Origin of the sequence: Pseudorhodoplanes sp. (genome assembly GCF_035565855.1) — a bacterium.
Classification (GTDB): domain Bacteria; phylum Pseudomonadota; class Alphaproteobacteria; order Rhizobiales; family Xanthobacteraceae; genus Pseudorhodoplanes.
Window position 1 is genome coordinate 1 of the sequence record NZ_DATMRX010000347.1, and the last position, 55,797, is coordinate 55,797.

57 protein-coding genes (1 of these 57 only partly in view) are annotated in these 55,797 nt (G+C 63.6%); 17 read left to right on the plus strand and 40 right to left on the minus strand.

Translation table 11 applies throughout. The features are described 5' to 3' along the window. Nucleotides 1-116: 116 nt before the first annotated feature. The 7 genes from rpsO to rimP form a co-directional block, all read right to left on the minus strand. Nucleotides 117-386 (minus strand): 30S ribosomal protein S15, encoded by a 270-nt coding sequence (gene rpsO / locus VN004_RS19730; protein ID WP_012561680.1) that lies wholly within the window; start codon nt 384-386, stop codon nt 117-119. A gap of 12 nt (nt 387-398) precedes the next feature. Then, the gene (truB, locus tag VN004_RS19735; protein WP_325613791.1) at nt 399-1,472 is read right to left on the minus strand and encodes a tRNA pseudouridine(55) synthase TruB; all 1,074 of its coding nucleotides are present in this window, start codon (nt 1,470-1,472) and stop codon (nt 399-401) included. Then, nucleotides 1,465-1,887, minus strand: a complete 423-nt coding sequence (gene rbfA, locus VN004_RS19740) for a 30S ribosome-binding factor RbfA (protein ID WP_325613794.1) — start codon at nt 1,885-1,887, stop codon at nt 1,465-1,467. Before rbfA ends, truB begins: the two co-directional genes overlap by 8 nt. Nucleotides 1,888-2,033: 146 nt before the next feature. Further along, on the minus strand, nt 2,034-4,628 hold the full coding sequence (gene infB / locus VN004_RS19745; RefSeq protein WP_325613796.1) for a translation initiation factor IF-2: 2,595 nt from the start codon (nt 4,626-4,628) through the stop codon (nt 2,034-2,036). Then, nucleotides 4,621-5,340 carry an RNA-binding protein gene (locus tag VN004_RS19750; RefSeq protein WP_325613798.1) on the minus strand — a complete coding sequence of 240 codons (720 nt, stop codon included), beginning with the start codon at nt 5,338-5,340 and terminating at the stop codon, nt 4,621-4,623. Before VN004_RS19750 ends, infB begins: the two co-directional genes overlap by 8 nt. Before the next feature lie 15 nt (nt 5,341-5,355). Then, nucleotides 5,356-6,963, minus strand: coding sequence for a transcription termination factor NusA (gene nusA / locus VN004_RS19755; RefSeq protein WP_325613800.1), 1,608 nt, complete (start codon nt 6,961-6,963; stop codon nt 5,356-5,358). 2 nt (nt 6,964-6,965) lie between these two features. Beyond that, on the minus strand, nt 6,966-7,733 hold the full coding sequence (gene rimP / locus VN004_RS19760; protein ID WP_325613802.1) for a ribosome maturation factor RimP: 768 nt from the start codon (nt 7,731-7,733) through the stop codon (nt 6,966-6,968). Between the two features lie 293 nt (nt 7,734-8,026). Between rimP and VN004_RS19765 the strand changes: the two genes are divergently transcribed. Beyond that, entirely contained in the window at nt 8,027-9,124 is a 1,098-nt protein-coding gene (locus tag VN004_RS19765; RefSeq protein WP_325613804.1) for a DUF2336 domain-containing protein, read from the plus strand. 52 nt (nt 9,125-9,176) lie between these two features. Here VN004_RS19765 and VN004_RS19770 read toward each other — a convergent pair whose 3' ends face one another. After that, on the minus strand, nt 9,177-9,932 hold the full coding sequence (locus VN004_RS19770; protein ID WP_325613806.1) for an SDR family oxidoreductase: 756 nt from the start codon (nt 9,930-9,932) through the stop codon (nt 9,177-9,179). A gap of 133 nt (nt 9,933-10,065) precedes the next feature. On the opposite strand from VN004_RS19770, the gene VN004_RS19775 reads away from it, so the two are divergent. Then, complete coding sequence (locus VN004_RS19775; protein ID WP_325613807.1) at nt 10,066-10,959, plus strand: AraC family transcriptional regulator; 894 nt, start codon at nt 10,066-10,068, stop codon at nt 10,957-10,959. An 11-nt stretch (nt 10,960-10,970) separates the two neighbouring features. Here the strand turns inward: VN004_RS19775 and trmB are convergent, their stop codons facing one another. The 15 genes from trmB to murJ form a co-directional block, all read right to left on the minus strand. Continuing rightward, a complete protein-coding gene (gene trmB / locus VN004_RS19780; protein WP_325613808.1) occupies nt 10,971-11,696 on the minus strand; it encodes a tRNA (guanosine(46)-N7)-methyltransferase TrmB in 726 nt (241 codons plus the stop codon). A 38-nt stretch (nt 11,697-11,734) separates the two neighbouring features. After that, entirely contained in the window at nt 11,735-13,009 is a 1,275-nt protein-coding gene (gene metK / locus VN004_RS19785) for a methionine adenosyltransferase (protein ID WP_325613810.1), read from the minus strand. A 175-nt stretch (nt 13,010-13,184) separates the two neighbouring features. Beyond that, a complete protein-coding gene (locus tag VN004_RS19790; protein WP_325613812.1) occupies nt 13,185-13,589 on the minus strand; it encodes a helix-turn-helix transcriptional regulator in 405 nt (134 codons plus the stop codon). A gap of 244 nt (nt 13,590-13,833) precedes the next feature. Next, the gene (lnt, locus tag VN004_RS19795; protein WP_325613814.1) at nt 13,834-15,438 is read right to left on the minus strand and encodes an apolipoprotein N-acyltransferase; all 1,605 of its coding nucleotides are present in this window, start codon (nt 15,436-15,438) and stop codon (nt 13,834-13,836) included. Further along, nucleotides 15,435-16,613, minus strand: a complete 1,179-nt coding sequence (locus VN004_RS19800; protein WP_325613816.1) for a hemolysin family protein — start codon at nt 16,611-16,613, stop codon at nt 15,435-15,437. The genes lnt and VN004_RS19800 overlap by 4 nt, the downstream gene beginning before the upstream one ends. Before the next feature lie 9 nt (nt 16,614-16,622). Then, nucleotides 16,623-17,120, minus strand: coding sequence for an rRNA maturation RNase YbeY (gene ybeY, locus VN004_RS19805; RefSeq protein WP_325613818.1), 498 nt, complete (start codon nt 17,118-17,120; stop codon nt 16,623-16,625). Then, nucleotides 17,117-18,094, minus strand: coding sequence for a PhoH family protein (locus tag VN004_RS19810; RefSeq protein WP_325613931.1), 978 nt, complete (start codon nt 18,092-18,094; stop codon nt 17,117-17,119). The genes ybeY and VN004_RS19810 overlap by 4 nt, the downstream gene beginning before the upstream one ends. A gap of 67 nt (nt 18,095-18,161) precedes the next feature. After that, entirely contained in the window at nt 18,162-19,562 is a 1,401-nt protein-coding gene (miaB, locus tag VN004_RS19815) for a tRNA (N6-isopentenyl adenosine(37)-C2)-methylthiotransferase MiaB (protein ID WP_325613820.1), read from the minus strand. A 199-nt stretch (nt 19,563-19,761) separates the two neighbouring features. Continuing rightward, nucleotides 19,762-20,235 (minus strand): Fur family transcriptional regulator, encoded by a 474-nt coding sequence (locus tag VN004_RS19820; RefSeq protein WP_325613823.1) that lies wholly within the window; start codon nt 20,233-20,235, stop codon nt 19,762-19,764. Between the two features lie 38 nt (nt 20,236-20,273). Next, complete coding sequence (gene rimI / locus VN004_RS19825) at nt 20,274-20,759, minus strand: ribosomal protein S18-alanine N-acetyltransferase (RefSeq protein WP_414710367.1); 486 nt, start codon at nt 20,757-20,759, stop codon at nt 20,274-20,276. Next, nucleotides 20,759-21,439, minus strand: coding sequence for a tRNA (adenosine(37)-N6)-threonylcarbamoyltransferase complex dimerization subunit type 1 TsaB (tsaB, locus tag VN004_RS19830; protein ID WP_325613829.1), 681 nt, complete (start codon nt 21,437-21,439; stop codon nt 20,759-20,761). The genes rimI and tsaB overlap by 1 nt, the downstream gene beginning before the upstream one ends. 78 nt (nt 21,440-21,517) lie before the next feature. Further along, a complete protein-coding gene (locus VN004_RS19835; RefSeq protein ID WP_325613833.1) occupies nt 21,518-22,075 on the minus strand; it encodes a NifU family protein in 558 nt (185 codons plus the stop codon). An 81-nt stretch (nt 22,076-22,156) separates the two neighbouring features. Next, nucleotides 22,157-22,651 (minus strand): universal stress protein, encoded by a 495-nt coding sequence (locus tag VN004_RS19840; RefSeq protein WP_325613836.1) that lies wholly within the window; start codon nt 22,649-22,651, stop codon nt 22,157-22,159. Between the two features lie 70 nt (nt 22,652-22,721). Next, a complete protein-coding gene (trpS, locus tag VN004_RS19845; protein ID WP_325613838.1) occupies nt 22,722-23,756 on the minus strand; it encodes a tryptophan--tRNA ligase in 1,035 nt (344 codons plus the stop codon). Between the two features lie 99 nt (nt 23,757-23,855). Next, nucleotides 23,856-25,409, minus strand: a complete 1,554-nt coding sequence (gene murJ / locus VN004_RS19850) for a murein biosynthesis integral membrane protein MurJ (RefSeq protein WP_325613842.1) — start codon at nt 25,407-25,409, stop codon at nt 23,856-23,858. A gap of 153 nt (nt 25,410-25,562) precedes the next feature. Between murJ and VN004_RS19855 the strand changes: the two genes are divergently transcribed. Further along, nucleotides 25,563-26,561 (plus strand): adenosine kinase, encoded by a 999-nt coding sequence (locus VN004_RS19855; RefSeq protein ID WP_325613845.1) that lies wholly within the window; start codon nt 25,563-25,565, stop codon nt 26,559-26,561. Between the two features lie 61 nt (nt 26,562-26,622). On the opposite strand, the gene VN004_RS19860 is transcribed toward VN004_RS19855, so the two are convergent. The 3 genes from VN004_RS19860 to VN004_RS19870 form a co-directional block, all read right to left on the minus strand. Then, nucleotides 26,623-27,132 carry a GNAT family N-acetyltransferase gene (locus tag VN004_RS19860; RefSeq protein ID WP_325613847.1) on the minus strand — a complete coding sequence of 170 codons (510 nt, stop codon included), beginning with the start codon at nt 27,130-27,132 and terminating at the stop codon, nt 26,623-26,625. 192 nt (nt 27,133-27,324) lie between these two features. Further along, complete coding sequence (gene typA, locus VN004_RS19865) at nt 27,325-29,151, minus strand: translational GTPase TypA (RefSeq protein ID WP_325613849.1); 1,827 nt, start codon at nt 29,149-29,151, stop codon at nt 27,325-27,327. A 196-nt stretch (nt 29,152-29,347) separates the two neighbouring features. After that, the gene (locus VN004_RS19870; RefSeq protein WP_325613853.1) at nt 29,348-30,493 is read right to left on the minus strand and encodes a site-2 protease family protein; all 1,146 of its coding nucleotides are present in this window, start codon (nt 30,491-30,493) and stop codon (nt 29,348-29,350) included. Nucleotides 30,494-30,669: 176 nt separating this feature from the next. Here VN004_RS19870 and VN004_RS19875 point away from each other — a divergent pair, with 176 nt between their 5' ends. Further along, nucleotides 30,670-30,960: a 4a-hydroxytetrahydrobiopterin dehydratase gene (locus VN004_RS19875; RefSeq protein WP_325613854.1), complete on the plus strand. Its 291-nt coding sequence runs from the start codon at nt 30,670-30,672 to the stop codon at nt 30,958-30,960. A gap of 167 nt (nt 30,961-31,127) precedes the next feature. On the opposite strand, the gene VN004_RS19880 is transcribed toward VN004_RS19875, so the two are convergent. From VN004_RS19880 to styA, 3 genes are all read right to left on the minus strand, one after another. Next, complete coding sequence (locus VN004_RS19880) at nt 31,128-32,540, minus strand: aldehyde dehydrogenase family protein (protein WP_325613856.1); 1,413 nt, start codon at nt 32,538-32,540, stop codon at nt 31,128-31,130. A gap of 19 nt (nt 32,541-32,559) precedes the next feature. After that, the gene (locus VN004_RS19885) at nt 32,560-32,862 is read right to left on the minus strand and encodes an EthD family reductase (protein ID WP_325613858.1); all 303 of its coding nucleotides are present in this window, start codon (nt 32,860-32,862) and stop codon (nt 32,560-32,562) included. A 154-nt stretch (nt 32,863-33,016) separates the two neighbouring features. Beyond that, a complete protein-coding gene (gene styA, locus VN004_RS19890) occupies nt 33,017-34,264 on the minus strand; it encodes a styrene monooxygenase subunit StyA (RefSeq protein ID WP_325613860.1) in 1,248 nt (415 codons plus the stop codon). A 115-nt stretch (nt 34,265-34,379) separates the two neighbouring features. Here styA and VN004_RS19895 point away from each other — a divergent pair, with 115 nt between their 5' ends. Further along, nucleotides 34,380-35,273 (plus strand): LysR family transcriptional regulator, encoded by an 894-nt coding sequence (locus VN004_RS19895; RefSeq protein WP_325613862.1) that lies wholly within the window; start codon nt 34,380-34,382, stop codon nt 35,271-35,273. Here VN004_RS19895 and VN004_RS19900 read toward each other — a convergent pair. Further along, nucleotides 35,270-35,857: a TetR/AcrR family transcriptional regulator gene (locus VN004_RS19900; protein ID WP_325613864.1), complete on the minus strand. Its 588-nt coding sequence runs from the start codon at nt 35,855-35,857 to the stop codon at nt 35,270-35,272. The genes VN004_RS19895 and VN004_RS19900 overlap by 4 nt on opposite strands. 119 nt (nt 35,858-35,976) lie before the next feature. Between VN004_RS19900 and VN004_RS19905 the strand changes: the two genes are divergently transcribed. From VN004_RS19905 to VN004_RS19915, 3 genes are all read left to right on the plus strand, one after another. Further along, on the plus strand, nt 35,977-37,284 hold the full coding sequence (locus VN004_RS19905; RefSeq protein WP_325613866.1) for an MFS transporter: 1,308 nt from the start codon (nt 35,977-35,979) through the stop codon (nt 37,282-37,284). Between the two features lie 77 nt (nt 37,285-37,361). After that, nucleotides 37,362-37,712, plus strand: a complete 351-nt coding sequence (locus VN004_RS19910; protein ID WP_325613868.1) for a YkvA family protein — start codon at nt 37,362-37,364, stop codon at nt 37,710-37,712. Between the two features lie 193 nt (nt 37,713-37,905). Then, complete coding sequence (locus VN004_RS19915; protein ID WP_325613872.1) at nt 37,906-38,115, plus strand: hypothetical protein; 210 nt, start codon at nt 37,906-37,908, stop codon at nt 38,113-38,115. Nucleotides 38,116-38,209: 94 nt separating this feature from the next. On the opposite strand, the gene VN004_RS19920 is transcribed toward VN004_RS19915, so the two are convergent. Continuing rightward, nucleotides 38,210-39,184, minus strand: coding sequence for an NADPH:quinone oxidoreductase family protein (locus VN004_RS19920; protein ID WP_325613875.1), 975 nt, complete (start codon nt 39,182-39,184; stop codon nt 38,210-38,212). A 176-nt stretch (nt 39,185-39,360) separates the two neighbouring features. Here VN004_RS19920 and VN004_RS19925 point away from each other — a divergent pair, with 176 nt between their 5' ends. From VN004_RS19925 to VN004_RS19945, 5 genes are all read left to right on the plus strand, one after another. After that, nucleotides 39,361-39,900 carry an invasion associated locus B family protein gene (locus tag VN004_RS19925; protein WP_414710365.1) on the plus strand — a complete coding sequence of 180 codons (540 nt, stop codon included), beginning with the start codon at nt 39,361-39,363 and terminating at the stop codon, nt 39,898-39,900. Nucleotides 39,901-40,017: 117 nt separating this feature from the next. After that, a complete protein-coding gene (locus VN004_RS19930; RefSeq protein ID WP_325613877.1) occupies nt 40,018-40,305 on the plus strand; it encodes a GIY-YIG nuclease family protein in 288 nt (95 codons plus the stop codon). A gap of 42 nt (nt 40,306-40,347) precedes the next feature. Beyond that, the gene (rlmN, locus tag VN004_RS19935) at nt 40,348-41,568 is read left to right on the plus strand and encodes a 23S rRNA (adenine(2503)-C(2))-methyltransferase RlmN (RefSeq protein ID WP_325613881.1); all 1,221 of its coding nucleotides are present in this window, start codon (nt 40,348-40,350) and stop codon (nt 41,566-41,568) included. Between the two features lie 234 nt (nt 41,569-41,802). Continuing rightward, nucleotides 41,803-42,252 carry a hypothetical protein gene (locus VN004_RS19940; RefSeq protein ID WP_325613885.1) on the plus strand — a complete coding sequence of 150 codons (450 nt, stop codon included), beginning with the start codon at nt 41,803-41,805 and terminating at the stop codon, nt 42,250-42,252. Nucleotides 42,253-42,258: 6 nt separating this feature from the next. Continuing rightward, a complete protein-coding gene (locus VN004_RS19945; RefSeq protein ID WP_325613887.1) occupies nt 42,259-42,873 on the plus strand; it encodes a hypothetical protein in 615 nt (204 codons plus the stop codon). A 197-nt stretch (nt 42,874-43,070) separates the two neighbouring features. On the opposite strand, the gene VN004_RS19950 is transcribed toward VN004_RS19945, so the two are convergent. From VN004_RS19950 to VN004_RS19960, 3 genes are all read right to left on the minus strand, one after another. After that, nucleotides 43,071-44,033, minus strand: coding sequence for a tripartite tricarboxylate transporter substrate binding protein (locus tag VN004_RS19950; RefSeq protein WP_325613889.1), 963 nt, complete (start codon nt 44,031-44,033; stop codon nt 43,071-43,073). Nucleotides 44,034-44,101: 68 nt separating this feature from the next. Then, nucleotides 44,102-44,743 (minus strand): LysE family translocator, encoded by a 642-nt coding sequence (locus VN004_RS19955; RefSeq protein WP_325613891.1) that lies wholly within the window; start codon nt 44,741-44,743, stop codon nt 44,102-44,104. Between the two features lie 22 nt (nt 44,744-44,765). Continuing rightward, a complete protein-coding gene (locus VN004_RS19960; RefSeq protein WP_325613893.1) occupies nt 44,766-45,344 on the minus strand; it encodes a TetR/AcrR family transcriptional regulator in 579 nt (192 codons plus the stop codon). 84 nt (nt 45,345-45,428) lie between these two features. Between VN004_RS19960 and VN004_RS19965 the strand changes: the two genes are divergently transcribed. Further along, entirely contained in the window at nt 45,429-46,616 is a 1,188-nt protein-coding gene (locus tag VN004_RS19965; protein ID WP_325613896.1) for an NAD(P)/FAD-dependent oxidoreductase, read from the plus strand. Nucleotides 46,617-46,635: 19 nt separating this feature from the next. Here the strand turns inward: VN004_RS19965 and VN004_RS19970 are convergent, their stop codons facing one another. Further along, nucleotides 46,636-47,811, minus strand: coding sequence for an LLM class flavin-dependent oxidoreductase (locus tag VN004_RS19970; RefSeq protein WP_325613898.1), 1,176 nt, complete (start codon nt 47,809-47,811; stop codon nt 46,636-46,638). 154 nt (nt 47,812-47,965) lie between these two features. Further along, on the minus strand, nt 47,966-48,754 hold the full coding sequence (locus VN004_RS19975) for an alpha/beta hydrolase (protein WP_325613900.1): 789 nt from the start codon (nt 48,752-48,754) through the stop codon (nt 47,966-47,968). 138 nt (nt 48,755-48,892) lie between these two features. Between VN004_RS19975 and VN004_RS19980 the strand changes: the two genes are divergently transcribed. Both VN004_RS19980 and coaA read left to right on the plus strand, forming a co-directional pair. Further along, complete coding sequence (locus tag VN004_RS19980) at nt 48,893-49,243, plus strand: phosphoribosyl-ATP diphosphatase (protein ID WP_325613902.1); 351 nt, start codon at nt 48,893-48,895, stop codon at nt 49,241-49,243. Nucleotides 49,244-49,265: 22 nt separating this feature from the next. Then, nucleotides 49,266-50,219, plus strand: coding sequence for a type I pantothenate kinase (gene coaA, locus VN004_RS19985; protein ID WP_325613905.1), 954 nt, complete (start codon nt 49,266-49,268; stop codon nt 50,217-50,219). A 27-nt stretch (nt 50,220-50,246) separates the two neighbouring features. Here coaA and VN004_RS19990 read toward each other — a convergent pair whose 3' ends face one another. Continuing rightward, nucleotides 50,247-52,391, minus strand: a complete 2,145-nt coding sequence (locus VN004_RS19990) for an ATP-binding protein (protein WP_325613907.1) — start codon at nt 52,389-52,391, stop codon at nt 50,247-50,249. Nucleotides 52,392-52,669: 278 nt separating this feature from the next. Further along, complete coding sequence (locus tag VN004_RS19995; protein WP_325613909.1) at nt 52,670-54,208, minus strand: YifB family Mg chelatase-like AAA ATPase; 1,539 nt, start codon at nt 54,206-54,208, stop codon at nt 52,670-52,672. A gap of 129 nt (nt 54,209-54,337) precedes the next feature. Between VN004_RS19995 and VN004_RS20000 the strand changes: the two genes are divergently transcribed. Then, nucleotides 54,338-54,556 carry a hypothetical protein gene (locus VN004_RS20000; RefSeq protein WP_325613911.1) on the plus strand — a complete coding sequence of 73 codons (219 nt, stop codon included), beginning with the start codon at nt 54,338-54,340 and terminating at the stop codon, nt 54,554-54,556. 2 nt (nt 54,557-54,558) lie between these two features. On the opposite strand, the gene VN004_RS20005 is transcribed toward VN004_RS20000, so the two are convergent. Continuing rightward, on the minus strand, nt 54,559-55,557 hold the full coding sequence (locus VN004_RS20005) for a hypothetical protein (protein ID WP_325613913.1): 999 nt from the start codon (nt 55,555-55,557) through the stop codon (nt 54,559-54,561). Between the two features lie 7 nt (nt 55,558-55,564). Further along, a protein-coding gene (gene gshB, locus VN004_RS20010; RefSeq protein WP_325613915.1) for a glutathione synthase crosses the window boundary here: on the minus strand, nt 55,565-55,797 show its 3' end. The gene runs 715 nt beyond the window's last position; only the last 233 of its 948 coding nucleotides appear in the window; its start codon lies off the right edge, out of view; it ends in the stop codon at nt 55,565-55,567.

Consider the following 55,797-nt stretch of genomic DNA (forward strand, 5'->3'; position numbering starts at 1 on the left):
AGCCGCCGGATTGCTGCTGGGTTGCACGCAGGCTTGCCAAGCGTTGCGTGTTCGTACGGTCCCGGCCGCCGGCTGCGAAACTGTGTTTGCAGGGAAGGCGACCGGAAAGCGCGGCCTTAGCGGCGGATGTTGTGCTTCTCAAGCAGCGCCCGGTAGCGCGCCTCGTCCTTCTTCTTGACGTAGTCGAGAAGCGAACGGCGCGTGGAGACGAGCTTCAGGAGGCCACGGCGGGAATGGTTGTCCTTGCTGTGGGTCTTGAAGTGCTCGGTGAGGTTGGCGATGCGCTCGGAGAGGATCGCAACCTGGACTTCCGGCGAACCCGTGTCGCCGGCCTTCTTGGCATTGGTCTTGATGACTTCCGCTTTACGCTCTGCGGTAATCGACATCGTCATGATCCCTTAATTGCGGTCCGGACTCGCAACGAGCCCGGTGAGGTTGAACACGCGCTTGGGGATGAGTTCGCCATTGCCAAGCTCGGCGAGGGCCAGAAGCCTTCCTCCGACAGTGACATAGACTGTGCCGTTTAGAATTGGCGCATCCCGTCCGCGCAACAAAACCGCTTGGCCTCTTGCGAGCCTTGCGGCATCCGCCCGTGTGACGGCCAGTGCCGGGATGTCGTCCAGCGCGGTCTCAACGGGCCATAAAGCGTCGGCGAGGCTTGCCTCGCCGGCGGCGGCTCTATCGCACAAAGCCTGCAATTCTTCCAGCGAAATCATCTCGTCCTCGCCGAACGGACCGACCGAGGTCCGGCGCAGCGCCGAGACGTGGCCCCGGCAGCCCAGGAGGCGGCCGAAATCGCGCGCTAGGGCCCTTACATAGGTACCTTTTCCGCAATCGGTCTCGAACACGGCATGGTCCGGGTCCGGGGTCTCGATCAGGTCCAGCCGGTCGATCTCGACCTCGCGGGGCTGCAGTTCCACCTCCTCGCCGTCGCGGGCGATGTCGTAGGCCCGCTCGCCGTCGATCTTGATGGCCGAGAAGCGGGGAGGGGTCTGCAGGATGACGCCGCGGAAGCGCGGCAGGATCGCCCGGATCTGGTCGGCGGTCGGGCGATCGGCGCTGGTCTCGACGACGCGGCCTTCGGAATCGTCGGTGTCGCGCTCCTCACCCCAGCGCACCGTGAAGCGGTAGGTCTTCCGCGAATCCATGATGAACGGCACGGTCTTGGTTGCTTCGCCGAGCGCGATCGGCAGACACCCCGTCGCGAGCGGATCGAGCGTGCCGGCGTGACCGGCGCGCTTTGCCGAGAACAGCCGGCGGATCACCGCGACCGCATGCGTCGAGGTCATGCCGATCGGCTTGTCGAGCACCACCCAGCCGTGAACGTCGCGCTTGTCGCGCCGCGGCTGCTGCTTGCGCTTTTCCTTGCGTCCACCTTCGGCATGCGGGGGTACGGCGCGCTCATCACGGGGAGCGTCCAGGGCGTCCGCAGCATGAGGCCGACCATAAGCGGCGCGCGATTCGTCACTCATCTGCGTCTTCTTCCTTTTCGAGGTCGCGCCGTACCTGCGGCGTTCGCAAAAGCTTCTCGATCCGTTCCGCTTCGTCGAATCGCTCGTCGGCGCGGAAACGGATGTCAGGTGCAAATTTCAGGTTAACGCGATGCGCGATCTCGCCGCGCAAGAAGCGCTTGTTGTCGTTCAGCGCCGCGATGACTTCGTTCACGTCCTTGCCGCCGAGCGGCATCACGTAAATCGTCGCAAGCCGCAGGTCGGCGGTCATCCGCACTTCCGGGATCGTGATCATGTGACCTTCGATCACCGGATCATGGATGTCGCCTCGCGTCAGCATCTCCGCCATCGCGTGACGGATCAGTTCGCCGACGCGGAGCTGACGCTGCGAGGCGCCGGCAGGCCCCACGTCCTGTTTCGGCTTCTTGTGTTTCATGACGAAAAAAACCTCGCGGGTCATCGCCCGCGAAAAGCGGACGACCCAGCGACACCGCGATTGCGGTTCGCTGGATGCCCCGCTCGCGCGGGGCATGACGGTTCGATTGTTTTATAAAAGCCGCTACGTAGCCGTGAGACTTGGACTCACAGGCTGCGTTGCACTTGCTCAACCCGGTAGCACTCGATCACGTCGCCGACACGCATATCCTGATAGCTTTCGAACGCCATGCCGCATTCCTGGCCGGCGTTGACCTCCTTGACGTCGTCCTTGAAGCGCTTGAGCTGCGACAGCTTGCCTTCGTGGACCACGACATTGTCGCGGATCAGCCGTACATTGGCGCCGCGCTCGACGGTGCCGTCGGTGACGATGCAACCCGCCACCTTGCCGACCTTGGAGACGTTGAAGACTTCCTGGATACGCGCATTGCCGAGCATGGTCTCGCGCCGTTCCGGCGTGAGCAGTCCCGACATCGCGGCTTTCACGTCATCCACGAGATTGTAGATGATGTTGTAGTAGCGGATCTCGATGCCGTCGCGCTCGGCCGCTTCGCGCGCTTCCTTGTGGGCGCGCACGTTGAAGCCGATCACGGCGGCGCCGATCGATTCGGCGAGCGTGATATCCGACTCGGTGATGCCGCCGACGCCCGACAGCACGATCCGGGCGCCGACCTCGTCATTGCCGAGCTTGTCGAGCGCGCCGACGATCGCTTCCAGCGAGCCTTGCACGTCCGCCTTCACGACCAGCGGGAATTCCTTGCGGCCGGCGGTCTTGGCCTGCGCCATCATCTGCTCGAGCGAGCCGCGCATGCCGGTCTGGCGGGCGGCCTGCTTGTCGCGGCGCTGGCGGGCGCGATAGGTGGTGATTTCGCGCGCGCGGGCTTCGCTTTCGACCACGCCGAGCCGGTCGCCGGCCTCCGGCGTGCCGTTGAAGCCCAGCACTTCGACGGGCACGGACGGGCCGGCATCGTCGACGCTTTCGCCCTTGTCGGTGATGATCGCGCGCACCCGGCCCCATTCGGAGCCGGCGACAACGATGTCGCCGATATCGAGCGTGCCGCGCTGAACCAGCACGGTGGCGACCGGGCCGCGGCCGCGATCGAGCTTGGCTTCGATCACGGTGCCTTCCGCGAGACGGCGCGGATTGGCTTTCAGGTCGAGAATTTCCGCCTGAAGACCGATGGTCTCGAGCAGCTTGTCGAGATTGATCTTCTTCATGGCGGAGACTTCGACGTCGAGAACGTCGCCGCCGAGCGATTCCACCTGCACTTCGTGTTGCAGCAGCTCGGTGCGAACCCGGTCGGGCTTGGCGTCCGGCTTGTCGATCTTGTTGATCGCGACGATCATCGGGACCTTCGCCGCCTTGGCGTGATGGATCGCCTCGATGGTCTGCGGCATCACGCCGTCGTCAGCCGCGACGACCAGAACCACGATGTCGGTCACGCGCGCGCCACGTGCGCGCATCGCCGTGAAGGCGGCGTGGCCCGGCGTATCGATGAAGGTGATCTTGCCGTGCGAGGGTGAGTCGACCTGATAGGCGCCGATATGCTGGGTGATGCCACCGGCTTCACCGGAAACGACGTTGGCCGAACGAATCGCGTCGAGAAGCGACGTCTTGCCGTGGTCGACGTGACCCATGATGGTGACCACCGGCGCCCGGGGCTCGAGATCCTCCGGATCGTCGGGAGCGTCGAACAGACCCTCTTCGACGTCGGCCTCCGAGACGCGCTTGACGGTGTGGCCAAGTTCTTCCGCAATCAGCTGGGCGGTGTCGGCATCGATCACGTCGGTGATCTTGGCCATGTGACCCTGCTTCATGAGCATGCGGATCACGTCGACGCCCCGCTCCGCCATGCGGTTGGCGAGTTCCTGGATCGTGATGGTTTCCGGAATGACCACTTCGCGGGCGAGCTTTTCCTTCGGCTCGTCGTGATGGCCCTTCAGGCGCTGCGTACGGCGACGGAACGAGGCAACCGAGCGTTCGCGCACTTCGTCGGCATTGGTTGCGTTCACCACCGTGAGACGGGTGCGCTGCTTCGGAATCGCATTCCGCGGCGCCTTGACCGCAGGAGCAGGACGCGCCGGACCTGCGCCGGCGCCGGGACGGCGTCCGCGCGGGGTCTCGTCCTCGTCCGCTTCGATGACCTGGGGTCTCGCGCCGACCCGGCCAGCGCCCGGAGCCGCGGGAGCGGCAGTGGCCGGCGCCGTCTCTTCGCCGAACCGCTTCCTGGCTTCCTGCTCGGCCTTGCGCTTGGCCTCTTCCTCGCGACGATGGCGTTCTTCTTCCTCGCGCTTGCGGGCCTCGGCGGCCTCGCGCTCGGCCTTTTCGATGCTTTCGCGGCTCTGCCTGCGGCGCGCATCCTCTTCGGCAATGCGGCGCTCTTCGGCTTCGCGCAACCGCGCGTCGGCGAGCGCATGGGCGCGCGCATTGCGTTCGTCGTCGGTCAGCGTGCGCAACACCACGCCGGACTTCGACGGCGCGGGCGCTTGCGGCGCTGCCGGCGCAGATCTGGCCGATGGCGGGGCGACCCGCGGCTTCGGGGCGACCGGTTCGGCGACCGGCTCCGCCTTGGCTTCGCCCGGCGCGCCGATCACGCGACGTTTGACCTTCTCGACCACGACCTGCTTGGTGCGGCCGTGGCTGAAGCTCTGGCGGACCACGCCCGTTTCGGTGCGCGGCTTCAGCGTCAGCGTCTTGCCGCTGCCGATCTTCTTTTCGCCAGGTGTCTTCGTTTCACTCATCCGTATTCCGTTCCCGAATCCGTTCTCTGGGTTCCTTGTCCGACGCGCGATGTGACGCCGGCATGTCCGTTTCGCCGGTGCGAAAGCGCATCATGCGCTGACAACGCGTGAGGAAGCCCTGGCTTGCTGGGCCGGCAAGCAGGGCAGCATGTATCACATTTGACCGGCCCAATGCCAAATCCAATTGCGCCCCCGGAAACGCCCGGATCACCGGAATTTCCGGCTTTTCGGCCTCCGCCTGGCGCCGGAGCAGGGCCTTGAGCTTGCGCAGGCCGTCCTCGGCGCCGTCGCTCGCGTGCAGCAGCGCCACCGGGTTGTCCCGGTCGATGGCGGCCTCGACCTTGGCAAAGCCGCTCACGACCGATCCGGCCTTGCCGGCAATCGAGAGCGCGTCGAGCGCCGCGCGTTCGAGCAGGCGGTCGGTCAGTGCGCCGATTTCGGCGTCCGCCCGGACCTCCCGCTTGAAGCCCCGGGCGAACAGCTTGCGGCGCTGGGCCGTATCGACCGCGTCCCGGGTCGCGGTAATCCACAGTCCGCGGCCGGGCAAATTGCGCTTCACGTCCGGCACGACCGCGCCGTCCGGACCCACAACGAAGCGGATCAGCTCATCGACCGGCTTGACCGCCCGCGCGACGACGCAGAATCGCTCGGGGGCGGCGCCTTTGTGAGGCCCGCTGTCGAGAGCGTTGTCGTCGTCGAGCGTTGCGAGCATGCCGGTCTCACCACCTCACGCGCCTGCGGCTTCGGGCTCGGCGGCCTCTTCGGCAGCTTCGCTCGCAAGGTCGGCTTCGGTGACCCATCCGGCCTTCAGGCGGGCCTGCATGATGATGCCCTCGCACTCGTCGCGCGTGAGTTCGAACCCGTCGAGAATGCCCGGCTCGCGCTTGGTCTCGCCATCCTTGCGCTCGGTCCAGCCGGCGAGGTCGTCGGTCGCGCAGCCGGCGAGGTCCTCGACCGTCTTCACGCCGTTCTCGCCGAACGCGACCAGCATCTTGGTCGTGACGCCGGGAACGTCCTTCAATGCGTCCTCGACGCCCAGCGCCTTGCGCTTCTCGTCGTATTCTTTCTCGATGCGCTCGAGGTAATCACGGGCGCGGCTTTGCAATTCCTCGGCGGTCTCCTCGTCGAAGCCCTCGATGCCGGCAATTTCCTTGATATCGACCAAAGCCAGCTCTTCGACGGAGGTGAAGCCTTCAGAGGCAAGCAATTGCGCCACCACCTCGTCGACATCGAGCGCCTCGATGAAGGTCTTGGTGCGGTTCTGGAACTCGGCCTGACGACGCTCGGATTCCTCCTGCTCGGTCAGGATGTCGATATCCCAGCCGGTCAGTTGTGAAGCGAGCCGCACATTCTGGCCGCGGCGTCCAATCGCCAGCGACAATTGGGCATCCGGAACGACGACTTCAATACGCTCCTTGTCCTCGTCGAGCACCACCTTGGCGACTTCGGCGGGGGCGAGCGCATTGACCACGAAGGTCGCGATGTCGTGCGACCAGGGAATGATGTCGATCTTCTCGCCCTGCAATTCGTTCACCACGGCCTGCACGCGCGAACCGCGCATGCCGACGCAGGCGCCGACCGGATCGACCGAGGAATCGCGAGAGATCACCGCGATCTTGGCGCGCGAACCCGGATCGCGCGCGACCGCCTTCACCTCGACGATACCGTCATAGATTTCCGGCACTTCCTGCGCGAACAGCTTGGCCATGAATTGCGGATGGGTGCGCGACAGGAAGATCTGCGGCCCGCGCGGCTCCCGGCGCACGTCGTAGATATAGGCGCGCACGCGGTCGCCGTTGCGGAACACTTCGCGCGGCAGCATCTCGTCGCGGCGCACGATGGCTTCGCCACGGCCCAGATCGACGACCACATTGCCGTATTCGACGCGCTTGACCACGCCGTTGACGATGTCGCCGATGCGGTCCTTGTATTCCTGATATTGCCGGTCGCGCTCGGCCTCGCGCACCTTCTGCACGATCACCTGCTTGGCGCTCTGCGCAGCGATACGGCCATATTCCAGCGGCGGCAGGGCGTCGGCGATGGTGTCGCCGATTTGCGCCGAGGGATTGAGGCGGCGCGCATCCTCGAGGCTGATCTGGTTCGACGGGTTCTCCACCTGGTCGACGACCAGCATGTGGCGAGACAGGCGAAGCTCGCCTTTCTTCTGATCGATTTCGGCGCGGACCTCGGTCTCGCTGCCGTAACGCGAACGTGCCGCACGCGCGATCGCGTCCTCCATCGCGGCAATCACGATGCCGCGGTCGATGGACTTTTCGCGGGCGACCGCGTCAGCGATCTGCAGCAATTCGAGCTTGTTGGCGCTAACCGCGGCCATGATCACTCTCCTTCGTCATAATCACCGGACCGCGCTTTCTTCGCGCGATCCAACTGAGCTTGCTTGGGCCGGGGCATCGCCCGATCCGGTTTCTGTTTCGTCCGATCGTTCGTCTTGGCCTTGTCTTTGGCCGGGGTCTTGGCTTTGGCCCTGGGCGCGTCATCGCGTTCGGCGCGGCCCTCGCCGCGTGCCTCGCGCTCGGCGGCCTTGCCCTTGCGCAGGGCCTCGGCAATCAGGTCGTCGGTCAGGACAAGCTTCGCATCCGCCATATCTTCGATTGGCAGCAGAAATTCGGCAGGCTCGCCGTCTTTCGCGGCCTTGCCGTCCTCGAGACGGATTCGTGCTGCATCGCCTTCGACGCCGGCGAGGATGCCGCGGAAGCGCTTGCGGCCATCGACCGGCACATTCATTTCGATCTTCGCGAGATATCCGGCGTGCCGTTCGAAATCCGAACGCCGCACCAGTGGCCGATCGATGCCCGGCGACGAGATTTCCAGCCGGTAGGCCCGTTCGATCGGGTCGGCGACATCGAGGACCGGCGACAACGCATGCGAGATTTCCTCGCAATCCTCGATCGCCAGCGTTCCATCCGGCCGCTCGGCCATCACCTGCACGGTGCAGCCGTCGGCCGCGGAAATCTTCACCCGGACCAGCCGGTATCCCAGGCTCTCGACCACGGGTTCCGCGATCGCGGCGACACGCGCGGCAAGCCCCGGCTGCGCGATCAGCCGCGGCTCGGCAACGGTCTTGTCGTCATGCAACAGATTCATCGAAGCTGTACGGTATTTCCAGGGTCTTACGTCGCCCGGCGCCTTGCGGGATTGCGCATCGCAAAACGCAATCCAGCCAAATCAGGTAACAAAAAAGAGCGGGTCCCGGGCGGGGCCCACTCTCAAAAACCGATCCAGTGAAGGATCGTTATGAGGTGTCTTAAGACACCGCGAATATAGCGGTTTTTGCTCGTTTCGCAAGGGAGAAGGCTGGAACCGGCTAACCCTTCGTTCAGACTCGAAAGGTAAATTTTTTGCGGTTCCGCCGGATGGCTACGATAAACAATCCCACGATGGCCCCAGCTTTTTCGCTGCTCCCCGAGCTTGAGACCGTCGTGCGACACGGTTCGGGCGAACGGCGTTCCGAGGCGCTGCGGCAAATCACGGCGCTGTTCCTGCGCGGCGCCGATCGGTTCAAGGACGAACATATCCGTCTGTTCGACGATGTGTTCGTGCTGCTCATCAACGAGATCGAGTCCCAGGCACGCGCAGAATTATCGCGGCAGCTCGCGCCCGTGGAGAATTCACCGATCCAGGTGATCCGCAAGCTGGCGAAAGACGAGGACATCATGGTGGCCGGCCCGGTGCTGGCGCAATCGCCCCGGCTGGTCACGGCCGACCTCGTGGCGATCGCCAGCGCAATGAGCGCCGAGCATCTCTATGCCATTTCGAGCCGCGCCGAAATCGCGGAGCCGGTGACGGATATTCTGGTGCGCCGCGGTGATTTCGCGGTGAAGCGCAAGCTCGCGGGCAATGCCGGAGCGAAAATCTCGGAAAGCGGGTTCAGCGCGCTGATCCGAAGTGCCGAAAGCGACAACGTACTCGCCGAGACTGTCGCGTTCCGCGCCGATGTCCCGGACCACATGTTCCGCGAATTGATCGCTCGCGCGACCAACGTTCTGCAGCAGCGTCTCCTTGCCAAGGTGAGACCCGAAACCCAGGCCGAACTGCGCCGGATCCTGACGCAGGCGCCTGGAAGCGGGCTTCCGCACAAGCCGGCCCGCGATTTTTCGCAGGCGCAGGCAAAGATACGGGAACTGACCGATGCCGGTCGGTTGGACGAGGCCGCGCTTGCGGCTCTCGCACGACAGCATTGCTACGATGAAATGATCGCTGCGATGTCAAAGCTCGCGAGCATACCGGTCGATGTGGTGGATCGGCTGGTGAGCGGCGAGCGGCCCGATCCGATCCTCATCCTGTGCAAGGCAGCCGGTTATTCCTGGCCGACCGCGCGCGACATCATCATGGCGCGGCCCGGCAACCGTGGCAAAAGCGCGCCCAGCATCGATGCGGCGAGCACGAATTTCGACCGGCTGTCGGAATCCACCGCACGCCGGGTGGTGCGGTTCTGGCAGGTGACGCCGGATAGCGTAAGCGGCAGCGCGGCGTAAGCGATTGCACGGGCTCGCCTGCGCGGTAGACGAGCCCGTAAGTTGCATCGCATCAGATCGCCTGTCCGCCCGACACTTCGATCCGCTGTGCGTTGACCCAGCGATTGTCCGGCGACAACAGGCTCGCGACCATCGGGCCAATGTCATCGGGCACGCCGACGCGGCCGAGCGCAGTGATGGTCGCGAGCTGCTTGTTGATCTCCGGATTGTCGCGGACCGCGCCGCCGCCGAAGTCGGTTTCGATCGCGCCCGGCGCCACCGTGTTGACCGTGATCCGGCGCGCGCCAAGCTCCTTCGCAAGATAAACGGTCAGCACTTCGACGGCGCCCTTCGCAGCGGCATAGGCCGCGTAACCGGGATAGGCGAAGCGTGTCAGTCCGCTGGACGTGTTCAGGATACGACCGCCATCCTTGATCAGCGGCAGCAGCGTCTGCGTCAGGAAGAACACGCCCTTGAAATGGACGTTCACCAGCCGGTCGAACTGCGCTTCGGTGGTATCCGTGATCGCCGCGTAGTCACCGTGTCCGGCATTGTTGACGAGGTGATCGAGCGTGTCGCGTTGCCAGGTCTTTTGCAGCGCTTTCTTCAGCTCTTCCGCGAATTGCGGAAAGCTGGAGACGTTGCCGGTATCGAGCTGGAGCGCAACGGCCTTGCGACCCAGCGCTGCGATCTCGGCGACGACGGCTTGCGCGTCTTCGGCCCGGCTCTGATAGGTGAAAATGACATCGCCGCCATGACGCGCGATGCTCAAGGCTGTGCTGCGGCCGAGACCGCGGCTTCCGCCGGTGACGAGAGTGATGGTGGTCATGTGCTCCTCCTGCATGGTGTGGCCACGCTGAGATCGGAAGGGCAGGGCGGAGCTGCTTGCCGAAACCGGGGCGATTTTTGCCTAATCCTCCAAATGGCGTGCGCCTGAGGGATTGCGCGTATAAGCTTTAGCCATGACGACCTTGCTCAAAGCGGTGAGCGGCTACGCCGAAGCGCACGCCAACGCCGACGGCCTGGCGCAAACGCCGATCGAAGGCCTCGTGCTGGTGCGCGCGACGGCACCGAGCGGGCTGGTCCACGCCGTATCCAAACCTCTCGTCTGCCTGGTGGTCCAGGGCAGCAAGCATGTCACGATGGGGACGCAGGGCTTTGCTTTCAGCGCCGGCGATTCCCTCCTGATAACGGCCGACGTGCCGACGGTGAGCCAGATCACCCGTGCCAGCGTTGCCGCGCCCTATCTGTCGCTGGTGTTCGAACTCGATCTCGCGATCATTGCCGCTCTCGGCGCGGAGATGGGCACCGAGCGGGTGGCGGATTCGGCGCCGGTGCGGGTCGATCCGACCGATGCCGAGGTTGCGGATGCAGCGCTGCGGCTGATGCGGCTCCTCGACCGGCCGTCAGCGGTTCCGGTGTTGAAGGCGCAGCTCATCCGGGAAATGCATTACTGGCTCCTCGTCGGCCGCCATGGCTCGGCGATCCGGCGCCTCGGCTGGCCAGACGGTCATGTGCAGCGGGTGGCGCGTGCGGTTTCCGTGCTGCGGGCCGAGTTCGGCAAGCCGTTGCGTGTCGAGCGCCTTGCGGCGGAGGCGGGCATGAGTCCGTCGTCCTTCCACCAGCATTTCCGCGCGGTGACGTCGCTCTCGCCGCTGCAATTCCAGAAGCACCTGCGCCTGATCGAAGCCCGCCGGCTGATGATGTCAAAGGGCGCATCCGCGAGCAGCGCGGCATTCGCGGTCGGCTATGAGAGCGTGCCGCAATTCACCCGCGAGTATCGGCGCATGTTCGGGCTGCCGCCGGTGAAGGATGCCAAGGCGGTCCGGAGCCAGGCGGCCGCATCGGTGGCGTGAGGGCCGTCAGGTCATCGTCGACGGAACGTCAGGTAACAGGGCGTGCGGCCTTCGCGCACGGCTTTGGCCTCGTAGCGCGTGCGCAGGAAATCCGGCCAGGGCTTGCGCCAGTCGTCAGCGCGTTCGGCCGTCCATTCGAACTCGGGTGAGCGGAGCAGGCGGACCAATGTCCAGGCGGCATAATCCGGGATGTCGGATGCAAAGCGGAAGATGCCGCCTGGCTTGAGCACGCGTGCGATGGCGGCAATGCTCGCATCCTGCACGAACCGGCGCTTCCAGTGCCGCCGTTTTGGCCACGGATCGGGATAGAGCAGATAGACCGTCGAGAGGGCGGCCGGCGGAAGCCACGCCAGCAGGTCGGTCGCATCGCCGTGATGCAGGCGGATGTTGGTCAGGCCCTTCGCGTCGATGGCGGCCAAGGCCTTGGCCATCCCGTTGAGAAAGGGTTCGACGCCGATGAAGCCGCAATCCGGGTTGGCGGCTGCCTGCGCGATCAGATGCTCTGCGCCGCCGAAGCCGATCTCGAGACGGACCTCGCGCACTGCATCGTGAAACAGCGCATCGAGGGACGAGGGCGCAGACGATTGCAGATCAATGCAGAGTGTCGGCAAGAGCGTCGCAAACAAACGCGCTTGTCCGGCGCGCAACGCCTTGCCCTTGCGTCGCCCGAAAAACGCGCCGCTGCGTGGGACGCTGTCGGATTGGTCGGAGCCGGAATGCATGACGGCCGCATCCATGATGCGGCCGTCGCAAAAACACAAGCTGTCTGAGCGTGTTACTTGAACGCGCGACGGATCTGGTCGGCGAGATCGACCTTCTCCCAGGAGAAGCCGCCGTCCTTGTCGGGGGCGCGGCCGAAATGGCCGTAGGCCGCGGTGCGCCGGTAGATCGGACGGTTCAGCTTGAGGGTGCGCCGGATATTCGTGGGGCGCAGCGGAAAAAGTTCAGCGAGAACCTTCTCCAGCTTGCCGTCATCGACCTGTCCGGTGCCGTGCGTATCGACAAGGAGCGACATCGGATCGGCGACGCCGATCGCGTAGGCGACCTGGATCGTGCATTTCTCGGCGAGCCCGGCCGCCACGACGTTCTTTGCCAGATAGCGCGCCGCGTAGGCCGCGGACCGGTCGACCTTGGTCGGGTCCTTGCCCGAGAACGCGCCGCCGCCGTGCGGAGCATAGCCGCCATAGGTGTCGACAATGATCTTGCGGCCGGTCAGCCCGCAATCGCCGTCGGGACCGCCGACCACGAAGTTGCCGGTCGGGTTGACGAGGAAGTCGGATTCCTTTTTCGGCATCCAGCCCTTCGGAAGGGCCGAGGCGACCGCGTCGCCGATCAGGTCCTTGATCATCGACGGGGTGTATTTCTTGCCGTTGCGGTTGGTCGCGTTGTGTTGAGTGGACACCACGACCTTGGTGCAGCCGACCGGCTTGCCGTCTTCGTACTTGATCGTGACCTGGCTCTTGGCGTCGGGCTGCAGGTCGAACAGCTTCTTGGAATGACGCTGATCGGCGAGCACCTTGAGGATCTTGTGCGCGAAATAGATCGGCGCCGGCATGAACGAGTTCTTCTCATAGACCTCGCTCTCGGTGCAGGCGAAGCCGAACATCATGCCCTGGTCGCCCGCGCCTTCCTGTTCGCCGCCCTTCTTCTTCTTGGCGTCGACACCCATCGCGATGTCGGGAGACTGGCCGTGAAGCAGAACCTCGATGTCCGCCCCGTGATATGAGAAGCCGTCCTGGTCGTAGCCGATATCCTTCACCACCTCGCGTGCGATCTCGGTGATCAGTTCGCGATTGACGACGGACTTGCCGTTGTAATTTTTGAAGAACGGAGCTTGCCCGCGGCCTTCGCCGGCAATGACAATCTTGTTCGTCGCAGTCAGCGTCTCGCAGCCCAGGCGGGTGTTAACCAAGCTGTCATCGGCGATGCCAAGCTTGACGTCATTCTCCAGGAAGGCGTCGAGGACCGCGTCCGAGATCTGGTCCGACACCTTGTCGGGATGCCCTTCGGAAACGGATTCACTGGTAAAGAGGTGGCTCTTGCGCGGCACTGGTAGGACTCCCCCTAGGGTCGAAGCGGACCATTCGTCGGTTGTGGAAAGCTGTTCAATGCAGCCTCGGCACGGCGCGGTCAAGATGTGGGCTGGATGGGCGATCCAATGGGGCGGGGTGGGCCTCTGCCGCGGCGGGTGTGGCCTGCTTACGGCCGCCCGCAGGCCATACGTCCTAGTCCTCTTCGGCGGCGATCTGCTCGACCAGGTCGACGATCTTGCGCCGCAGCTTCGGGGTCTTGATGCGCATGAAGGCGCGGGTCAGGGCCAGGCCGTCGGAGGTCGCCAGGAAGTCCGACACATAGGCCGGCGACGGCGCGTCGGAAAAACCCGATTGCGAATTCGAATTATCGGGAGCCCCCTCGAAGAAGAACGAGACCGGCACCTGCAGGATGTTGGAGATCTGCTGCAGGCGGCTGGCGCCGATGCGGTTCGTGCCCTTCTCGTATTTCTGTACCTGCTGGAACGTCAGTCCGAGTGAATCGCCAAGCTTCTCCTGGCTCATTCCAAGCATCATCCGTCGCATGCGCACACGCGCCCCCACGTGCTTGTCCGTAGGGTTCGGTGACTTCTTAATCATTCAGTTCTCCGCAACACGCCGCATCGAATGCAACTGACAGGTGCTTTGCACCTGTTCCCGATGCGTCGTCAACGATTTTACACTCGAAGCCTCAATCGAGACGTGCAGCAACTTTGTTGGTTGTGTCGAGCAACCAAATTTTGCTCGCTCAGGTGTCGTCAAGCAAGAGAACAAATCAGCGGTGCTTCGCCGCAGTTCCAGATTAGCAACATTTGCGTTTGGCAAGCATCCATGGACCACTTTATCAAAGTGGTTTTCGATCCTGTTTTGATCGATAACGGAGCACTATAAAAAAGCCGGCGGCGATCATGATCGCGATGATGCTATCGCCGAATCGTGCGTAGACCGTCGGCGTCACCGATCGCGGCAACGGCCCGTCCAGCACGCCGTCGGTTCCGAGTGGTAATTGCCTGACGATCCGACCGAGCGGATCCACTATCGCGGAAATACCGTTGTTGGCGGCACGGACGAGCGGAAGCCCTTCCTCGATCGCGCGTGCCCTCGCCTGTTGCAAATGTTGGAACGGTCCGGTGCTGATGCCGAACCATGCGTCATTGGTGACATTCAGCAGCCAGCCCGGACGTTCGCCGGCGGGCACGACCGCGCCTGGAAATATGATCTCGTAGCAGATCAGCGGCAGGAAGCGCGGCGCCCCGCGCAATTCGTAACTGCGAAGCCGGTCGCCCGACAGGAAGCCGCCGGGCAGCTTTGTCAGTTGCAGCAAGCCGAGCTTTTCGAGTGTGGCCTGGAAGGGCAGGTACTCGCCGAACGGAACGAGATGCACCTTGTCATAGACCGACAGGACAGTCCCGTCGTGATCGATGACGTAGACGGAGTTGTAGGCGCGGACGCGTTTGTCAGGCGATGGATCGGCGGCACGCGCGGCGCCGGTGATCAGCATCGTGCCGGGCGGCAGCAGATCGGCGATCTGCGCCATCGCCTCGCCTTCGCGAGTCAGGAAAAACGGAAAAGCCGATTCAGGCCAGATCAGATGCGTGACGTTGCTCAGTCCTGAATTATCCGGACCGGTCGCGCGGTCCGACAACGACAGATAACGATCCATGATCTTCTGCCGTGCGGCGTAATTGAATTTTTCATCCTGCGCTAGGTCTGGTTGCATGATGCGCAGGCGAACATCGTCCACAAAGCGCGTCGGATTCTTGGCGAGGCGCCATGCGCCAAAACCGGCCATCACTGCAAGGAGGACGAGCGAGACTGCAAACGGCGCAAGGCTGCGCCCCTTGCCGATCGCTTCATCACCGAGTGTCGCCGGGCTTGCGAACACCGTGACGGCGAGAAACGTCAGCCCCCACAATCCGAAGATCGATGCGCTCTGCGCGAGCAGGAGCGATCCGGTCAGCGCGTAGCCGTAGCTATTCCACGGAAAGCCGGTGAGGATATGGCCGCGAAGCCATTCCGCGGCGGTGAGCGCAACGGCGAGCGCGATCACCCGCATCGCGCCGCGTGGCCAGATCAAGCGGGCAAGCGCGAAACCGAACGCGGTGAAGATGGCCAGCCCCGCCGGCAAGGCGGTTACCGCGAAAGGCAGCAACCATCCGAAGGTCTTGGCATCGACCAGGAACGCGTGGCCCACCCAATAAAGGCCGGCGAAAAAATACCCGAAGCCGAAGAACCAGCCCGCAATGGCCGCGGCCGGAATGCCGTTCAGCCGCCCGGCGGCCGATCCGTCGATCAGCCACACCGCGATCGGAAAGGTCAGGAACAGAACCGGCCACAGGTCGAAGGGCGCGAGGGCCAGCACCGAGACGGCGCCTGCGACGAAAGCGATCGCTGCGCGGCGCCAGCCCCAGGACAAGACGACCGCGTTGGCGACGGCCTTGATGCTCACGGTTGTTGCGGGCTCCTGGTCGCGCGCGGCGTCTGCAATCCCGGTGCGATCGAGGGCGTTGGCTTGATTTGTGTGGCGGAGTCGCGCCGCCTGCTGGTCCCGCTGTGAATGCGGACCTTCTTCACGCGCCGCGGATCGGCGTCGAGGACCTCGAATTCATACCCGCTCGGGCCGGGCACCAGCTCGCCGCGGACAGGAACGCGGCCGACCTGCGAGACCAGATAGCCTGCGAGCGTATCGACTGTGTTGAGCGCTTCGCCCACATCGAAACCGTTGCCCACAGCCTCGATCACGTCTTCGAGGCTTGCGCGCGCGTCCGCGACGAACGATCCGTCGGGCTGCTTGAGGATGCCGGGCGCTTCGTCCTCATCATGCTCGTCCTCGATGTCGCCGACAATCAATTCGACGAGGTCTTCGATCGATACGATGCCGTCGGTGCCGCCATATTCGTCGACGACCAGCGCCAGATGAATTCGCGTCGCCTGCATCTTCGCCAGCAGGTCGATTGCGGGCATGGATGGCGGCACAAAGAGAATGGGGCGGATGATCTTGGTCTTCGACAGCGGCATCGCGAGGTCGATTGCGCTGAGATCCAGCGTCACCGGTGCGCTCTTGTTCGCCGAAGCCTTCTCCGCTTTCTCCAACTTCTCCTCGGCGGGCGGCGGCGCGTCGGTCGCGGCCTCCGCCGATTTCTTTCTGCGTCTCGATTTGGGCTTTGCCGCTGTCGAAGCGCGCGTCGTCATGAACGCGATCACGTCGCGGATGTGAACCATCCCCACCGGGTCGTCGAGCGTGTCGTTGAACACCACAAGACGGGAGTGGCCGGCTTTCTCGAAAACCTTCACCAGTTCGCCGAGCGGAATTTCCTGCTCCACCGCGACGATGCGCGCCCGCGGCGCCATGACGTCGTCAATCCGGCGCTCTCGCAGCCCAAGAATGTTCTTGAGCATCGTGCTTTCTTCAGGCGAGAAGCCAAGGTCGCTCGGCGCGCTTTCTTCGAGGACCTCCTTGAGGTCAGCGCGGGTCGAGCCTGAGCGCCATCCGAATATCGTTCGCGCCCAGCGCGTGAACAGGTTTTCGCCGCTGTCGCGCGGTTTGGGTGCGGCGATCGTCGCGGGAAGATTGCTGGGACTCTGGGGGTCGGCCGGTTCGCTCGGCCGCTCGGTGTCGGGCATGGCTTTCGGTCAGTCTGCGGAAACCGTACCCGCATACGGGTCGGCGATTCCAAGATTGGCGAGAATCCGTGTTTCCAGCGTCTCCATTTCGGCGGCCTCGGCATCGGTCTCGTGATCGAATCCGACCAGGTGAAGATAGCCGTGAATCGCCAGATGTGCGAGATGATCGCCGAAGGCCTTGTTTTCAGCCGCAGATTCGGCGGCGACCGTTTCGTAGGCGATGGCGATGTCGCCGAGATGAAGTTCGCCGGGCGCCGTGGCGGACTCGCCCGCCGGGAACGACAATACGTTGGTTGGCTTGTCGATTCCGCGCCATTGCGCATTCATTTGCCGCACGGCTTCGTCATCCGTCAGCAGGATCGCGACCTCTCCGCTGGTCTGCGCCATGGCGGCCGCAGACAGGATCGCGCGCTCGATGATGCGTTCGGCTTCGGGGTGAGCCGACCAGAGTTCGGAGGCGATCGTGACATCCACCATCGCCGGCTTCTCGAGCGCGGCCGCCTTCATGGCATCGACCCGCGCGGTTTCTGCTCGGATGCGCGATCATAGGCCGCGACGATCCGAGACACGAGTTCGTGCCGGACCACGTCTTCGTTTGTGAACGCGGCATGGCCGATGCCTTCGACATCCTTGAGCAGGCGCGTTGCTTCGGCGAGTCCCGAGGTTTGACCGGGCGGCAGATCGACCTGGCTCGGATCGCCGGTGACAATCATGCGGCTGTTCTCACCGAGACGGGTGAGAAACATCTTCATTTGCATCGACGTCGTATTCTGCGCTTCGTCGAGGATGACCGCGGCATTGTGCAGCGTGCGTCCGCGCATGAAGGCGAGTGGCGCGATTTCGATTTCGCCGGCTTGCAGCGCACGTTCGACGATACGCATGTCCATCAGGTCGAACAACGCATCGTAGATTGGACGCAGATAGGGGTCGACCTTTTCGCGCATGTCGCCGGGCAGGAAGCCGAGCCGCTCGCCTGCTTCGACGGCAGGCCGCGACAGGATGATCCGGTCCACTTCCTTGCGCTCGAACAGCGAAACAGCATGCGCCACTGCGAGCCAGGTCTTGCCGGTTCCCGCGGGACCCGTCCCGAACACCAGCGCATTGCGCTTCAATGCGCGGATATAGGCATCCTGTCCGGCCGTCCGCGCGCGCACGGTGCGCTTGCGCAAGGCGATATCGGCAAAAGTCGAACGCGCCGGGGTTTCGTTGTCGAACAGCGAGCCCTGCGCCACCGCCTGACGGATCGCGCCCTCGACATCGCCCTGCGTGACGTCGCCGCCATTCTTCAATTGATCATAAAGCGTCTCGAGCACACGGCGCGCCTGGTCGCAGGCCTCTCGTGTGCCTTCGATGGTGACATGATTGCCGCGCGAATCCGCGACGACATCGAGCTTGCGCTCCATCAGCGCAAGATTCTGTCCGTATTGTCCAAACAGGGCCGAAGCCAGTTTGTTGTCGTCGAAGGCGAGCACGGTCTGGATCGCGGTGTCGTCGCCCGTCTTCGGCGCAACCGGAACACCTGGACTTGGCCGATAATTGCGCAAGGGGTCAGGCCTCCAAGGCCGCGAGACCCGCTGGCGACGGCGCGCGCATTGCGGGCTCCCCGGCGAGTGTTCCGAACAGGCTGTGATGGCCGGTCTGATCGATGCGGACAGTGCCGATCGTGCCGATCAGCGTGTCCGGCGCGTTGACCTGGACCGGCTGCAGATAAGGCGATTTGCCGGCGATCTGGCCGGGATGACGGCCGTGTTTCTCGAACAGCACGTCGAACGAGCGCCCGACGCAGGATTTGTTGAAGGCGGCGGCCTGGGAATCGATCAGCGCCTGCAATTCGCGCAGACGCTCGGTTTTCACCGCCTCGGGCACTTGCTCGTCCATGTCGGCGGCCGGCGTGCCGGGACGCGGCGAATATTTGAACGAGAACGCACCGGAAAAGCCGATGTCGTCGATCAGTTGCATCGTGTCGGCGAAGTCGCGATCGGTTTCGCCGGGAAAGCCGACGATAAAATCCGACGTGAAGGCCAGCGCCGGCTGCGCCTTGCGAAGCCGGTCGATTATGCGCCGGTAATCGTCGCGGGTGTGCCGGCGATTCATCGCCGCGAGGATGCGGTCCGAACCCGACTGCACCGGGAGATGCAATTGAGGCATCAACTCCGGCAAGTCGCGATGCGCAGCGATGAGGCTGTCATCGACATCGCAGGGATGGCTTGTCGTGTAACGCAGCCGGTCGATGCCTTTGATCTCAGCCAGCCGGCGCAGAAGCTGGGCGAGCGTGTAAACGCCGCCATCCGGTCCCTTGCCGTGATAGGCGTTGACGTTCTGGCCTATGACCGTGATCTCGCGAACGCCGGCCTCGGCGAGCTGCTCTGCTTCCGCGATGATTTTCGCAACGGGACGCGAGACTTCGGCGCCGCGGGTGTAGGGCACCACGCAAAAGGTGCAGAATTTGTCGCAGCCTTCCTGGATGGTCAGGAACGCGGTGACGCCGCGCGCGCGGATCGCGTCCCGGCTTGGGTTTTTCAGAAAATTGAACTTGTCCTGGACGGGAAATTCCGTCTCCACCGGGCGCTCGCCGCGGGCCGCCTGTTCCAGGAGGGCGGGAAGCCGGTGATAGCTTTGCGGTCCGACCACGAGATCGACGGCAGGCGCGCGCCGCATGATTTCGGCGCCCTCGGCCTGGGCGACACAGCCGGCCACCGCAATCGTGACCTTGCGGCCCGCCTTGGCGGCTTCGTCCTTCATCAGGCGCAGGCGGCCGATCTCCGAATAGACCTTCTCGGCCGCCTTTTCGCGGATGTGGCAGGTATTCAGCACCACCAGATCGGCATCGGCGGTGTCGGAGGTCTCAGTGAAGCCGTCAGGCGCCAGCATGTCCGCCATACGAAGCGAATCGTAGACGTTCATCTGACAGCCGTAAGACTTGATATGAAGCTTCCGGGGTCCGGTCATACCGCTCTGCGGGGCGCTATCGGCGCGGGTTGCGTCAACAGGCCTGATCCTTGCGTCCAATCAAGACAGCCATACCGGGGTTCCTGAACCGCCCCGTCATACATCCAAACCGCCCAAAAAGAAATTCGTGGCCCCGGGCGGCGCATTTTTTTCGCAGCCAGGCAAATAGCTCATATTTTTCAACCTTCAAGGGGGCCGTTCACCCGGTCTTGGTGTCCTTCAGCGGAACGGCATACAGCTCCAGCCGGTGATCGACGAGCTTGTAGCCCAGCCGCCGCGCAACCTCGGCTTGCAGCTTTTCGATCTCCTCGGACTGGAACTCGATCACTTCGCCGGTGCGAAGGTTGATCAGGTGGTCGTGGTGAGCGTCGGAAATCTGCTCGAATCGGGCCCGGCCCTCGCGGAAATCGTGGCGCTCGATGATGCCCGAATCCTCGAACAGCTTGACCGTCCGGTACACGGTCGAAATCGAAATACGATCGTCGATCTTCGCGCAGCGGCGGTACAGCTCCTCGACATCCGGATGGTCGTCGGCCTCGTTGAGCACGCGCGCGATCGTGCGGCGCTGCTCGGTCATCCGCATGCCCTTTTCCGCGCAGCGCGCCTCGATGCTGGTTACCGTCCTCAGGTTGGTTGCTTTGACGACCACGTTTGTCTCCGATCGATGGGACATTCTAGTTTCACAGCAAAACGCCGTCCATCGCCCATGCGTCACGCCAGATTGCGGCGCAGCACCAGCGCGGCTGCCGGCTTGCCGGTTTCACTGAGGTAATAGCCCTCGCGTCGACCGACCTCGACAAATCCTGCGCGGCGATAAAGCCGCTGTGCGGACAGATTTCCTTCGTCGACCTCGAGAAAGACCGCATCCACGCCATAGGCGGCCAGACGCCCAAGATGGTGGCGCAGCAGGTCCCGCGCCACGGCACGGCCACGGTACTTCGGGGTGACGGCGATCGACAGAATCTCGGCTTCGTCGGCGGCTATCCGGGACATCACGAAGCCGGCGAAATTGCGCCCGATCATCGCGCGATGCGCCGCGACCTGGCGGTCGAGCAACATGCCCTCGATCTCGTCCTCGCTCCATCCCCTGCGGAACGATGCCGCATGCAGGTCGGCGATGGCTCCGACGTCCCGGGTCGACGCGTTCGAGACGATCGGCGGCCGGGCCGGCGAGAACAGATCGAAGAACAATCTCATCATCGGCGCGGCAATATCGCTGCGGTCTGCGGATGCGCATCCGGAGGACGAAGGTAGAGCGGCTTGGGCGGGGCGTCACGGACCTCCGCGTCGGCGCCGAGCCGGGCCACCGAGACGATGTCCGGAGCGCCGCGTTCGTCGATCGGCGGCAGGTTCATCGGATCGGGCCAGATCTGCGTCATCATCCCGGCACCGGAACCCACCAGGCGGGCCGAGGCGCCATCGGCCAAATGCACGGCGTCTTCGACGGGAATGATGCGGGGCGGGACCAGTACGCGGCCCTGCGCCCCGAAAAGCTGGAAATACACGTGGCAGTGACGGCCGTCGATGGCCGCGGCAACGGGCGTATTCGGATCGGCGGCGATATAGGGGGCGGCGAGGGCGGCGAGGGTGGTAATTCCGACCACCGGCTTCCGCGCCGCAAGCCCGATGCCGCGCGCGGCCGCGATGCCGACCCGAAGGCCGGTAAAGCTGCCGGGGCCGACCGTCACCGCGATGCGGTCGAGGGCGAAGAAGTCGACCCGCGCGTCGCTCATGACCCGATCGACGAGGGGCATCAGCGCTTCCGCATGCCCGCGCGTCATGATCTCGGTATCGCCCGCGACTACGGCAGACTGCTCGGAATCGAAGACGGCCGCCGAGCAGGCCTCCAGTGCGGTGTCGATGGCGAGGACGAGCATGCGGCGATTATAGCCGTCCAGCGTGGCTGCAAGGGCCCGAAAACTGGCGCAGAGGCGCCTTTACGGGGCGAAAGCTGCCTAGACCGGGCGAACTTCCGTCACGTCCGGCACGAAATGCCGCAGCAGGTTCTGGATGCCGTGCTTGAGGGTGGCGGTGGATGAGGGGCAGCCGGAGCAGGCGCCCTTCATCGACAGGAACACGATGCCGTCCTTGAAGCCGCGGAACGTGATGTCGCCGCCGTCATTGGCGACCGCCGGACGGACGCGGGTCTCGATCAGTTCCTTGATGGTCGCGACGGTCTCGGCGTCGGCGGCGTCGAAAAATTCGCCCTCGTCAGATGTGCCGGTGCTCTCGCCGTCGCGCAGGAGCGGCGCGCCCGACATGTAGTGTTCCATGATCGCGCCGAGGATCAGCGGCTTGAGCTGCTGCCATTCGCCGGCGCTCTTGGTCACGGTGATGAAGTCAGAGCCGAAGAAAACGCCGCTGACATTGGGAATGTCGAACAGCCGCTCCGCCAGCGGCGATTTCGCCGCCTGCTCCCGGCTGGTGAGTTCCATGGTACCGTCCAGCACATTGCGGCCGGGCAGGAACTTCAAGGTGGCCGGATTGGGCGTGGCTTCGGTCTGGATAAACATCGAAAAACTCCAGCGCGGGCAGTGTTCGAGCCCGCTGTCGTATAGATGGCCTTTTATGCCCCAAGGTCAACGGCGGGCAGCCTATGACAGGGCGTCGATCTCCTCGTCGCTCAAATGCCCGGGGACGATGGCGACCGGTATAGGAAATTCGCCGGCCGTCCGGGCAATTGACGATACCAGCGGGCCGGGCCCCTCCTTCGCAGTTCCGGCCGCGAGCACGAGGATCGCGATATCCTCATCCTCATCGATCAGCTTGAGAAGCTGCTCGATCCAGCTGCCCTCGCGGATCGCGCGTTCGGGCGTGATGCCGGCGACGCCATTGGCTCTGCCGGCCGCCCGATCCAGCGCCTCGTTTGCCTCCTCATAGGCCTCGGCGCGCATGATGTCCGCGACGCCAAGCCATTGCTGATTGCGGTCCTCGATATCGATGACCCGCAGCATGATCATCCCGGCACCGATGCGCGAGACACGCCGTGCGGCGTAATAGATGGCGCGATCGCATTCGGGCGAATCGTCGACGACGACCAGGTATTTGGGCTGGTGGCCGGATTCGTAGGAGCGGCGTCGGCGGCTCATCGGTGATCCTCCCACGTCGACGATTCTGGCATGACGAATGGCGTCATCACAAGACGCTCAGGCCGCAGAATTAGCGCCTGACGAGGCCAACGATGTCCTTGACGGCGACCATGGTCTTTGCCGCAAGCACCCGTGCGCGGTCCGATCCGTCCGCCAGCACCGCATCGATATAAGCCGGATCGGCGACCAGCCGTTTCATTTCGCCGCCGATCGGCCCGAGTTTTGCGACGGCGAGATCGACCAGCGATGCCTTGAAGCTGGAGAATTGCGCGCCGCCGAATTCGCGCAAGACCTCTGCCTTGCTGGTTCCTTTCAGCGCGGCATAGATGCCGACGAGGTTGTCGGCTTCGGCACGCTGCTCAAGTCCTTTCTCCTCGCTCGGCAGCGGCTCGGGATCGGTCTTGGCCTTTCGGATTTTCTGCGCGATCGCGTCGGCGTCGTCGGTCAGGTTGATCCGCGAATAGTCGGATGGATCGGATTTCGACATTTTCTTCGAACCATCGCGCAGCGACATCACGCGCGTCGCAGGTCCCTGGATCAATGGCTCCGGCAACGGGAAGAATGCATCGCCGAAACCATGCCTGGCGATCGATGCGCCATAATCATTGTTGAATTTTTGCGCGATGTCGCGGGACAATTCGAGATGCTGCTTCTGATCCTCGCCGACCGGCACATGGGTCGCGCGGTACACCAGAATGTCGGCGGCCATCAAAGTCGGATAGGCGAATAGCCCGACCGAAACGTTCTCGCGATCCTTGCCGGCCTTCTCCTTGAACTGCGTCATGCGGTTGAGCCAGCCCATCCGCGCGATGCAGTTGAACACCCAGGCCAGTTCCGCGTGCTCGGCAACCTGGCTCTGGTTGAAGACGATATGCTGCTTCGGATCGATGCCGCAGGCGATGAAGGCCGCGGTGACTTCGCGAATGGCCCGCGGCAATTCTTCCGGATCCTGCCAGGTGGTAATGGCATGCAGATCGACCACGCAGTAAATGCACTCGAAATGCTTCTGCAGTTCGACGAATTTGACGATCGCGCCGAGATAATTGCCGAGATGCAGGTTTCCGGTCGGCTGCACGCCGGAAAAAACCAGTTGCTTGAAGGCCATGATCGACTCTTTGGGTGAGGCGCGGGTGAATGCCACGCAATGGCGGCGTGGGCAAGACCCTCAGCCTAGACCCCCAGCCAAGACCCTCGGCCAACACCCTCAATGCAGCCGGAACAATGTGCGCCATTCCTGGGACCGCACCACCCCGGTCAGCCACAGGCAGGACGCATAAAAGGCCATTCCGGCGCCGCTCACGGCCATGAGCAAGGCGGCCTGCGTCAGGCCTCTTTCGAGCTCGGCCAGCTGGAAGAATTCGGCCATCAGCCGTGCGAAAATCCCCATGGCCAGCGCCGACAACCCGATCAACAGGAGGCGACGCCACTCGCCGGCTCCAAACCGCAGGTGTCCGCGTCTCGTTGCGATCAGCCAGAGGAGGCCGGCGCTGATCCAGCCTGACAAACCGACCGAAAGAGCGATGCCGGTCGGCCGGCCGAGGAACATGAAGCCGAGGCTTCCAATCAGCGCGGCGACGAGCCCGACGGCCGCAGCAATCATCGGCGTGCGGGTATCCTCGCGTGCGAAGAAAATCGGCGACAATGCCTTCACCAGGACGTGGCCCGGCAGGCCGACCGCGAATGCGCCAAGCATCGCCGCAGTCGCGCTGCTGTCGGCCATCGTGAATGCGCCGCGCTCGAACAGGATGCGGACGATGGGCCAGGCCAGCAGGGCCAGCGCGATGGCGGCTGGCATTGCCAGTCCGAGCGCCATCTCGATGCCGTGCCGGATGGTTCGCGGTGCAAGCTCGTGATCGTCGCCGCGCATCGCATGCGTGAGCGCCGGCGTCATCACCGTCCCGATCGCGATCCCGACGATGCCGAGTGGCAATTCGACAAGGCGGTTCGCGTAATAGAGCCATGCCACCGCGCCCGGCCAATCGGATGCGACCATCACGGCGACGATCATGGTGAACTGCGGAATGCCGGTTGCGATCAGACCGGGGATCGCGCGTGCGGCAAACTGCGATGCTTCCCGCCTTGGCAGGAAACCGAGCGGCGTTGCTTTTTCCGGACCCGCCCACACGGCGCAGGCGACGAGCCCAAGCTGACACAGTCCGGCGCAGGCGATCGATGCAGCGAGAATGCGCGCGGACAGGTCAGTGTCTCCCGCATGCGTGAAGTGGATCGCCGACAGCGCGGCGAGGACAACGACGTTGAAGATCAGCCCCGCCAGTGCCGGCATGTTGAAACGGTGATTGGCGTTGAGCACACCCATCAGCACGGCGACAGGACCCGCCAGGATCAAATAGGGCAGCATCAGTCGCGACAATTCGATCGAGAGCGAGAGCGGCCCCGGACGGTCTGCGAAGCCCGGCGCGAGCGTCAGCATCAGGAGCGGCATCGCGAGCGCAAGCAGGACCGATATTGCAAGCAGCACCGCGCTCACCGTACCGATCACCCGGCCTGCAAAGGCCCCGGCAAGGTCCTCGCCGCCTTCGTCGCGCCGGCGCAGATACATGGGCACGAACGAAGCGTTCAGCGCGCCTTCGGTCAGAAGGCGCCTGACGAGGTTCGAGAACTGGAACGCAACCACAAATGCATCGGCGCGCGCACTCGCGCCGAACAGCGCCGCGATCGCGACATCGCGCACGAAGCCGAGCACGCGGGAGGCCAGCGTCGCCGCGCCGACAACGGCAATGTTCCGGGCAATCGACATGTCACATGCTGCTTGTCACATGATGCTTGGGATGCAGCCCCTTCGGATGCCCACTCTAGCGGCCGAACTCGCGTGCGGTCACGCCTGCGCTTCCATTTGCCCCGCCGGACCGCATCGCTATAGTGCGCCGCCCTTCGACCAGAGGATTCACGAATGACAGCTCCCCGCTATGACGTTCTTGGAATTGGCAATGCAATCGTCGATGTCATTGCCCGCGCCGAGGACGATTTTCTGATCAAGCAAAACATGCAGAAGGGGGGCATGGCCCTGATCGACGAGGCGCGCGCGGCCGCGATCTATGACGCCATGGGCCCGGCGACGGAGAGTTCGGGCGGCTCTGCTGCCAACACGATTGCCGGCGTCGCGAGTTTCGGCGGGCGCGCCGCCTTCGTCGGCAAGGTGCGCGATGACGTGCTCGGGACGGTGTTCGCGCATGACATTCGTGCGCTCGGGGTTGGCTTCGATACGCCGCGTGCGAATGACGGGCCGTCCACGGCGCGCTGCTACATCATGGTGACGCCGGACGGCGAGCGGACCATGAACACCTATCTCGGCGCCGCCCAGAACCTCTCGCCGGACGATATCGACCCGAAGCTGATCGGGGATGCCGCCATCACCTATCTCGAAGGTTATCTGTGGGATCCGCCGCAAGCCAAGGAGGCGTTTCGCAAGGCGGCGAAAGCGGCGCACGACGCCGGTCGCAAGGTGGCGTTGACCCTGTCGGACGCCTTCTGCGTTGGCCGCTATCGCGATGAATTCCTGAAGCTGATGCGCGACCGCACCGTCGATCTCGTGTTTGCCAATGAGGCCGAGCTGAAAAGCCTTTACGAAACCGCGGATTTCGATACCGGCATTGCTGCCTTGAAGAACGACGTGGCGCTCGCGGTCGTCACCCGCAGCGAGAAGGGCTGCGTGGTCGTGAGCAAGGACAACACATTGGCGGTGCCTGCGGCCCCGATCGAAAAGCTTGTCGATACCACCGGCGCCGGAGATTTGTTCGCGGCGGGCTTCCTGTTCGGTCTTGCGAACGGGCGCGATCATGCCGCCTGCGGCAAGCTTGCGGCCCTCGCTGCGGCTGAGGTGATCCAGCATATCGGGGCACGTCCGGCAGTATCGCTGAAAGCGCTTGCCCAGGAGAATGGGCTGCTCTGAACGTCGAAGGGGCGCTGGCTCGCGCCGGCGCCCCTTATGAGAGACAATCGTCGCGGCAGGCTCAGGATTGCCAGGCGAAGGCAACCTTATCCAGCACGCGGGTGCCGAACCGCTCGGACGAGCGAGCCACGGCGCGTCCGCCAAGCGCACGATAGAATTCCACCGCCGGCTCGTTGTCGGACAGCGCCCAGATCACAAGGCTCTTCAGTCCGCTTTGCGCAAGATCGCGGCGCGCGGCCGTGAACAGCCTGCGGCCAAAGCCAAGTCCCTGAAATTCAGGCTTGAGATAAAGTTCGTAAATCTCGCCCTCGTAATACAGGCTGCGAGCGCGGTTGCGACCGTAATTGGCGTAGCCGGCGATCGTATCGCCGAACTGCATCAGCGCGATGCGGCTGCCCTTGCGGATCGCCGAATGCCACCAATCCGGGCCACGGCGATTGATCAGCTTCTCGAGTTCGGGGCCGGGAATGACGCCCCGATAAGCTGCGCGCCACGCCTCGTCATGAGCGACCGCGACGTCGGAAGCGTCGGACGGCCGGGCACGTCGAATCTCGATCAGGGTCGTACTCATGCCGCCATATGAGCAAGCAGCGAGTCGGCGTTCAAGCCCCAAGATTAATGATCGGTAAAGGTGTGGATTTTTTGCACCGGTCGGGCCCGTAAAATTGGAACGGCCCCAACCAGCCCTGCTCACGAAGGTCTGATTTTATTGGAGTTTTTAGATGTGTTGTCCGGCCTGTCCCATCACAGGACACGGACTGTGTCACACTGTTTCGGCTTCCTTGCGGCGCTCTTCCTTCTTGCGATCGTTCGGATCGAGCAGCTTCTTGCGCAGGCGGATCGATTTCGGCGTGACCTCAACCAGTTCGTCGTCCTGGATGTATGCGAGCGCCTTTTCCAGCGTCATGCGTATCGGAGGCGTCAGCCGCACCGCCTCGTCTTTCGAGGTTGTGCGGATGTTGGTGAGCTGCTTGCCCTTGAGCACGTTGATCTCAAGATCGTTGTCGCGCGTATGCTCGCCGACGATCATGCCGCGATAAACCTTCCAGCCCGGCTCGATCATCATCGGGCCGCGATCCTCGAGTTTCCACATCGCGTAGGCGACCGCCTCGCCCTGTTCGCTTGAGATCAGCACGCCATTGCGGCGGCCCATGACCTCGCCCTTGTAGGGCGCGTAGGAATGGAACAGGCGGTTCATCACGGCGGTGCCGCGCGTATCGGTGAGGAGCTCGCCCTGATACCCGATCAGGCCGCGCGTCGGTGCATGGAATACCAGCCGCAGGCGGCCGCCGCCGGACGGCTTCATCTCCAGGAGATCGGCCTTGCGCTCGGCCATCTTCTGCACGACGACGCCGGAATGCTCCTCGTCGACGTCGATCACCACTTCCTCGATCGGCTCGGTGAGCGTGCCGTTCTCGTCGCGCTTCAGCAGCACTTTCGGCCGCGACACCGAAAGCTCGAAGCCTTCGCGGCGCATCGTCTCGATGAGGATGCCAAGTTGCAATTCGCCGCGACCGGCGACCTCCATCGAGTCCTTCTCGTCGGATTCGGAAACACGCAACGCGACATTGCCTTCGGCTTCGCGCAGCAGGCGATCGCGGATCATGCGACTTGTGACCTTCGTGCCCTCGGTGCCGGCGAGGGGCGAGTCATTGACGCGGAACGTCATCGCAAGCGTCGGCGGATCGATCGGCTGTGCGGGGAGGGGGGTGTCCACCTCCGGAGCGCAGATGGTGTGGGCAACGGTCGCCTCGGGCAGGCCCGCGATCGAAACGATGTCGCCGGCCTCGGCCTCGTCGAGCGGTGTCCGTTCGAGACCGCGGAACGCAAGCACCTTGGAGATGCGGCCTTCCTCGATCACTTTCCCGTCGCGATCCAGCACCTTCGCCATCTGGTTCGGCTTGACGGTACCCGAGGTGATGCGCCCGGTGATGATGCGGCCGAGATACGGGTTCGACTCCATGATCGTTCCGAGCATCCGGAACGGGCCCTCTTCGATCTTCGGCTCCGGGACATGCCGTAGGACGAGGTCGAAGAGCGGCTTCATGCCCTCATCTTTCGGGCCGTCCTCGGCGAAATTCATCCAGCCTTCCTTCGCCGAGCCGTAGAGGATGGGGAAGTCGAGCTGCTCGTCGGTTGCGTCCAGCGCCGCGAACAGATCGAAAACCTCGTTGATGACCTGGTTCGCGCGTGCGTCCGGACGATCGACCTTGTTGATGGCGACGATCGGCTTGAGGCCCATCTTCAGCGCCTTGCCGACAACGAACTTCGTTTGCGGCAGGGGGCCTTCAGCGGCATCGACAAGAACGATCGCGCCATCGACCATGTTCAGAATGCGTTCGACCTCGCCGCCGAAATCGGCGTGGCCCGGCGTGTCGACGATGTTGATGCGGACGTCGTTCCAGACGATGGACGTGGCCTTGGCGAGGATCGTGATGCCGCGTTCCTTTTCCAGGTCGTTGGAATCCATCGCGCGTTCGGCGACGCGCTGATTGTCCCGGAACGTCCCGGATTGCTGCAGCAGGCGGTCGACCAGCGTGGTCTTGCCATGGTCGACATGCGCGATGATCGCGACGTTGCGGAGTTTCATGCAATGGTGTCCAGAATCAAAAACGCGGGCCAAAGGACGCTTATCGGAGCGCTCCGCCGGGCCCGCTTATTGCGGCGCAATATAGTCAGGAACGCTCGCGAGGCAACCGACGATTCCGGCGGTATCGAGATTGGGCAGGATGGACGGCAACCCAGCGAATCGCGCCTGAAGGCGGGCAGAACCGATCAGTTCCGCGTTACGCCGTACCGGCCGGGCGGCTCCAGGGTCCGCGCGGGGCTGCGTTGCCGCCCAGACTGAAGCCCTTCGGCATCGCCTGGCTGACCATCATCAATTCGCCGAGCGTTTCGGTGGTAATCAGCCCGACAAGGCGGCCATCCGGCTCGATCACCGCCACCGCAGGCACCGAGCGCTCCTGCAAGAGCTTCACCGCTTCCTCGAGCGGGCGGCGGCGATCGATGGAAACCACATCGGTGGTCATCGCTTCGCTGACGCGGGCCTCCGGGCCGAACTCCTTGAGAGCGCGAATGATATCGGAGCGCGTGAGGAGGCCCGCAGGCCGGCTTGCGCCATCAACCACCGGAAATTCGCTCTGGCTGGTTTGCAGCAGCACCTGCACCGCGTCCTCGATCAGCGAATCCGGCCGCAGCGTCGCGAGCTGTGTCATGGTCGCGGTGACCACCGGCACGCCGCGCGAGACCGCACGCAACGCAACCATATGCGCCTCGGAGGACGCTGCGAGATAAACGAAGATCGCAATGAAGATCAGGATCGGATTGTAGAACAGCCCGAGAAAGCCGAGCAGAAACGCCGCAAATTGTCCGATCGAGGCGGCAATCTCGGTTGCGCGCACGAAGCCGAGCCGCGCGCTCAAGGCCGCGCGCAGCACGCGGCCGCCATCCATCGGAAAGGCCGGGATCAAATTGAAGATGGCGAGGAACAGGTTCACAGCCGCGAGCTTGTCCACCATCGGGATCTTGGTGTTGTCGAGTCCGGCGAAGGCGGCGTTGGAACTGACATCGGCGCCGCCGATGGTGAGGAGGAGCCCTGCGATCACGATATTGACCAGCGGACCTGCGATCGCGATCAGGAATTCCTCCATCGGTTTTTCCGGAATGCGCTCGAGCCGAGCCACGCCGCCGATCGGCAGCAGCACCACGTCAGGCGTGACCACGCCGAAGATGCGGGCGGTGAAGATGTGGCCGAATTCGTGCAGCAACACGCAGAGAAAGACGAGAAGGATGAAGATGACGCTTGTCCAGGCGGCGCTCGACCCGCCGGATGCGTAGGTCGCGCCGAAAATCCAGACCAGGAACAGGAGGAAGGTGATGTGGATTCGGACCGCGGTCCCGGCGATCGATCCGATGGTGACAGACCAGCCCATGCTTGCCTCGCGACCCAGCCGCTTCGATCGGCCCCTGAAAGAAGCTAATATCGAATCAAGGCTTGTTGAAGGGCATTGGTTTCTCCGCTCATGGCCAAGCAGGGGCGGACATCCGGACCTTGCGCGCTGGGGCCCCCGCCTGCGCAGGGACGAGCGGACGAAGTGGAGGATATGCAATGGCCGAAAAGCTTACCGGCGAGGCGCGCAAGGCGGCGCTCGCAACGATCCCCGGCTGGACCGAGCTGATGGAGCGCGACGCGATCTTCCGCAAATTCGTATTCAAGGACTTCAATGAAGCCTTCGGCTTCATGACCCGGATCGCGCTGATCGCGGAGAAGCGCGATCACCATCCGGAATGGTTTAACGTCTACAAGACCGTCGAGGTGACGCTTGCGACGCACGATGCAGGCGGCGTCACCGAGAAAGACATCGCGCTGGCACAGGCGATGGACAGGCTGGCGGGGTAATTTTGTTTCTTCACCTCTCACCGCTTGCGGGAGAGGTCGACCGAACGAGCGAAGCAAATAAGGCCGGGTGAGGGGGACTTTCAACGGTTGAGACTTCGCGAAGCCCCCTCACCCGGCTCGCATCTTCGATGCTCCCTCTCCCCGCAAGCGGAGAGAGGAAAGCAGCCTCAGCTATACATCACCTGCACGTTGGTGTTTTCGAACAGGCCTTCCTCGCCGAATTCCACGCCGATGCCGGAGCCCTTCACGCCGCCAAAGGGTGCGTTGGGCTGGATCGCGCCGTGCTTGTTGATCCAGACCGTACCGCACTGGAGCTGCGCGCCGATCTCGCGCGCCCTGTCGATATTCTTCGACCAGACCGAGCCGCCGAGGCCGTTCGGATTGTCGTTGGCGCGCACGATCACCTCGTCGATGTCGGAATAGCGGATGATCGGCAGGGCCGGTCCAAACTGTTCCTCGTCGACCAGCGGATTGCCGTTGTCGAGCCCGCCGATCAGCGTGACCGGATAGAACAGGCTGCCCTTCTGCGGCTCTCCGCCCATCAGCACCTTGCCGCCGGCCTGTTTCGCCGCTTCGACGAGGCGCGCGACCTTGTCGTACTGCATCCGGTTCTGCACCGGGCCGAGCTGCGAGTCATCCTTCAGGCCGTCACCCATCGGGATGGTTTTGGCGAAATCGACCAGCGCCGCGCAGACTTCGTCATAGACGTCGTCATGCACATAGAGCCGCTTCAGCGCCGCGCAGGTCTGGCCGTTATTGATGAAGCCGCCCCAGAACAGCCCCGGCGCGATCCCACGCGGATCGACATCCGGCAGCACGACGCCCGCGTCGTTGCCGCCGAGTTCGAGCGTGAGACGCTTGAGCGTATTCGCCGCGCTCGACATCACCTTCCTGCCGGTCGACGCCGAGCCGGTGAACACGATCTTGCCGATCCCGTCATGGGCCGACATCGCAGCGCCGATAGAGTCCTCGCCGGCAATGCCGTTGACGACGCCCGCCGGCAGCACCTCGTTCATCAGCTCGATCATGCGCAAGGTGGAGAGTGGCGTGTAGGGCGACGGCTTGTTGACCACCGTATTGCCGGCGCGGATTGCCGGGATGATGTGCCAGATCGCGATCAGCACCGGCCAGTTCCACGGCGTGATCGAACCGACCACGCCGATCGGCCGGCGATGCAGCTCGATGCGGCCTTCGTTGTTGTCCTGGATCACCTTCACCGGAATATCGAGATCGGCGGTGTAATGCGCCCAGGCGCCGGCGCCGCCCATTTCGAACCGCGAGCCAAGCCCGTTCAGCGGCTTGCCCTGTTCGAGCGTGATCAGGCGTGCGATCTCTTCGGCATGATCGCTGAGCTTCTGCGCGACCGCGTGACAAAGCGCCTTGCGCTCGTCATGCGAGGTCTTCGACCAGGATGCAAAGGCGGTCTGCGCGGCATCGACGGCGGCATCAAGATCGGCGGGCGTCGCCTTGGGGGCAAGGCCGACAACTGCGCCGGTCGAGGGGTTGCGGACCTCGAAGTGATCCTGCGTCGGGACGGATTTGCCGCCGATGGTGAGACTGTAGCGGGTCGTTTCCTGCACGTGACGTTATCCTTTTGAGTTATTGTTCCGGCGCGAAGTGGACGATGGTCGCGCCCTTGGGCGAGTAATTCGGCACGTCCGCCGCCACCTTCTGACCCATCTCGGATTGCATCGCCTGGCCCATGGCCTGCGGCGAGTCGAAGAACGCCTGGAAGATGCAGAACGGTGCGTTTTCGGCCGGACCCACCGCCGCGGGATAGGCGTAATGGCAGGACTTCAACCCCGGCAGCTGCTTGGCCAGCGGGATATGAACCTCCTTGTAGTATTTTTTGAAATGCGCCTCGTCGTCGGGACGCGGATAGAGAACAGTGAGGCAGTGCATCTGGGTGTTTTCCTTTCAGTGCCGAAGCGCGGATGAATTGAATGCGCTCGCGATCATGCCCTGACGCGGCGAAGACGGGCATCCAGAATGCTTTATCCTGGGGTGCCGCGCCTGCGCGGGGTAGCGGAATTAATCGCGTTCGCTCAATATCGTCCTACGCCGCCGCGGTCGCGGCGGGCGCCGATGATACACGATTGAGCCAGGCGTGAATGCGCTGCGGTGACGCAATGCGATCCCACTGGCGTTCCGGATAGTTGAAATTCTCGGTAAACTCGTCGGCCAGCGCCTTGTTCTGGCTCATCGTGCCGATCAACGCACCCAACGCTTCGGATGGCGGCTGCAGCATCAGGTTGGTCCAGCGCGAAGCGGCGAGCACGCGGTCCTGCCGGCGCATGTCGACCTTCTCGCAGAACCGCGAGTCAAGCGCGTCGGCGTTGACGATTTCCTCGCCCAGCACGAAAGCCGCATACGAGGCCATGTTCGCGCCCTGGCCCATCATCGGGTCGACCACCGAATGCAGATCGCCGAGCGCAATCGCGCATTTGCCGCCGTCGAATTGCACGACGGTGTTGCGCACCGTCGGCACCACGCCCCCCTGCAGGAGATCCTGCGGCTGCGCGAGGTCGAAGGTTGCGGTGTCGATGCGGTCGTAGGTGGTGGGGTGATGCTTCTCCAGCTTGCCGAGCAGCACCTGCAGAAAGCGCTTGCGGTCCTGTTCGTAATTCAGCGTGGCGAGCTCCTCGAGATCGCCGCCCGGCACGTTCTCCATCAGCAGCGCGTTGGCGATACCGTCGAAGGTCAGTGTCGGGATCACGATCATCTCGCCATGACCCGGCGAAACCGAAAGCGTGACGTTCATCGGGTTGGGCTGCCGTACGCCCTTGTAGAGGCCGACGCAGAGGCGGCGCTGCGGCTGTGTGAACGGCGAGTGTTCGGGCCGATACGAGAACAGATCGCCGAGCGCGCCCTTGCCGGTGGAGACCACGAGCAGGTCGAACCGGTTCACCAGGGCGGGGATGTCGCCTTCCTCGATCTTGCGAATTTCGATCTTGCCGCCGCGGCGTTCGAAATCGTTCATCAGCGTCGGCAGATAGATGCGGTAATCGACGGCGCGGCTTGGCTTGGTGAAGTCGCCGCGGAAACGCAGCGGCTGCGGGAAGTTGAAGACGTGGTCGTGGTAGTAATAGAACAGCTTCGGATCGTCCCAGTGATGGATGCCGAGCTCGTGTTCGCGCGCAATGGTCACGTAATGATGCGCGACGGTATTGAGCAGACGTGAATTGCGATAATCCTCCGCCGGCCGGTCGGTGATGATGGTCGCATCGACCCCGTGCTTCTGCAGATACAACGCGAGATGAAGGCCGCCGACGCCGGCGCCGACAATTCCGATCGAGCGCTTCACAATAACCCTCCCATATTCAGATTTTTGATTGTTGTGGCCAAGTTTACGGCAGCGCCGGGCCTTCCGTATACGGAATGAACAGAATAAGATTTATTCCGGATGGGAATTATCGGCGATGGATCGGATCGACTGCCTGAAGGCTTTCGTCAGGGCGATGGAGGGCGGCAGCTTCTCCGCGGCAGCAAAGGAATTGGGCCTTGGCCAGCCGGCGGTGAGCAAGCGCATCGCGCTTCTCGAAGCGGAATTCGGATCGCAATTGTTCATGCGCACCACGCGCAAGCTCACACCGACCCGTGAGGCACACCGGGTCTATGATCTCGCGCGTCAGGTGCTCGACACCTTTGAGGCGGCGCGCGCCAGCATCCGCGAAGCGCCGGCGCGCCCGGCCGGCACCTTGCGCATCAGCGTGCCGTCGTCTTTCGGTCGGCATTACCTGATGCCCCTGGTGCGCGACTATGCGCGCCATTATCCCGACGTGAAACTCGATCTGCGCTTCGACGAGCGCACGATCAATCTGGTCGAGGAGGGGATCGAACTTGCGCTGCGCATCGGCCAGCTCGAATCAAGCTCGCTGATGGCGCGGCGCATCGGTACGGTGCGCCGTTATCTCGTGGCGACGCCTGCTTATCTGCGAGAGCATGGCGCGCCCCGCAATCCTGACGATCTGCACGATCATCAATGCATCGCCTATGCACGGCTGGCGCCGGCCAATCAATGGACGTTCGAGTCCGACGATGGCCGGCATGTGGTGACGATATCCGGTCCGGTGATGGTCGACGACGCCGATGCGATGAAGGAGGCGGTGTTGCAGCATCTCGGCATCGCTATCGTGCCGGCCTGGTGCGCAGCGGAGAGCATCCGGCGCGGGCAGATGAAGGCACTCTTGCCGGATTACACGGTCTCGTCGCTGCCGTTACATGTGGTTTATCCGGAGACGCACTGGATGTCGGCGCGGGCCCGCAGCTTTCTGGATTTCATCGCCGCACGGTCGGAGCTGTTCAACGGCTAGGCCGCAGCCTTGTCCGGAAACCGGCTCTTCAGGTCCGCCTTCACAATGCGGAGAATCTCGCGCGCAAGGTCCGGATCGTCGACTGAGCGCGCCAGCACCAGCGCTCCGACCATTTCCGAAAAGACTGCAATGGACGCAGCGCGGCGGCGGCTGCGCAAAGCGGCCGGGAGAAGTCCTGCGAGAATGCCGGTGAGCGAACGGAAGCCGTCTGCGAAAGCCCGTCTCACATCGCCGCTGCGACGTGAGCCCTCCGGGGCCAGCGCCGCGAACATGCAGGCCGGACCGGGCTCCGCAAGCTTTGCCTCGTCGAGATAGCGGTCGATCAAAGCCGCGAAGGGCTTGTCGGCATCGCCGGTGATCGATGTCCAGGCTGCACCGGAGCGCGCGAGGGCGTGCTGCACCGCCAGAGACACGAGATCGTCCTTCGACTTGAAATGCCCGTAGAAGCCGCCATGCGTCAGCCCGGCGGCGGTCATCAATTCGGCGACGCTGATGCCGTCGAAACCCTTCTGGCGGAACAGCCGGCTCGCGGCGTCGATGATGCGTTCGTGATTGGCTTCGGCTTCCTCGCGGCTGACCTTCATTCGCTTTCCTCCCGGCGCGGGTTGACTTTTTATATGACATGTAACATGAATAGGCAACTTAAATGATGTTTATCATATAACAGCACCGGCGCGAAGCCGGCTTTGCCGGAGGTCCTGCCATGTTCGCCTCGCGTTTCGTGCCGGTCATGGCACGCTGGAACATCCATTACGGCTGGGTGGTGGTCGGAGCGACGTTCCTCACCATGCTGGTGACCGCTGGCGCGCTCGGGGCGCCGGGCGTGTTGATGGTGCCTTTGCAAAAGGAATTCGGCTGGGATGCCGCGCAGATTTCGTCCGCGCTCGCGATCCGCTTCGTCCTGTTCGGAGCGCTGGCGCCATTTGCGGCGGCTCTTCTCAATCATTTCGGTTTGCGCCGCATGGCCTCCGGCGCGCTGGTGGTGATCGCGGCAGCCCTCTTGCTTTCGCTCGGGATGACGCAGATCTGGCAGCTCGTGCTGCTGTGGGGCCTGCTGCTTGGCGTGGCGACCGGCATCACCGCCATGGTTCTCGGCGCAACGGTCGCGACGCGGTGGTTCACGCAGCAGCGCGGACTCGCCGTCGGCATCCTGTCGGCGAGTTCGGCATCGGGCCAGCTCTTGTTCCTGCCGGCGCTGGCCAGCATCACCGATCATCACGGCTGGCGCATCACGCTCGTGGTGGTCGCGCTGGCGCTCGTGGTGACGGCTGTCGTCGCGGTGGTGTTTCTGGTCGATCGCCCGTCCGATGTCGGATTGCCGCCCTATGGCGACAGCAAGGTGGCACCGCCCGTCGTCGAGAAGCCCAGCCTTTGGCTGGTAATGAAGGACCCGATCCTTGTTCTGGCCGATGCAGCGAAGGTACCGGTCTTCTGGATCCTGTTCGCAACCTTTTTCATCTGCGGCGCGTCCACGGTCGGACTCATCCAGACGCATTTCATCGCGATGTGCGGCGATTTCGGAATCGTTCCGGTGGGCGCCGCCGCCGTGCTCGCCGCAATGGGCGCGTTCGATTTCCTTGGGACCGTCGGCTCGGGCTGGCTCTCGGATCGCCTCGACAATCGCTGGCTGCTGTTCTGGTATTACGGTCTGCGCGGGCTTTCGCTGGTCTTTCTGCCGTTCACGTCGTTCTCGTTCTACGCGCTGTCGCTGTTTGCGATCTTCTACGGCCTCGACTGGCTGGCGACGGTGCCGCCGACCGTGCGGCTGACGGTCGAACGGTTCGGGCGCGAGCGCGCCAACATCGTGTTCGGCTGGGTATTCGCGGGGCATCAGCTTGGCGCGGCCGCCGCGGCATTGGGCGGCGGGATGAGCCGGACGCTGCTCGCGAGCTATTTGCCGGCCTTCTTCATCGCCGGCGCATTGTGCCTCGTCGCTGCGGCTTTGGTGCTGCTCATCCGCAAGGACGCCCCCGGCGCGGTGGCGCCGCCGCATCCGGTCCCGGCCGAATAACGGCGGACCGCAAGCGGTTGCGACGGCCCGCACCAGGGGCCATTTATGGGGGGCGCCGCCATGTTGGGGAGCTTGCCATGTCCCGCACCCGCGAGATTGACGCGTTCCTGAAAGCCGCCGCCGACGAGCGGACGGTGCGGGCCGGATTTTGGCCGAAGCTGGCCAGGCTGGCCGGCAAGCTGCCCTTCGCCGAGGATCTGCTGGCCGCCTATTACTGCGCCTTCGACCAAAACACGCCGAGCCAGGTGCGCTTTATCCTATTGGGCGCGCTCGCCTATTTCGTGATGCCGATCGATGTGGTGCCGGACCTGCTGCCGCTGTTCGGCTTTGCCGATGACGCCGCGATCCTCGCCGCTGCGCTCAAGGCCGTGTCGGACGCCATCCGCCCTGAGCACAGGGAAGCCGCGCGCCGGGCGCTGGCGGATTAGCGCTTGGGGGCTCTCTGCGGATCGCCTCGGCTTCTAGTCTTTTGCCAGGCGAGAGCTGCTCTTTCGTGACGAGAAATTCACACGGTGCCGTGAACGACGATCTCGTCCGCTGAGGCTTTGAACCGGATCGGGGCGGGGCGCGACTGATGTGCAGGACGCGATAACCGCATCCGGTCACACAGGAGAGAAACCCATGTTCCGCAAGACCATCCTCGGCCTCGCCGCTGGTGCCGCCCTCGTCACTGCCGCTCTCGCGCCGACCGCCGCTTCCGCCCACTATTATGGCGGCTATGGCTACAAGTCCTACTACAAGCCGTACTACGGTTACTCGTACAAGTGCTACGACTGCGGTTACAAGCCTTACTACGGCTACCGCTCGTACTACGGCGGTTACGGCTACTAAATCGCTCTTCGGGCTCACCTGTGTGACCCGGCGCCGTTCACGGCAGCCAACCCGGTCTCCGCAAGGAGGCCGGGTTTCGCGTTTCCGGCACGAATTACGGCTTCAAAATCGCCTTGCCCATGATCTTGCGCGCGGCGATGTCCTTCAGCGCCTGCGCCGTCTCGCTCAGCGGATAGACCGCGTGCACATGCGCTGACAATTTCCCCTGGGCGCACCATTCGACGATCTGGCTCATGTTGCGCGCTTGCGCCTGCGGGTCGCGATTGACGAACACCCCCCAATGCACGCCGACGACGTCGCAGCCTTTCAGCAGCACGAGGTTCAGTGGGATTTTCGGTATCTCGCCGGCGGCGAAACCGATCACGAGATAGCGGCCCTCCCATGCCATCGCCCGCAAGGCAGGCTCGGCATATTTGTCGCCCACGGGATCGTAGATCACGTCGATGCCATGCGTGCCGCCGAGCCGCTTCAGCTCGGCGCGCAGATCGTTCGCGGTGTAATTGATCGTCTCGTCGGCGCCGTGCTTTTTCGCGAACGCGCATTTCTCGTCCGATGAGGCACAGGCAATCACCCGGGCGCCCATCAGCTTGCCGATCTCGATCGCCGCAAGCCCCGTCCCGCCGGCGGCGCCGAGGACAGCCAGCGTCTCCCCCGGTTGCAGCTTGGCCCGATCCTTAAGGGCGTGGAACGTGGTGCCATAGGTGACGGAGAGTCCTGCCGCGCGTTCGAGGTCGAGATTGTCCGGCACCTTCACCAGACGGTCGGCTTTCTGCACGTAGAATTCCCGCGCCGCGCCATAGGCAGAGTAACTCATCACCCGGTCGCCGACCTTGAAGTCCGTGACACCCGGTCCCGTGGCATGAACGGTTCCGGCGAATTCGGCTGCTGGCGAGAATGGGAAATCCGGCTTGACCTGATATTTGCCGGCGATCAGCAGCGTATCGAAAAAGTTCAGAGCCGCCGCGGCGACCTTCACCACCACTTCGCCGTCGCCCGGCTTCGGCTCCGGCAGGTCGGCGAGTTCGAGGTCATCGGGCCCGCCATAGCGGCGGCAAAGGATGGCTTTCATGGACCGGCCTTTCGCGGACTGCGACCAATGTGCACAGCGGGCATAGTCGGGCCCGTCGTGCCATGACATCGCCGATTTTCACTTATTATTACAAACGCTCGCTTGTGCTAGGCCCCTTGCGCCCGTGGCAATGTGCTAGCCTTTTGTCGCCAACTCCGAAACGTCCGGGTTCCGCGATGCGCTGTCTCTCTCGCCTTGGTGTCCTGAGCTTGCCGGCCACGCTGATGCTGCTGCTGGCCGGTGGTGCATTCGAATCGGCCAAAGCGCAGTCGGCCGCCCAGCTGATCGCCGAATTCGGCGATTGGGGCGCCTATACGGCCGCGCCGGGCGGCAAGAAGATCTGCTTCGCTCTCGCCAAGCCCGCCTCGTCCGAGACCAGTCCGCCGAATCGCCCGCGCGACCCGGCTTGGCTGTTCGTGTCCACCCGTCCAGCCGAAAAGGTGCGTGAAGAGGTTTCGGTGATCTTCGGTTATCCGCTGAAGGCGAACAGCGACGCCACGGTGGAAATCGGCTCGACCAATTTCGCCATGTATACGCAGAATGACGGAGCCTGGGTGAAGAACGCCGCCGAGGAGGCGCGCCTTGTAGAGGCAATGCGCAAGGGCACCGAAATCACCGTGAAAGGCGAATCCAGCCGCGGCACCAGGACCATCGACAAGTTCTCGCTGAAGGGAGTCGTCCAGGCGCTGGACCGCGCTGCGCAGGAGTGCAGGTAAGGCTGGCGAATAAGGCCCCCGGCCCGATTTTCGGACTCTCTTCCCCCTCCACGGGGGAGGTAAGCGTCTCTCAACGCGGTCATTGCCGGGCTTGACCCGGCAATCCATCATTGAGAAATGGCCTTTTGGGTCTATATCCTCGCCAGCAGGCCCGGCGGGACGATCTGTGTCGGCGTGACCAACGACTTGGTGCGCCGAACCTATGAACACCGAAACGGCTTGGTTGAGGGCTTCACGCGGCGATACGGCGTGAAGCGTTTGGTCCATTTCGAGCATTACGACGATCCGGCCACGGCCATTCAGCGTGAAAAGAACATCAAGCATTGGTCGCGAGAATGGAAGATCGATCTCATTGTTGCGTCGAACCCGGAATGGCGTGATCTGTATGATGACGTTGCATCGTGACGAAGAGGATGGATGCCCGGGTCAAGCCCGGGCATGACGGAAATGACCATAGCGCCCGCAATCGCCCCGCTCGAAAAGACCCCGCTCGAGGTCTATGTCGCGCCCGACAAGCCCTCGCTGATCGGGGCGTCGCGCGCGCAGCTTGCCGACATGCTCGGCGGCATCGGCGTCCCGGAGCGCGAGCGCAAGATGCGCGCGCAGCAGATCTGGCACTGGCTCTATGTGCGCGGGGCGCAGGATTTCTCGGTGATGACCTCCATCTCCAAGGAGGTGCGCGGCGCACTGGAACAGCATTTCACGCTGGATCGGCCCGAAGTCGTCACCGAACAGGTGTCGGCCGACGGCACCCGCAAGTGGCTGTTGAAACTCGCCAGCGAGACGCCGGGCGAGCGACCGCATCTGATCGAGACGGTCTACATCCCGGAAAGCGATCGCGGCACGCTCTGCGTATCGAGCCAGGTCGGCTGCACGTTGAATTGTTCGTTCTGCCATACCGGCACGCAGCGCCTCGTGCGCAACCTCACCGCCGGCGAGATCGTCGGCCAGATCATGGTCGCGCGCGACCGGCTCGGCGATTTCCTTGGGCAAACCCGCGCCACAGGTCCCGGCCTGCCGACGGAGGGCGAGCGCTGCGTCTCCAACATCGTCATGATGGGGATGGGCGAGCCGCTCTACAATTTCGAGAATGTGCGCGATGCGCTGCTCGTCACCATGGACGGTGACGGTCTGTCGCTGTCGAAGCGGCGCATCACGCTGTCCACTTCCGGTGTCGTGCCGAATATCGCGCGGACCGGCGCCGAGATCGGCTGCTCGCTCGCCATCTCGCTGCATGCGGTGCGGGACGACCTGCGCAATGTCCTGGTGCCGCTGAACCGCAAATACCCGATCAAGGAGCTGCTGCAGGCCTGCCGCGACTATCCGGGCGCATCCAATGCGCGGCGCATCACCTTCGAATATGTGATGCTCAAGGGCGTCAATGACTCGCTCGCCGAGGCGAAAGAACTTGTGCGCCTCCTCAAGGGTATTCCGGCGAAGATCAATCTGATCCCGTTCAATCCTTGGCCCGGCTCGCAATATGAATGCTCCGACTGGGAGCAGATCGAGAAGTTCTCGGAAGTGGTATTCAACGCCGGCTATGCCTCGCCGGTGCGTACTCCGCGCGGCCGCGACATTCTCGCCGCCTGCGGCCAGCTCAAGAGCGAGACCGAGAAGCTTTCGGCGCGCGAGCGTATGTCGCTCCGCGCCATGGCGATGACGGATTAGCTTTTTTTCCTTCCTTCACTTCCCCCTGAAAGGGGGAGGTCGACTTGCGAGGCAAGCCGGGTGGGGGTCGTCTTGCCTCTTACGACATTCTTGTGCTGACCCCCTCCCCAGCCCTCTTTCAGGGGAGGGAGTGACTATTGCCCGTCAAGACGTGGATGGCCTGGTCAAGTCCGGCCATGACGGTTCATTTGGGCCCGATCTTGCATTAGACAGGGTGAGATTCGGGGGCCACACATGTTCATCACCCGTTTTTTCGTCATTCTCTTCTCGCTGATCTTCGCCCTTGTCGCCGCCGGCATCGCGCTGGCCATCGGCATCATGGCACCCGAACTCGTGAGCATGAGCTCCGACCCGATCGAGAAATTCGCATTCTTTGCGGTGGCGTTCTTCGCCACGAGCTTTGCCGGCATGACGGCTTTCGTCCCGGCGGCCGTTCTGATCGCGATCGCCGAGACCTTCAATATCCGCTCGATCTTCTATTACGCGATCGGCGGCGGGCTGATCGGTGCGGTGGCGTGGTACATGTCCGACATTTCGCTGCAGCTTGAAAACACCACCGATCTGTCTCCGGTCACCTACGGACTGCAGCTGGTCGCCGCCTCCGGCATCATCGGCGGGTTCGTCTATTGGCTGCTCGCGGGCCGCAAGGCGGGGCGCTGGAAAGACCCATACGCCGCGACGTGACCGCGCGTGGACGCGCTTCTTGCGATCAAGCTCGTCTACACCGCCTTCATGGTGGTGCTGATCCCGGTTTACCTGCGGCAATACGGCCCGACCAACTTTCTGTATTTCTGCGATCTCGCGCTCCTGTTCACGCTCGCCGGGCTGTGGCTCGACAGCCCGCTCCTGATTTCGATGAGCGCGGTCGGATTGCTGCTGCCGCAGACGCTGTGGGTCGTCGATTTCATCTTCAATCTGTTCGGGCGCAAAACCACGGGTCTCACCGATTACATGTTCGACAGCGACCGCTCGCTGTTCCTGCGCGGTCTGTCGCTGTTCCACGGCTGGTTGCCGTTTCTGCTCGTCTATCTCGTCTGGCAGATGGGCTATGACAGCCGCGCCTTCGTCGCATGGACCATCGTGTCCTGCATCGTGCTGCCCATCTGTTATTTCTGGATGCCGCCAGCGCAGCCCGATCCCGGCCTGACGCCCGTCAACATCAACCTCGTCTGGGGATTTGACGACCGCAAGCCGCAAACCTTCATGTCACCGAATGCGTGGTTTGCGATGTTGTTCTTCGGCCTGCCGGTCGCGATCTATTGGCCGACGCATCTGTTGCTGATGGCGCTGTTCAAGCCGGCATAATGGGCGCGGTTGCCGCGCAATGCGGCGCATGTTGTGGCGCCCTCTCCTCTGAGCTCGGAAGCTGCCGCAAGCGATGATGGGTGAGGGGGCTAAGTCGGTCGATAGACCGTTACCCCTCACCCATCACGACTCGCGGTCACCACTGTCGCGCCCTCTCCCTCAAGGGGAGAGGCACATATGTTAGCGGCGTGATCGCATCAATTCGCCTTGATGCCGGCGTCCTTGGCGACCTTGCCCCACTTGTCGATCTCGCTCTGGATATAGGCGGCGAATTCCTCCGGCGAATTGCCGACGAGGATCGCGCCCTGCGGGGCGAGCTTCTCGCGCACCTCCGCGCTTTTCAGCGCCTCGGCCGTCGCCTTGTGGAGCTTTGCGATTACGGCCGGCGGCGTTCCCGCCGGCGCCACCATGCCGTACCAGTTTTCCGCCTGGATCTGCGGCAACCCGACTTCGCCGGTGGTCGGCACATCCGGCAATGACGGCACGCGCGTGGTGCTGCCGAGTGCGATCGGCTTGACCTTGCCGGCCTTCACCTGCGGCAGCAGCACCGGAATATCGAGAAACACCATGTGCACCTGATTGCCGATGATGTCGTTCACGGCGGGCGCCGCGCCCTTGTAGGGTACATGCACGATGTCGATCCCGGCCGCGCTCTTGAACAATTCGCCGGCAAGATGCGGCATCGAACCGGGACCGGTGGAGGCGAAGTTGAGCTCTCCCGGCTTGGCCTTCGCGAGCGCCAGCAAATCCTTCATCGACGAGGCGGGCACGTCAGTCGCAACCACGAGCAGCTCGGGCACCTTGGCAACGAGGGTGACGGGCTTCAGATCCTTCAGCGTGTCGTAGGGCAGCTTCTGTTGCAGGCTTTTGGAGATCGCGAGCGCGCCGGCGCTGGTGATGGCGATCGTGTGCCCATCCGGCTCGGCCTTGGCGACCGCATCGGTGCCGAGCACGCCGCCGGCCCCGCCGCGATTGTCGATTACCACCGGCTGGCCGAGCAACTCCGACATTTTCGAGCCGACCACGCGGGCGATGATGTCATTCGGTCCGCCCGCCGGGAACGGCACGATCAGCTTGATGGGTTTGGTCGGGAAGTCCTGTGCGTGAGCGGGCAGCGTAAAGGCAAAAAGAACAGCAACAACATGCAATAAGGCGCGCATATAAATTCCTCCGACCGCGCCTTGCCGTGGCGCTTGCGGCGCATCATGCAACGCGCGCTGCGTCTTGGCTAGTTTGCCCGCGCGAACAGCAGCCTTGCCGCGAAGGCGCCCATCAAACCGGCAAAGGCCCAGTCGAAGATGCGCATCAGGCGCGGGGAGTTTCGCATCGCCGCGGCGAAGCGTTCGGCGCCGAGGATGATCGGCGCCGAGACGATCGGCGTCAGCACCGTGTAAAGCAGCCCGAGAAACAACATCTTGGCGGGTGCGTCCGGATCGGTCGCCGACACGAATTGCGGCAGGAAGGTCAGGAAGAACATCACGACCTTCGGATTGAGCATGTCGACGCCGAATCCCATCGCAAAGGCGCGATGCAGGCTGGTGGGCTTCGGCTTTCCCTTCTTGAGGGTCAGCGACGAGCCGTGCCGGATCGCCTGTACGGCAAGCCAGAGCAGATAGGCGGCGCCGGCGATCTTGATGATCGTGAAGGCGGTGGCGGAGGCAACGAGGATGGCCGACAATCCGAAAGCCGCGAGCATCGAATGCGCGAACAGGCCGGCAGTCGCGCCGAACATCGAAGCGAAGCCGCGGGCGCGTCCGCCATTGATCGTCTGGCTGAGAAACAGCGTCATGTCCGGTCCCGGCGTCACGATCAGCAGCAGCGATGCCGCGGTGAAGGCGGCGACAATCGTAAAGTCCGGCAGGATGGTCATGCGGGCATTATTCGCTGAGGGTTCAGGGCGTGCCGGTGATGTATCGCTGCAGGGTCGCGCCGACCTCGCGCACGATGTCGTCGTGCGACAGGGAGACGACCGGCGGGAGCTTCAGGATATAGCGGCAGAGCGCGAGGCCGAGCAATTGGCTCGCCACGAGGCCTGCGCGCTGGCTCGCGGTGTCCTGCGGGCCGATCGCCGCGATCGCCTTGCCGACCTGAGCGGCAAAGACTTCGCGCACTTTCTTCGCCGCGAAATCGTTCGATGCAGCCGATCGCAGCAGGATCGCCATCTCCTTGCCGCTCCCCGGACCCTCCCAGAGATCGATGAAGCGGAGCGCCAGCGCTTCGCCAATCCGGGACGGCTCGATGCTGCGCAGGTCAGGTAGATCGAGCCGGATCGAGGCGGCGCGGGCAAACAGCTCGTCCTTGTTGCCGAAGTAGCGGATCACCATGGCGGGATCGATCTCGGCGCGCGCCGCGATGTCGCGGATCGTGGTGCCGTCGAAGCCCCGCTCGGCGAACAGGCCTTGTGCGGCAGCCAGGATCTCAGCGCGGGTGCGGTCGGATTTGCTTTGTTTTTCAGGGGCTTTCGTCGCCATTTCGAAAATATGCCAACGCTTGTTGACAAATGCAAGGCGCATGGTCATATAAGTCAACATACGTTGACATTTTAGGAGAGTGCGATGCTGAAGGATCGTACGGATATTCTCATTGTTGGCGCGGGGCCGACCGGAATGGCGCTTTCGATTGCGCTTTTAAACGCCGGCGTCGATCACGAGATCATCGATCGGCGGCCCGCAGGCGAGAGCACCTCGCGCGCCGCTGTGATCCACGCCCAGACGCTGGATTCCCTCGACGAGATTGGCGTAGCCGACCAACTCGTGGCGGCGGGATTGAAGCTCGAGAGTTTCACCGTCCGCGACCGCGACTCGGCGCTGCTCGGCGTCAGGTTCGACCGGCTGCCGAGCCGCCATCCGTACCTCCTGATGCTGCCGCAGAATGTCACCGAGGACATTCTGGCAAATGAGATCGCAAAGCTCGGAGGCGTGATCCATCGCGGCGTGGCGGCGACCGCGATCGCGCAGGGGCCGGATTGCGCTCAGGTTACCGTGTCCGACAACGGACGCGACCACACGATCCTTGCGCGTTATGTCGTCGGCGCCGACGGCATGCACAGTGTGGTGCGGGAGGCGGCGGGCATCGCGTTCGAGGGCGAGACCTACGGCGAGTCCTTTGTCCTTGCCGACGTGCATCTGCAATGGCCGCTCGGCCGGGAAGAGGTGTCGCTGTTCTTCTCGCCGAATGGGCTTGTGGTGGTGGCGCCGCTGCCCGATGGCACCTATCGCGTGGTGGCGACGCTGGACGATGCGCCTGAACATCCGTCGATCGCCGATATCCAGGCGCTGCTCTACGGGCGCGGGCCCGAAGCGAATCCGGCAAGGGTCGTCGACATGATCTGGAGTTCGCGCTTCCGCGTGCATCACAGGATCGCGAGATCCTATCGCGACGGCCGGCTGATCCTGATGGGCGACGCCGCGCATGTTCACAGTCCCGCGGGCGGTCAGGGCATGAATACCGGGCTGATCGATGCCGTGGTGCTGGGCAACCTGCTTGCGGGTGTCGTGCGCGAGTCTCGGCCGGAGAGCGACATCGACCTTTATCAGGAGACACGCCGGCCGGCTGCGCTTCAGGTTCTTGCGCTTGCCGGCCGGCTTACTCGCCTGGCGACGATGCGCAATCCCGTGGCGAAGTGCGCGCGCAACGCTGCGTTCTGGGTGGTCGATCACAACCCGGTGGCCAAGCGCAGGATTGCGATGAACCTGTCAGGCCTCAGCCGCGCATCGCTCGCGCATCTGCCGCTCGCCTCGTGACGGGTGCGGCCGGCAAGACTCAGGCGCTCTGCTGCTTCGCCCGCTGGACGTCCGCCTTGCCGCGGAAATGCGGGATCACTTCCCTGGCGAACAGTTCGGTACTCTTGGTCACGAGGTCATGCGGCAGCGTTCCGAACTGCATGGTCGGCAGGAGATAGCCGAAGCCGATCTGCGCCTGGAATTGCTCCAGCTTTTCGCGCAGCGTCGCAGGACTCCCGCACAGGAAGATCGCCTTTTCCATCAAGTCGTCGATGGTCTGCACGCCGCCTGACAGCGTGCGCTTTGCGGCGATCACGCCCTGCATCGAGGCAAGAGAAAGATAGCCGGGCGGCAGCAGCATTTCCTGCGGCATGCGCAACAGCTTGTTGAAGAAGAATTCGATATGCGGCTTGGCCTCCTTGCGCGCGATTTCGTCGGTCTCGGCGCAATAGGTCGGGATCGCCCAACCGACATTTTCCGGCCCGGCCTGCCAGCCTTGCCGCTCGGCGCTGTCGCGATACATCTGCATGTAGCGCGCGAGCGCCTGCACCGGCGAGAAGGTCTGCAGATAGGTGTATTTGCGCGAAGGGTGCGTCGCCCATTCGATGGTCTCGCGCGAGCCTTGCGAGGGAATCCAGACCGGCGGATGCGGCTGCTGATAAGGGCGCGGCCACACATTCACATAGTTGAAGTGATAATATTTGCCTTCGAAGGCGAATGGTCCCGGCCGCGTCCAGCCCTCTATGATGAGATCGTGCGCTTCGTGAAAGCGCTCGTGCGATTCCGCCGGGTTTGCGCCCCAGGAGTGATATTCGGCGCCGATGCCGCGCACGAAGCCGGCGACGAGACGTCCGCCGGTGATGGTGTCGAGCATTGCGAATTCTTCGGCGACCGTGAGCGGATTGTTCAGGAGCGGCAACGCGCGGCCAAGCACGGCGATCTTGCAGTTCTTCGTACGGCGGGCGAGCGCGCCCGCCATCACGCCAGGGATCGGCATCATGCCATAGGCGTTGGAGTGATGCTCATTGACGCAGATGCCGTCGAAGCCCATCGCGTCGGCATATTCCAGCTCGTCGAGATAGCGGTTGTAGAGCTGATGTCCGATTTTGGGATCGTAATAGCTGTTGGGCAGCGTCACCCAGGCGGAGTTGTGTTGCTTGTCGTAATCGGGATCGAGCGCTGCGTAGGGCATCAGGTGGAAGAAAAAGAATTTCATTATGTTCTCCCGCGCGCTTTTCTCTGATTCCTCATGGTGGGAGCGCTGAAAGCGCGTCTCGAACCATGAGGCCCGACTTGGCCTTCATCCTTCGAGACGCGCTTTCAGCGCTCCTCAGGATGAGGGTCTGCGTTCGAATGTGCCGCAACAGACATCATCGTGAACCGTTGCCGCTTCCGATAAACCCCGTCATCAGCGCGGCGAGTTCTCCCGGTTTCTCGATCTGCAGCGTGTGACCCGCATCCTTGATCACCTCCAGCCGCGAACCGGGGATCAGGCGATGATAGGCTTCGCCATAAGGCGGCGGAAACACCTTGTCGTCGTCGCCCCACACGATCAGCGTCGGCACCGTGATCCGGTGCAGCCATTTCACGAGGTCCGGATTGTAGAGGCGCGGCTGCCAACCAAGCTTCGCGGTAGCGAGCCGGTTCTTCATCTCGATCATCAGCTCGGCCTCGCCCGGCGGCTGCGCCAGCATCGCTTCGGCGACTTTCGGATCGTGGAAGATGTTGCGGATGAAATCCTCGCGCGACCACATGAAGATGTCGCCCTTGGCGACGCCCTTCACATGGATGCCGGCGGCGCAGATCAGGGTCAGTGTCTTCAACGCCGATTGATTGCGCACAGCGATTTCGGCGGCGATCCAGCCGCCGAGCGAAACGCCGGCGAGATTGAGCCGCGGCAGCTTCAATGTGTCGATCAGGTCGAGATAGAAATAGGCGAGGTCGCCGACGTTATCGAGCCAATCCGGCGTATCCGAGCCGCCGAACCCCGGATGCTCCGGCACGATCAGGTCGAAACGCTCCGACATCGTCTCGAAGAACGGCAGCCATGCGGAGGCGCCACGGGCGCCATGCAGGAACAGCAGCGGTTCGCCTGATCCCCCGCGCATGATGCGGATCTTGCAGCCGGCGACGGTTTCGAAGCTTTCCCGATATGGCAAGGCGCGACCTCCCGCAGAACTCTACCGTTATCGCGGCGCGGGGATGCAGCCAAGTGGTGGGCAGCGCAGGAGATTTGCGCTAATGGATGGGCACCTTTATCTGCCATTCGCCCCGCGGATGGAATGCCGGAGTCATACGTGGCCCTCGAGACACCTTTCACACTTTCCGAGCTCGCTGTCATCGTGAAGGAGCGCGCCACGGCCAGCGCCGACGTGTCCTATACCCGCAAGCTTCTGGACCGCGGCGTCGAGCATTGCGCCAAGAAGCTCGGCGAAGAGGCGGTGGAGACGGCGCTGGCCGCCGTGTCCGAGGATCGCGAGCGCGTGATCTCGGAGGCGGCCGATCTGCTGTACCATCTGCTGGTGGTTTTGCAGTCGCGCGGGGTCGAGCTCAGCGAGGTCGAGGCGGTTCTCGCCAAACGGACCGGGCAATCGGGACTCGCTGAGAAGGCGGCCCGCGTTCACGATCGCCGGCCTTCCGAACTGTAGGGAACGTCCTGTAGCAAGCGTCATGGAACAGCGCGCCGAACCGGAAGTCTCTCCGTACCGCGCCTTCAGCCGCGCGGAATGGGCGGCGTTGCGTGCCGATACGCCGATGACCCTCAATACCGAGGAAGTGGCGACGCTGCGCTCGATGCATGATCGCCTCGACATGAAGGAGGTCGAGGACATCTATCTGCCGCTGTCGCGCCTCCTGTCGATGTATGTCGCGGCCTCGCAGCGCCTGTTTCGCGTTCAGCAAAGCTTCCTCGGAACGGAAGACTCAAAGGTGCCCTACATCATCGGCGTTGCCGGCTCGGTCGCGGTCGGCAAGTCGACCACCGCGCGCGTGTTGCAGGCGCTGCTGGCACGATGGCCGAACACGCCGAAGGTCGATCTCGTCACGACCGACGGCTTCCTTCTGCCGAATGCCGTGTTGGAACGCGAAGGCCTGATGGAGAGGAAGGGCTTTCCGGAAAGCTACGATCTCCCCGAACTCCTTCGCTTTCTTTCAGGCATCAAGGCCGGCCGCCGGCCGATGCGCGCGCCGGTTTATTCGCACATCGTCTATGACGTCGTGCCGCATGACTGGATCGAGATCGATCGTCCGGACATCCTGATCGTCGAGGGTTTGAATGTGTTGCAGGCCGGACGTCTGCCGAAGGACGGCAAGGCGGTGCCCTTCGTTTCCGACTTCTTCGACTTCTCGGTCTATATCGATGCCGCCGAGGATGTGCTGGAACGCTGGTATGTCGATCGCTTCCTGGCGCTGCGGCTGACCGCGTTTCGCGATCCGATGTCGTATTTCCATCGCTATTCGCGGCTGTCGGATTCCGAAGCTGTCTCGACCGCAAAGAGCATCTGGGATCGGATCAACCTCGTCAATCTGCGCGAGAATATCCTGCCGACGCGCCAGCGCGCCGACCTGATCCTCACCAAGAACGCCAATCATCTGATCGACGAAGTGGCGCTGCGGCGGCTTTAGTCCGCTTCCCTGAAAGGGCCCGGGCTGCTAGGCCGCCCGAGCCATGCCTCGGATTTCCGCGAGCACTATTGCGAGCTTCTCACGGTCCAGCGGCTTGGTCAGAAACGCATCCATGCCGGCGGCGAGACATGCTTCGCGATGTTCGGGCATCGCATTGGCTGTCAGGGCGACGATCGGCGTGTGTCTGCCACCCTTGGCTTCGAGCGCGCGGATACGCCGGGTCGCTTCCAGCCCATCGATGCCGGTCATGCGCACATCCATCAGGATGAGATCGAACGGCAGGCCTGCGCCTTGCGCGGCGAAATAGGATTCCATCGCGACGCGGCCGTCGGCAACCACTTGCGGCCTGTGTCCAAGCTTCTGCAACAAGGCCCGCGTCAGCAGTGCGTTGATCTCGTTGTCCTCGGCGACGAGAATCGACAATCCATCCGGACGCGCGGTGCCGAATGTCGGCAGCGTGCTGTCGTCCTCTGAAAGCTTGGCGAATCCGTCGCGAGCCGCCTCCAGCCGCGCGGCGAGGGACGCGGCGCGGATCGGCTTGACCAGATAACCGGTAAAGCCGCGTGACCTGAGTTGCTCCAGTTCGCCCCGTGCACCGGGGGTGATCGTCACAAGACGGCACGGCACATGGCGCATGGCGGCGAGCAGCGCATCGATCGCCGGGCTGCCGAGGACGCTGTCGATCAGCACCGCGCTCCATTCGCGTTCCGGCAACAGCGCCTGGGCCACGATTTCGTTCGGCGCCACCGCAACCCGCGCGCCCCAGCGCGTCAAACGCCGCGCCAGCAGCGTTGCTTCGATATGCGAGGGCGCGACAATCATGACCGCGCGACCCGACAGATCGGGAGCCGCAAAGGTCGGCGCGGTCTCGCCATCCGTTGAGGCCGGCAGAAGCACGGCGACTTCGAACAATGCGCCGGCTCCTGGAGCGCTTTCGACTTCGATACGGCCTTCCATGCCTTCGACGATGCGCTTGACGATCGCGAGGCCGAGTCCCGCGCCTTCGCCCTGGCTCGCGCCGGCTTCTGTCTGTTCGAATTCGTGGAAGATCTTGTCGTGGTCCGCCGGCGCAATGCCGACCCCGGTGTCGCGCACCTTGAACAGCACCTGGCCCGGCCAGTTGCCCGGCTCGACAACGATCGCGACGCCACCTTCTTCGGTGAACTTGATGGCGTTGCCGGCGAGATTGAGCAGCACCTGCTTCAGGCGTGTCTCATCGCCGATGACGACGGCCGGCAGCCGCTCGTCGACATAACTCGCGATTTCAAGTCCCTTGCCTTGAGCGCGCACAGACAGCAACTCGGTCAGATTTTCGATCATCTGTTGCAGGGGGAAGGGGCGCGCCTCGAGATCAAGCCGGCCGGCTTCGATCTTGGAGAAGTCGAGAATCTCCTCGATCAGCGACAGCAAGGTATCGCCCGACGTCCTGACCGCCCGGGCATAGGTTGCCTGTTCCGGCGTGAGCTTGGTGTCGAGCAGAAGATCGGCCATGCCGATGATGCCGTTGAGCGGGGTGCGGATCTCGTGGCTCGTCATCGCAAGGAAGCGCGACTTGGCGCGGTTTGCGGCATCCGCCTGATCGCGGGCATCGGCCAAAGCCTGTTCCGCCATGACACGGTCGGTCACATCGCGGCCGACGCACTGGATTTCCGTATCGCCGCTTGCCTTGCGAATGAGGCCTTCGCGCCAGGCGATCCAGCGTGGACCGATCACGGTCTCGATCTGCTGATCGTAAGTCCGGATGCCGTTCGCGGATGTCGCTATGTCACCTTGTTCGAGGATACGGGGGGCATATTGCGCGCCGCTCAGCCTCTCCGGTTCTTCGCCGACAAGCGCACAGAACGCTTCGGAGGCGTAGATGATCGTCCCGTCCAGTTGGCGGCGCACGACAAGGTCGCCCTGCAATTCGAGAAGCGCGTGCGCGCTCTCTTGCGCTTCCTGCAAGGCCCGGATGCGCCTGGACAATTTCTCGTTGCGCGTTTGCGCCTTGTGCGCGATGCGGCGCCAGGTTCTGTTCCGATGGATCAGGAATGCTGCGAAGATGCAGACAAAGCCGAACAGCGCCGAGACGCCGACCGCAAACAGCTCGGGATCATAGCTCGATTGGCCGGTGAGCGTGGACGCGACGAGGCCGATGCCGATCCAGACGCCGATGAGGACCAGAAACCCCATCCGGAGGAATTGATAAAGAAGCGATAGCGCTCCGCTCCATGTGGAATTCGGCCTGGAATTCGGCCGCGTATTCAATTGCATGCCTGATGCCCCGTCGCGGCCGCCCTCGGTCGGACGGCTCTTGTGTTTGTGGCAAGGTGAGGGAGCGGGGTTGCAAATGAATTGAGAAACCGGCGTGTCGGCCGGTCGATGCTTGACAGCGCCAACAGAGCGTTGCGGCTTTCATTAAAGTTTTATCGATTACCGCGCGCGGCAAGCGCCCACACACGAATGGCGGCTCACGCCGCGCGCCGCATCTCGTCATTCAGTGCGCGATAGGACAACGCTTCCGCCAGATGGATGCGGCCAACCGTCTCGGCGCCGTCGAGATCGGCCAGCGTGCGCGCGACCCGCAGCACGCGATGGTAGCCGCGGGCCGACAGCCGCATTGCATCCGATGCATCGCGAAGGAGCGCCAGCCCGGCCTTGTCCGGCTGCGCGATCTGTTCGAGTACGCTTCCGGTCGCCTGCGCATTGCTGCGGATCTGCGGCAGGCCAAGCGCAGCATAGCGTTGCCGCTGAATGTCGCGGGCCCGCCCGACGCGCGCGGCGACTTCGGCCGACCCTTCGGCCGGCGGCGGAAGGATCAGATCGGCAGCCGTGACTGCCGGCACTTCGACATGAAGGTCGATGCGATCCAGCAGCGGTCCTGAAAGCCGGCCCTGATATTCGGCGGCGCAGCGCACATTCATGCCGCGCTTGCAGATATAGCCGGGGTCACTGGCATGGCCGCAGCGGCAGGGATTCATGGCTGCGACGAGCATGAAGCGCGCGGGATAGGTGATGCGATGATTGGCGCGGGCGATCGAGACCTCGCCGGTTTCGAGGGGCTGCCGGAGCGAGTCCAGCGCCTGTCCGGAGAATTCGGGAAATTCGTCGAGAAACAGCACGCCATTATGCGCAAGCGACACTTCGCCCGGCCGCGCCCGCAAGCCGCCGCCCACCAGCGCCGGCATCGAAGCGGAATGATGCGGCGCGCGAAACGGCCGCCGATTGGTCAGCGAGCCGCCTTCGATCTGGCCCGCGACCGAGGCGATCATCGACACTTCGAGCAATTCCTCGGGTGTCAGCGCCGGCAGGATCGACGGCAGCCGCGCCGCCAGCATCGATTTGCCGGCGCCGGGCGGCCCGATCAGCAGAAGATTGTGGCCGCCAGCCGCGGCAACTTCGAGCGCACGCTTGCCGCTCTCCTGTCCCTTGATGTCGGCGAGATCGAGACGTGCGCCGTCCACCTCGCGAATGCTGGGCTGAGGCCGCGTCAGGACCTGAGTGCCCCGGAAATGATTGGCGAGCTGGATCAGCGATGATGGCGCGACGATCTCCATCTCGGGGCTGGCCCATGCGGCCTCCGCGCCGCACGCCTTTGGGCAGATCAAGCCCTCACCGCGCGCATTGGCTCCGATCGCGGCCGGGAGCACGCCAGCAACCGCGGTGATCGAGCCGTCGAGGCCGAGTTCGCCGAGCACGGTGAAGCCGGTCACGGCGTCGGGCGGTATCGCGCCGATCGCCGCCATCAGGCCAAGTGCGATCGGCAGGTCGTAATGGCTGCCTTCCTTCGGCAGATCGGCAGGCGCCAAATTCACGGTGATGCGCCGCGCCGGCAATGCCAGCCCGGATGCGATCAGCGCCGAACGCACCCGCTCCCGCGCTTCGGAGACCGCCTTGTCCGCAAGCCCGACCACGTTGAAGGCCGGAAGGCCCGGCGCAACCTGCACTTGCACATCGACAGCGCGAGCCTCGATGCCCTGAAACGCCACCGTGGTGACCCGCTGGACCATGCCGAGTGCCCCTAAGTCCGCCGCCCGCCCTAGTTGTGCAAAAGGTAACAGAATCCGGATGGGCGAACAAGAACATTTGCAGAACAAAACGACTCAGCCTAGCTTTCTCCCGCGGGGAAGGAGTTGGACATGGTCGACCTGAGAGCATTGGAGACTGAGCTTGCCATGGCGCGCAGGGCGCGTCGCGAAGCCGAGATGGCGGGCCTTTCCATTGAGCGGGTCATAGCCGGCATGCAGGCCGGTCGCACGCTGCAGCAGATCGAGCTGGAAGAGGCCGAATCTCTCGCCGACCTTGTGGATCTGACGGAAGCGTTCGTGAGTGCCACAGCATTCCGGCAGGCGGCCTGAGGCTAGTCGGACTTTCGCGACTGAGACTCGGCGTCGGCCGCCGCCGTTCGCGTGCGCAATTCGCCGATCAGTGCATCGAGGCTCTGCGCGAATTGCGCGAGGTCGAAATTCTGCGGGTCGTCGTGCTTGTTGCGGATGCCTTCGTCCAGCACCGAGTGAAAGGCCGGGATCATCCAGAACCCGGCCCGGCGGCTCGCCACCGTGTAGACCAGCGCAAGGGAATCGTACTGGGCCTGCGAGAAGCCGGGAGTCGGCGCGAGGAAATCGTTGCGCCGGCCGTAGCTCTTCAGCGCGCGGCGCGGCTGGATCAGCTCGACATGCAGGAACAGTCCCTTGAGCGCTGAGCCGAAATTCTTCGCGCTTTCGAATTTCGTCGCCCGCCACGGCACGGAGAAATCATGCGCGAGGAAGATCTTGCCGCCGCGATTGATGAAGACATGGGCGCGTTCGATATCGTTCGAACATTCGTAGCGGCTCAAGTTGTTGATCTTGGGATCGTCGTCGATCGAGACCGGCCATGGCTGCGTGCGGTAGTTCGGCGTCGAGGTGTCGTGAAAGACCATATAGGTCGCCGGACGCGACAGCGGATCGTTGTCATGGGCATGCGACACCGGCTGCGCGAGGGTCGCGACCAGATCCTCGGTCGCGCCGCGGTCGCGCAGCAAGGCCGCCAAGGCAGCTTGTGCCGGGAGATCGACCGACTTGCCGACGCGCTCCGCGATCGAAGCCGGCAATGCGTCCAGCGGCGGGCCAAGGCGGCCGACCGGTTCGACGGGATTGAGCAGACAGCGCGCCTGATCCGCGGGAGAGCCTGCAAAGCTTTGCGTGTCGTGATCGAATTTGCAGAAGCCTTGGATCTGGTCCCCCTTCAGGACGAGCGGAGGCCGCTTCGCAAATGTGCATTTGCCGGCCGACGAGAATTCGTGCGCGAAGGCGAACGATGCACACGCGGCAATGCTCGCGCCGACAACGATCCCGGACACGATCCGCCTCGGATTCATTGTGCGATCAGCCCTGCTTGCGCTTCTTTTCGATGACATCCCAGATCATGGCGGCGATGTCCGGACCGCCGATATTCCTGATCGCGCGGATGCCGGTCGGCGAGGTGACATTGATCTCGGTGAGATAGCCGTCGATCACGTCGATGCCGACGAAGATCAGGCCGCGCTCCTTCAGCGCAGGCCCGAGCCGGCGGCAGATTTCGTGCTCGCGTGGCGTCAGCTCCGTGTCCTTTGGCGAGC

Excerpts from the sequence above, each read along its gene's own strand:
- rpsO (WP_012561680.1), bottom strand. The coding sequence starts at position 386 with ATGTCGATTACCGCAGAGCGTAAAGCGGAAGTCATCAAGACCAATGCC.
- truB (WP_325613791.1), bottom strand. The coding sequence starts at position 1,472 with ATGAGTGACGAATCGCGCGCCGCTTATGGTCGGCCTCATGCTGCGGAC.
- rbfA (WP_325613794.1), bottom strand. The coding sequence starts at position 1,887 with ATGAAACACAAGAAGCCGAAACAGGACGTGGGGCCTGCCGGCGCCTCG.
- infB (WP_325613796.1), bottom strand. The coding sequence starts at position 4,628 with ATGAGTGAAACGAAGACACCTGGCGAAAAGAAGATCGGCAGCGGCAAG.
- VN004_RS19750 (WP_325613798.1), bottom strand. The coding sequence starts at position 5,340 with ATGCTCGCAACGCTCGACGACGACAACGCTCTCGACAGCGGGCCTCAC.
- nusA (WP_325613800.1), bottom strand. The coding sequence starts at position 6,963 with ATGGCCGCGGTTAGCGCCAACAAGCTCGAATTGCTGCAGATCGCTGAC.
- rimP (WP_325613802.1), bottom strand. The coding sequence starts at position 7,733 with ATGAATCTGTTGCATGACGACAAGACCGTTGCCGAGCCGCGGCTGATC.
- VN004_RS19765 (WP_325613804.1), top strand. The coding sequence starts at position 8,027 with ATGGCCCCAGCTTTTTCGCTGCTCCCCGAGCTTGAGACCGTCGTGCGA.
- VN004_RS19770 (WP_325613806.1), bottom strand. The coding sequence starts at position 9,932 with ATGACCACCATCACTCTCGTCACCGGCGGAAGCCGCGGTCTCGGCCGC.
- VN004_RS19775 (WP_325613807.1), top strand. The coding sequence starts at position 10,066 with ATGACGACCTTGCTCAAAGCGGTGAGCGGCTACGCCGAAGCGCACGCC.
- trmB (WP_325613808.1), bottom strand. The coding sequence starts at position 11,696 with ATGGATGCGGCCGTCATGCATTCCGGCTCCGACCAATCCGACAGCGTC.
- VN004_RS19790 (WP_325613812.1), bottom strand. The coding sequence starts at position 13,589 with ATGATTAAGAAGTCACCGAACCCTACGGACAAGCACGTGGGGGCGCGT.
- VN004_RS19800 (WP_325613816.1), bottom strand. The coding sequence starts at position 16,613 with ATGCCCGACACCGAGCGGCCGAGCGAACCGGCCGACCCCCAGAGTCCC.
- ybeY (WP_325613818.1), bottom strand. The coding sequence starts at position 17,120 with ATGAAGGCGGCCGCGCTCGAGAAGCCGGCGATGGTGGATGTCACGATC.
- miaB (WP_325613820.1), bottom strand. The coding sequence starts at position 19,562 with ATGACCGGACCCCGGAAGCTTCATATCAAGTCTTACGGCTGTCAGATG.
- VN004_RS19820 (WP_325613823.1), bottom strand. The coding sequence starts at position 20,235 with ATGTCCCATCGATCGGAGACAAACGTGGTCGTCAAAGCAACCAACCTG.
- rimI (WP_414710367.1), bottom strand. The coding sequence starts at position 20,759 with ATGAGATTGTTCTTCGATCTGTTCTCGCCGGCCCGGCCGCCGATCGTC.
- tsaB (WP_325613829.1), bottom strand. The coding sequence starts at position 21,439 with ATGCTCGTCCTCGCCATCGACACCGCACTGGAGGCCTGCTCGGCGGCC.
- VN004_RS19835 (WP_325613833.1), bottom strand. The coding sequence starts at position 22,075 with ATGTTTATCCAGACCGAAGCCACGCCCAATCCGGCCACCTTGAAGTTC.
- VN004_RS19840 (WP_325613836.1), bottom strand. The coding sequence starts at position 22,651 with ATGAGCCGCCGACGCCGCTCCTACGAATCCGGCCACCAGCCCAAATAC.
- trpS (WP_325613838.1), bottom strand. The coding sequence starts at position 23,756 with ATGGCCTTCAAGCAACTGGTTTTTTCCGGCGTGCAGCCGACCGGAAAC.
- murJ (WP_325613842.1), bottom strand. The coding sequence starts at position 25,409 with ATGTCGATTGCCCGGAACATTGCCGTTGTCGGCGCGGCGACGCTGGCC.
- VN004_RS19855 (WP_325613845.1), top strand. The coding sequence starts at position 25,563 with ATGACAGCTCCCCGCTATGACGTTCTTGGAATTGGCAATGCAATCGTC.
- VN004_RS19860 (WP_325613847.1), bottom strand. The coding sequence starts at position 27,132 with ATGAGTACGACCCTGATCGAGATTCGACGTGCCCGGCCGTCCGACGCT.
- typA (WP_325613849.1), bottom strand. The coding sequence starts at position 29,151 with ATGAAACTCCGCAACGTCGCGATCATCGCGCATGTCGACCATGGCAAG.
- VN004_RS19870 (WP_325613853.1), bottom strand. The coding sequence starts at position 30,493 with ATGGGCTGGTCTGTCACCATCGGATCGATCGCCGGGACCGCGGTCCGA.
- VN004_RS19875 (WP_325613854.1), top strand. The coding sequence starts at position 30,670 with ATGGCCGAAAAGCTTACCGGCGAGGCGCGCAAGGCGGCGCTCGCAACG.
- VN004_RS19885 (WP_325613858.1), bottom strand. The coding sequence starts at position 32,862 with ATGCACTGCCTCACTGTTCTCTATCCGCGTCCCGACGACGAGGCGCAT.
- VN004_RS19895 (WP_325613862.1), top strand. The coding sequence starts at position 34,380 with ATGGATCGGATCGACTGCCTGAAGGCTTTCGTCAGGGCGATGGAGGGC.
- VN004_RS19900 (WP_325613864.1), bottom strand. The coding sequence starts at position 35,857 with ATGAAGGTCAGCCGCGAGGAAGCCGAAGCCAATCACGAACGCATCATC.
- VN004_RS19905 (WP_325613866.1), top strand. The coding sequence starts at position 35,977 with ATGTTCGCCTCGCGTTTCGTGCCGGTCATGGCACGCTGGAACATCCAT.
- VN004_RS19910 (WP_325613868.1), top strand. The coding sequence starts at position 37,362 with ATGTCCCGCACCCGCGAGATTGACGCGTTCCTGAAAGCCGCCGCCGAC.
- VN004_RS19915 (WP_325613872.1), top strand. The coding sequence starts at position 37,906 with ATGTTCCGCAAGACCATCCTCGGCCTCGCCGCTGGTGCCGCCCTCGTC.
- VN004_RS19920 (WP_325613875.1), bottom strand. The coding sequence starts at position 39,184 with ATGAAAGCCATCCTTTGCCGCCGCTATGGCGGGCCCGATGACCTCGAA.
- VN004_RS19925 (WP_414710365.1), top strand. The coding sequence starts at position 39,361 with ATGCGCTGTCTCTCTCGCCTTGGTGTCCTGAGCTTGCCGGCCACGCTG.
- VN004_RS19930 (WP_325613877.1), top strand. The coding sequence starts at position 40,018 with ATGGCCTTTTGGGTCTATATCCTCGCCAGCAGGCCCGGCGGGACGATC.
- rlmN (WP_325613881.1), top strand. The coding sequence starts at position 40,348 with ATGACCATAGCGCCCGCAATCGCCCCGCTCGAAAAGACCCCGCTCGAG.
- VN004_RS19940 (WP_325613885.1), top strand. The coding sequence starts at position 41,803 with ATGTTCATCACCCGTTTTTTCGTCATTCTCTTCTCGCTGATCTTCGCC.
- VN004_RS19950 (WP_325613889.1), bottom strand. The coding sequence starts at position 44,033 with ATGCGCGCCTTATTGCATGTTGTTGCTGTTCTTTTTGCCTTTACGCTG.
- VN004_RS19955 (WP_325613891.1), bottom strand. The coding sequence starts at position 44,743 with ATGACCATCCTGCCGGACTTTACGATTGTCGCCGCCTTCACCGCGGCA.
- VN004_RS19960 (WP_325613893.1), bottom strand. The coding sequence starts at position 45,344 with ATGGCGACGAAAGCCCCTGAAAAACAAAGCAAATCCGACCGCACCCGC.
- VN004_RS19965 (WP_325613896.1), top strand. The coding sequence starts at position 45,429 with ATGCTGAAGGATCGTACGGATATTCTCATTGTTGGCGCGGGGCCGACC.
- VN004_RS19970 (WP_325613898.1), bottom strand. The coding sequence starts at position 47,811 with ATGAAATTCTTTTTCTTCCACCTGATGCCCTACGCAGCGCTCGATCCC.
- coaA (WP_325613905.1), top strand. The coding sequence starts at position 49,266 with ATGGAACAGCGCGCCGAACCGGAAGTCTCTCCGTACCGCGCCTTCAGC.
- VN004_RS19990 (WP_325613907.1), bottom strand. The coding sequence starts at position 52,391 with ATGGGGTTTCTGGTCCTCATCGGCGTCTGGATCGGCATCGGCCTCGTC.
- VN004_RS19995 (WP_325613909.1), bottom strand. The coding sequence starts at position 54,208 with ATGGTCCAGCGGGTCACCACGGTGGCGTTTCAGGGCATCGAGGCTCGC.
- VN004_RS20000 (WP_325613911.1), top strand. The coding sequence starts at position 54,338 with ATGGTCGACCTGAGAGCATTGGAGACTGAGCTTGCCATGGCGCGCAGG.
- VN004_RS20005 (WP_325613913.1), bottom strand. The coding sequence starts at position 55,557 with ATGAATCCGAGGCGGATCGTGTCCGGGATCGTTGTCGGCGCGAGCATT.